The 57,671-nt window shown below is 34.4% G+C and carries 47 protein-coding genes and 2 tRNA genes (1 of these 49 running past the window's edge); 30 read left to right on the forward strand and 19 right to left on the reverse strand.

Going from position 1 to position 57,671, the window contains the following annotated elements; genetic code table 11:
* The first annotated feature begins 378 nt into the window (after positions 1-378).
* Entirely contained in the window at positions 379-612 is a 234-nt protein-coding gene (locus SOM12_RS22900; protein ID WP_320495645.1) for a hypothetical protein, read from the forward strand.
* Positions 613-674: 62 nt separating this feature from the next.
* Here the strand turns inward: SOM12_RS22900 and SOM12_RS22905 are convergent, their stop codons facing one another.
* From SOM12_RS22905 to SOM12_RS22915, 3 genes are read right to left on the reverse strand one after another with little or no spacing between them, the layout of a single operon-like run.
* The gene (locus SOM12_RS22905) at positions 675-1,868 is read right to left on the reverse strand and encodes a WG repeat-containing protein (RefSeq protein ID WP_320495646.1); all 1,194 of its coding nucleotides are present in this window, start codon (positions 1,866-1,868) and stop codon (positions 675-677) included.
* Positions 1,869-1,914: 46 nt separating this feature from the next.
* On the reverse strand, positions 1,915-2,871 hold the full coding sequence (locus tag SOM12_RS22910) for a DUF3137 domain-containing protein (RefSeq protein ID WP_320495647.1): 957 nt from the start codon (positions 2,869-2,871) through the stop codon (positions 1,915-1,917).
* On the reverse strand, positions 2,871-3,428 hold the full coding sequence (locus SOM12_RS22915; RefSeq protein WP_095931747.1) for a LemA family protein: 558 nt from the start codon (positions 3,426-3,428) through the stop codon (positions 2,871-2,873). The genes SOM12_RS22910 and SOM12_RS22915 overlap by 1 nt, the downstream gene beginning before the upstream one ends.
* A gap of 208 nt (positions 3,429-3,636) precedes the next feature.
* Here SOM12_RS22915 and SOM12_RS22920 point away from each other — a divergent pair, with 208 nt between their 5' ends.
* The 18 genes from SOM12_RS22920 to SOM12_RS23005 all read left to right on the forward strand — a co-directional run bounded on the left by SOM12_RS22920 (position 3,637) and on the right by SOM12_RS23005 (position 21,302).
* Positions 3,637-4,845, forward strand: coding sequence for an anhydro-N-acetylmuramic acid kinase (locus SOM12_RS22920; RefSeq protein ID WP_320495648.1), 1,209 nt, complete (start codon positions 3,637-3,639; stop codon positions 4,843-4,845).
* Between the two features lie 137 nt (positions 4,846-4,982).
* The gene (locus SOM12_RS22925) at positions 4,983-6,554 is read left to right on the forward strand and encodes a glycoside hydrolase family 10 protein (protein ID WP_320495649.1); all 1,572 of its coding nucleotides are present in this window, start codon (positions 4,983-4,985) and stop codon (positions 6,552-6,554) included.
* Positions 6,541-7,812 carry an MFS transporter gene (locus tag SOM12_RS22930; RefSeq protein WP_320495650.1) on the forward strand — a complete coding sequence of 424 codons (1,272 nt, stop codon included), beginning with the start codon at positions 6,541-6,543 and terminating at the stop codon, positions 7,810-7,812. Before SOM12_RS22925 ends, SOM12_RS22930 begins: the two co-directional genes overlap by 14 nt.
* A gap of 21 nt (positions 7,813-7,833) precedes the next feature.
* Positions 7,834-8,175, forward strand: a complete 342-nt coding sequence (locus SOM12_RS22935; protein ID WP_095931751.1) for a hypothetical protein — start codon at positions 7,834-7,836, stop codon at positions 8,173-8,175.
* Between the two features lie 25 nt (positions 8,176-8,200).
* The gene (locus SOM12_RS22940) at positions 8,201-8,647 is read left to right on the forward strand and encodes a GNAT family N-acetyltransferase (RefSeq protein ID WP_320495651.1); all 447 of its coding nucleotides are present in this window, start codon (positions 8,201-8,203) and stop codon (positions 8,645-8,647) included.
* A gap of 2 nt (positions 8,648-8,649) precedes the next feature.
* On the forward strand, positions 8,650-10,263 hold the full coding sequence (locus SOM12_RS22945; protein WP_320495652.1) for a glycoside hydrolase family 3 protein: 1,614 nt from the start codon (positions 8,650-8,652) through the stop codon (positions 10,261-10,263).
* A gap of 123 nt (positions 10,264-10,386) precedes the next feature.
* On the forward strand, positions 10,387-11,025 hold the full coding sequence (locus tag SOM12_RS22950) for a peroxiredoxin (RefSeq protein WP_012024184.1): 639 nt from the start codon (positions 10,387-10,389) through the stop codon (positions 11,023-11,025).
* 186 nt (positions 11,026-11,211) lie between these two features.
* The gene (locus tag SOM12_RS22955; protein ID WP_007805605.1) at positions 11,212-11,520 is read left to right on the forward strand and encodes a thioredoxin family protein; all 309 of its coding nucleotides are present in this window, start codon (positions 11,212-11,214) and stop codon (positions 11,518-11,520) included.
* Between the two features lie 110 nt (positions 11,521-11,630).
* Positions 11,631-11,888, forward strand: a complete 258-nt coding sequence (locus SOM12_RS22960; RefSeq protein ID WP_008462029.1) for a DUF6952 family protein — start codon at positions 11,631-11,633, stop codon at positions 11,886-11,888.
* An 825-nt stretch (positions 11,889-12,713) separates the two neighbouring features.
* Complete coding sequence (tpx, locus tag SOM12_RS22965; protein WP_095931755.1) at positions 12,714-13,211, forward strand: thiol peroxidase; 498 nt, start codon at positions 12,714-12,716, stop codon at positions 13,209-13,211.
* 13 nt (positions 13,212-13,224) lie between these two features.
* Positions 13,225-13,599 carry a diacylglycerol kinase family protein gene (locus tag SOM12_RS22970; protein WP_095931756.1) on the forward strand — a complete coding sequence of 125 codons (375 nt, stop codon included), beginning with the start codon at positions 13,225-13,227 and terminating at the stop codon, positions 13,597-13,599.
* 18 nt (positions 13,600-13,617) lie between these two features.
* Complete coding sequence (locus SOM12_RS22975; protein ID WP_095931757.1) at positions 13,618-16,071, forward strand: DNA translocase FtsK; 2,454 nt, start codon at positions 13,618-13,620, stop codon at positions 16,069-16,071.
* A 7-nt stretch (positions 16,072-16,078) separates the two neighbouring features.
* Positions 16,079-16,771 carry a LolA family protein gene (locus SOM12_RS22980; protein ID WP_095931772.1) on the forward strand — a complete coding sequence of 231 codons (693 nt, stop codon included), beginning with the start codon at positions 16,079-16,081 and terminating at the stop codon, positions 16,769-16,771.
* An 8-nt stretch (positions 16,772-16,779) separates the two neighbouring features.
* A complete protein-coding gene (locus tag SOM12_RS22985; RefSeq protein WP_250835139.1) occupies positions 16,780-18,234 on the forward strand; it encodes an LptF/LptG family permease in 1,455 nt (484 codons plus the stop codon).
* A 2-nt stretch (positions 18,235-18,236) separates the two neighbouring features.
* Positions 18,237-19,370 carry a 3,4-dihydroxy-2-butanone-4-phosphate synthase gene (gene ribB, locus SOM12_RS22990; RefSeq protein ID WP_172426962.1) on the forward strand — a complete coding sequence of 378 codons (1,134 nt, stop codon included), beginning with the start codon at positions 18,237-18,239 and terminating at the stop codon, positions 19,368-19,370.
* Position 19,371: 1 nt separating this feature from the next.
* Complete coding sequence (locus SOM12_RS22995) at positions 19,372-19,770, forward strand: acyl-CoA thioesterase (RefSeq protein ID WP_320495669.1); 399 nt, start codon at positions 19,372-19,374, stop codon at positions 19,768-19,770.
* 152 nt (positions 19,771-19,922) lie between these two features.
* Positions 19,923-20,007 (forward strand) — tRNA-Ser (locus SOM12_RS23000).
* A 206-nt stretch (positions 20,008-20,213) separates the two neighbouring features.
* On the forward strand, positions 20,214-21,302 hold the full coding sequence (locus SOM12_RS23005; RefSeq protein ID WP_320495670.1) for a DUF4291 family protein: 1,089 nt from the start codon (positions 20,214-20,216) through the stop codon (positions 21,300-21,302).
* Positions 21,303-21,331: 29 nt separating this feature from the next.
* Here the strand turns inward: SOM12_RS23005 and SOM12_RS23010 are convergent, their stop codons facing one another.
* Positions 21,332-21,532, reverse strand: a complete 201-nt coding sequence (locus tag SOM12_RS23010) for a YqaE/Pmp3 family membrane protein (protein WP_320495671.1) — start codon at positions 21,530-21,532, stop codon at positions 21,332-21,334.
* A 282-nt stretch (positions 21,533-21,814) separates the two neighbouring features.
* Here SOM12_RS23010 and SOM12_RS23015 point away from each other — a divergent pair.
* A tRNA-Ser gene (locus SOM12_RS23015) sits at positions 21,815-21,902 on the forward strand.
* A 185-nt stretch (positions 21,903-22,087) separates the two neighbouring features.
* On the opposite strand, the gene SOM12_RS23020 is transcribed toward SOM12_RS23015, so the two are convergent.
* The 9 genes from SOM12_RS23020 to SOM12_RS23060 form a co-directional block, all read right to left on the reverse strand.
* Positions 22,088-22,987, reverse strand: coding sequence for an ROK family protein (locus SOM12_RS23020; RefSeq protein WP_320495673.1), 900 nt, complete (start codon positions 22,985-22,987; stop codon positions 22,088-22,090).
* 22 nt (positions 22,988-23,009) lie between these two features.
* Positions 23,010-24,473 (reverse strand): glycoside hydrolase family 125 protein, encoded by a 1,464-nt coding sequence (locus SOM12_RS23025; protein ID WP_095931251.1) that lies wholly within the window; start codon positions 24,471-24,473, stop codon positions 23,010-23,012.
* A gap of 6 nt (positions 24,474-24,479) precedes the next feature.
* The gene (locus SOM12_RS23030; RefSeq protein ID WP_095931252.1) at positions 24,480-26,759 is read right to left on the reverse strand and encodes a GH92 family glycosyl hydrolase; all 2,280 of its coding nucleotides are present in this window, start codon (positions 26,757-26,759) and stop codon (positions 24,480-24,482) included.
* A gap of 93 nt (positions 26,760-26,852) precedes the next feature.
* The gene (locus tag SOM12_RS23035; protein ID WP_320495675.1) at positions 26,853-29,114 is read right to left on the reverse strand and encodes a GH92 family glycosyl hydrolase; all 2,262 of its coding nucleotides are present in this window, start codon (positions 29,112-29,114) and stop codon (positions 26,853-26,855) included.
* Between the two features lie 124 nt (positions 29,115-29,238).
* Positions 29,239-31,227 carry a beta-mannosidase gene (locus tag SOM12_RS23040; RefSeq protein ID WP_320495676.1) on the reverse strand — a complete coding sequence of 663 codons (1,989 nt, stop codon included), beginning with the start codon at positions 31,225-31,227 and terminating at the stop codon, positions 29,239-29,241.
* A gap of 436 nt (positions 31,228-31,663) precedes the next feature.
* Positions 31,664-33,178, reverse strand: coding sequence for a SusD/RagB family nutrient-binding outer membrane lipoprotein (locus SOM12_RS23045; RefSeq protein WP_320495677.1), 1,515 nt, complete (start codon positions 33,176-33,178; stop codon positions 31,664-31,666).
* A gap of 11 nt (positions 33,179-33,189) precedes the next feature.
* Positions 33,190-36,282 (reverse strand): SusC/RagA family TonB-linked outer membrane protein, encoded by a 3,093-nt coding sequence (locus SOM12_RS23050; protein WP_320495679.1) that lies wholly within the window; start codon positions 36,280-36,282, stop codon positions 33,190-33,192.
* 177 nt (positions 36,283-36,459) lie between these two features.
* Positions 36,460-37,470 (reverse strand): LacI family DNA-binding transcriptional regulator, encoded by a 1,011-nt coding sequence (locus SOM12_RS23055; RefSeq protein ID WP_320495681.1) that lies wholly within the window; start codon positions 37,468-37,470, stop codon positions 36,460-36,462.
* Positions 37,471-37,885: 415 nt separating this feature from the next.
* Complete coding sequence (locus tag SOM12_RS23060) at positions 37,886-39,571, reverse strand: phospholipase D-like domain-containing protein (protein WP_320495683.1); 1,686 nt, start codon at positions 39,569-39,571, stop codon at positions 37,886-37,888.
* 339 nt (positions 39,572-39,910) lie between these two features.
* On the opposite strand from SOM12_RS23060, the gene SOM12_RS23065 reads away from it, so the two are divergent.
* On the forward strand, positions 39,911-41,515 hold the full coding sequence (locus SOM12_RS23065; RefSeq protein ID WP_320495685.1) for a class I SAM-dependent methyltransferase: 1,605 nt from the start codon (positions 39,911-39,913) through the stop codon (positions 41,513-41,515).
* A gap of 179 nt (positions 41,516-41,694) precedes the next feature.
* Here SOM12_RS23065 and SOM12_RS23070 read toward each other — a convergent pair whose 3' ends face one another.
* From SOM12_RS23070 to SOM12_RS23095, 6 genes are all read right to left on the reverse strand, one after another.
* Complete coding sequence (locus tag SOM12_RS23070; RefSeq protein WP_320495687.1) at positions 41,695-43,512, reverse strand: alkaline phosphatase; 1,818 nt, start codon at positions 43,510-43,512, stop codon at positions 41,695-41,697.
* Positions 43,513-43,917: 405 nt separating this feature from the next.
* The gene (locus SOM12_RS23075) at positions 43,918-45,453 is read right to left on the reverse strand and encodes a RagB/SusD family nutrient uptake outer membrane protein (protein ID WP_095931261.1); all 1,536 of its coding nucleotides are present in this window, start codon (positions 45,451-45,453) and stop codon (positions 43,918-43,920) included.
* A 19-nt stretch (positions 45,454-45,472) separates the two neighbouring features.
* Positions 45,473-48,853 carry a TonB-dependent receptor gene (locus tag SOM12_RS23080; RefSeq protein ID WP_320495688.1) on the reverse strand — a complete coding sequence of 1,127 codons (3,381 nt, stop codon included), beginning with the start codon at positions 48,851-48,853 and terminating at the stop codon, positions 45,473-45,475.
* A 71-nt stretch (positions 48,854-48,924) separates the two neighbouring features.
* A complete protein-coding gene (locus SOM12_RS23085) occupies positions 48,925-49,845 on the reverse strand; it encodes a FecR family protein (protein ID WP_320495690.1) in 921 nt (306 codons plus the stop codon).
* A gap of 113 nt (positions 49,846-49,958) precedes the next feature.
* Positions 49,959-50,516: an RNA polymerase sigma-70 factor gene (locus tag SOM12_RS23090; RefSeq protein WP_320495692.1), complete on the reverse strand. Its 558-nt coding sequence runs from the start codon at positions 50,514-50,516 to the stop codon at positions 49,959-49,961.
* A gap of 641 nt (positions 50,517-51,157) precedes the next feature.
* A complete protein-coding gene (locus tag SOM12_RS23095) occupies positions 51,158-51,841 on the reverse strand; it encodes a S24 family peptidase (protein ID WP_250835122.1) in 684 nt (227 codons plus the stop codon).
* A 308-nt stretch (positions 51,842-52,149) separates the two neighbouring features.
* Here SOM12_RS23095 and SOM12_RS23100 point away from each other — a divergent pair, with 308 nt between their 5' ends.
* The 9 genes from SOM12_RS23100 to SOM12_RS23140 all read left to right on the forward strand — a co-directional run.
* Positions 52,150-52,284 (forward strand): hypothetical protein, encoded by a 135-nt coding sequence (locus tag SOM12_RS23100; RefSeq protein WP_320495694.1) that lies wholly within the window; start codon positions 52,150-52,152, stop codon positions 52,282-52,284.
* On the forward strand, positions 52,281-52,556 hold the full coding sequence (locus tag SOM12_RS23105) for a hypothetical protein (RefSeq protein ID WP_095931265.1): 276 nt from the start codon (positions 52,281-52,283) through the stop codon (positions 52,554-52,556). The genes SOM12_RS23100 and SOM12_RS23105 overlap by 4 nt, the downstream gene beginning before the upstream one ends.
* Before the next feature lie 12 nt (positions 52,557-52,568).
* Complete coding sequence (locus SOM12_RS23110) at positions 52,569-53,285, forward strand: DUF3164 family protein (RefSeq protein ID WP_320495696.1); 717 nt, start codon at positions 52,569-52,571, stop codon at positions 53,283-53,285.
* Between the two features lie 122 nt (positions 53,286-53,407).
* Entirely contained in the window at positions 53,408-53,608 is a 201-nt protein-coding gene (locus tag SOM12_RS23115) for a hypothetical protein (protein ID WP_141248166.1), read from the forward strand.
* Positions 53,609-54,014: 406 nt separating this feature from the next.
* Positions 54,015-54,260 carry a hypothetical protein gene (locus SOM12_RS23120; RefSeq protein WP_057119678.1) on the forward strand — a complete coding sequence of 82 codons (246 nt, stop codon included), beginning with the start codon at positions 54,015-54,017 and terminating at the stop codon, positions 54,258-54,260.
* Between the two features lie 321 nt (positions 54,261-54,581).
* Positions 54,582-54,869, forward strand: a complete 288-nt coding sequence (locus SOM12_RS23125) for a methyl-accepting chemotaxis protein (protein ID WP_095931269.1) — start codon at positions 54,582-54,584, stop codon at positions 54,867-54,869.
* The gene (locus tag SOM12_RS23130) at positions 54,866-55,318 is read left to right on the forward strand and encodes a CHAP domain-containing protein (RefSeq protein WP_095931270.1); all 453 of its coding nucleotides are present in this window, start codon (positions 54,866-54,868) and stop codon (positions 55,316-55,318) included. Before SOM12_RS23125 ends, SOM12_RS23130 begins: the two co-directional genes overlap by 4 nt.
* Before the next feature lie 27 nt (positions 55,319-55,345).
* A complete protein-coding gene (locus SOM12_RS23135) occupies positions 55,346-55,846 on the forward strand; it encodes a hypothetical protein (RefSeq protein ID WP_320495697.1) in 501 nt (166 codons plus the stop codon).
* A 25-nt stretch (positions 55,847-55,871) separates the two neighbouring features.
* On the forward strand, positions 55,872-57,671 hold the 5' portion of the coding sequence (locus SOM12_RS23140; RefSeq protein ID WP_320495699.1) for a hypothetical protein. 378 nt of this gene lie beyond the right edge of the window; the window shows 1,800 of its 2,178 coding nt (coding positions 1-1,800); it begins with the start codon at positions 55,872-55,874; the stop codon falls past the right edge of the window.

The following is a 57,671-nucleotide window of genomic DNA, read 5'->3' on the forward strand; positions in this document are numbered from 1 at the left end:
AAACAAAATAATCCATAGAGTTTTTGCAGTAATAAAAAACCAAACCTTTTATGAAAAAGATTTGGTTTTATCATAGAAATCGAAATGACAAACTGCGTGGAAATCTTACTGAGTTTACCTTTTCTCAAAATATCGTTTTATATTTACCATGCGGAGACAATTTCCTGCAACAAACAATATATTGTTTCATATAAAAAATAGTCTTTTTCTTACTTTAAAATATTTTTTTGATATCTTTACAATCCTAAACACAAAGAAATATGATATCAAAAAAACTTTTGCCCGTGTGGTATGGTGGCGGTATTGGAAACAACTGCAACGCACTTTGTGGCGTAGGACACCTTAGCTGCGCGGGTTCTTTTCCTAAACACAAAGATTATGAGTACCCACACAATTTCAAAACAAACCGAAATCAAGCTTTTGAATTTCTTCAACGACAGAATCGATCCTGATGAAATGGCTAAAACTTTAAGACAAGTAAATTTTACACTCGCTTTATGTATTTTGAGCGAACATGAAACATTTCAAAGCGAAATCATCAAATTAAGAGACAGCTTTTACTGGCTCAATGAATTGGCTGAGACTTTAAATCCTTATTTGGAGGTGGAGTAAAGTTTAAAATGAAAAAACCTCGATTTTTTAAGTCGAGGTTTCTATTTCGTTGTAATTGTTTTTTATTTTTTAATCATATAATTATCCAATCCTAACTTGCTTAATTTTCTACAATTTTTTACACACTCTAGCTTTTCATTAAAATAAATGCTCTGTTCATCTTTTGTGAATCTGTATTGCAGCGAAGGATAGCTGGCAATAAAATTATCTGATATAATTGCTTCATCAAAAATAAAGGGTAGTATTATTTTTCCATCTTTATCAATAGCTCCATATTTATCTTTCTGTTTTACAACAAAAAAATCAGCCGTGTTCATGAGAGCATCATCATATTTAAAATCAATTACTACATTGTTAGATTTATTAATATATCCCCATTTATCTTTCTTCTTGGCTGGTATATACTCCTTTAAACCTAGCTGAATTAAATCATACTTAAAAGGAATAATTACTTTACCAACGCTATCTAAAAGCCCTACTTTGCCTTCTTTTTTTGCAACAATCTGATTAAAATCTAAGTTCGAAAGCATTTCATAATTATTTGGAATTACTGCTTTACCGCTTCTGTCAATCATTCCTATTTTCTTATTTAGCTTATATTGCGCTCGATTGTTATAGAATGAAGAGACAGCATCATAGACAAAAGGCGCAATTATTTTTCCTTTATTATCAATTAATCCCCATTTTCCATTTTTTGAAGCTACGGCCGATCCTGTCTCATCAAAGGCATACAAGTCACTAAGTTCAACAGGATAAATGATTTTGAGTTGCTCGTTAATAAGTCCAATTTTTTCATTTAGACGAATTCTCGATATTCCATCATAAAACCAGAGATCCTGGTCATATTGTATTGGAAGCAAAATCTGATTTGTTTTGTCAATCAAACCATATTTATTATTTTTTTTTACCGAGGCATAATTTTTATCCTGAAACCTAAAAAGTCCTTCATATTGTGCCGGAACTACCATTTTACCATCAGAATCTATCGCACCCCAGAAATCATTTTTTTTAACAGCTATTGGAAATTGCGTTTCAAAAACATCAACGTCCTCATATTCTACTGGTATAACTATATTGCCTTTTTTATCCTTTAAACCAACTTTGCCATTTATTACTACTTTTTCAAATGAAAGTGCAGAATAATCTACCGATACAGTAGGACCTAGTTCTGGAACATTTTCTTGGGCATAAACAGCATTATTAAAAAGGACATTTATAAAAACTCCCAATAACATTGTAAATATTGTATTCTTCATAGATTAGTTTAAATAATCAAATAGTAATTGTAATTTATAGAACTTTTTACTCCTTCCCCCAAATCCTAGTATTCAAATCCAATTCATGAACAATATCCTGCATAAACTGAACAATCGAAAGATCATCAGTAAGTAAATCAGACGCTAAAAGTGAAGAATGAATTGGTGCTTCAAAGTAATTGTGAGATAGCGGAAAAGCGATATACATTTTAGAATGTATAAACGAGATCGAAATCGTTTCATCACACTTGTTATTTAAATCCAAAATTCTTTCCATCATGGCAGGCGTCAAAATGTATCGCGCTTCGATTTGATTTTTAGAATAGGTAACAAATATTTCGTCAAAGACTGTATTTTCTAATTGTACTAACTCGGAGTTACCGAAACTGAAAACGTTTTTCGAAAACCATGAACCAATGGAATCTGCTATACCTTTTGGACGTACAACAGTCGAAACATTAAAATTTTTATTAAAATCAGCTACAAAAACAATTCCTTTAAAAATCGTATGCCAAGTTGTTTTTGTTCCGTTTTTAGTTCGAGTTTCCGTTTTATACTCGGCGTGGACTTCGGCAAACCAAAAAGAGGTTTTATCAACTATTCCGCTTATTAAATCCTGTGTTTTATAGCGATCTGGTCTTGTTGTAAAAAGTTCCGAACTTATAAACTCAAATTCTGGAAGTCCACTTTGTGGCGTAATAGTCAGCGTGTCGTTAATGTCTTTTAATGCCGCTCCAACAACGTTCATTTTATAAGCCAACTTGTATTTTATAGCATCGTCTTCTATTCTGAAATACATTACAATGGCAATAATTATAGGAACTAAACAGCCAATAATCCCCAAAGGAACAAATCGAATGATTAATCCAATAGCCAAAATCAACACTGCAAGTCCAATTAAAATGTAACAGGTTTGATAGGTTTCGGCTATTTTTTTTCGATCACCTTCTAAGCTATTCAGAATGTCCTGCAAGTTTGCTTTCGAATTTATTTCTGAATCCATTAGTTATTAAATAGTTCTTTTGCACTAATATTTTTACGTTCTTCTTCTGGTGTTTCTAAAACATCAATTTTAGTATAACCCAACATTCCTGCAAACATATTACCTGGAAACATCATAATAGCATTATTATAATCGGTCACTGCTGCATTGTAAGTTCTTCTCGCAGCTGCAATTTGCTCTTCACTTTCTGTCCAAGTTGTTTGAAGATTTAAGAAATTGGTATTAGCTTTTAAATCAGGATAATTTTCTACCGTTACCATTAAACCTTTTACAGCCGAACTTAATTCAGTATCCAAACTTGCTTTTTCTTCATCAGTTAAAGTTCCTGACGTTGCTTTAGCACGAAGCTCAACAATTTTAGTTAAAGTGCTTTGTTCGTAATTTGTGTATTGCTTTACGACTTCAACAAGATTCGGAATCAAATCGAAACGTTTTTTCAGCATTACATCAATCGCCGAAAACGCATTGGTAACTTGATTTCTTTTTCCGATAAGTGAATTGTAGATTACTATTCCGATAATAAAAAGGAAAACAAAAAGTCCTATAATAACTAACATGATTTTATTTTTTTTGAATTGGTTACGAGCAAATATATAGAAAAGACGGTAAGTTTGAATTTTATTTTTTAGGATTTTTATCACAAATCCATATTCCATAATAATGACATTCAAAAAATAAAAATTGTCTAAAATCTATAGTTTTATATCCGAAATAATCCCATTTTAGCGTTATCAATAAACTGACTACTATAAACCCTCATTTTAAATGAATAAAAATATAACCGCACTCTATACTATAGCTCAAAAAGAAACCCGAAAAATATTGGGATTAATGTCTGGAACTTCTCTCGACGGACTTGATATTGCTTTGTGCGCTGTTTCTGGTTCTGGCGAAAATACGAATGTGAAAATCCTAGAATTTGAAACCATATCTTATTCCGAAGACATTAAAAACGAGATTAGAAAAGTATTTGCAAAAAAAACAATCGATTTTCAGCATTTGGCTTTATTAAACGAATGGATCGGAATATTGCACAGCGGCATGATTAACGATTGTCTTTCTAAATGGAATATTTCGTCAAGCGAAGTAGATTTAATTGCTTCTCACGGGCAAACCGTTTTACACGCTCCGAAGTTTTTGCATCAGCAGGAAAAATTTCCAAACGCAACTTTGCAAATTGGAGACGGAGATCATATTGCGGTAAAAACGGGAATTATCACACTTTCAGATTTCAGACAAAAACACGTTGCAGCGGGTGGCGAAGGCGCTCCTTTGGCGGTTTACGGCGATTATTTATTATTTGGCAAAAAAGGCGAGAACCGAATCATGCTCAACATGGGCGGCATCGGGAATTATACTTATCTCCCAGCCTCTCTAAATGCCGAGGAAGTTTTTGTAACTGATACTGGAACTGCAAATACGTTAATCGATATTTTTACTAAACATTATTTCCCTGAAAAAAGCTACGATAAAGATGCCGAAATCGCGCAACAAGGAACTGTAAATCAAGAACTTTTAAACGAACTTAAAAAAGATAATTTCTTCCAAAAAAGCTTTCCAAAATCAATTGGTCAAGAGCTGTTTAATTTCGATTTTGTGCAGTCGGCTTTGGCAAAATGTGGTTTAGAAACCATTTCGGCATCAGATTTGCTAGCGACTTTAACGCGTTTAAGTGCTGAAACTATTGCAGAAGCGATTTTTTTCACCATAAAAAACACTCCTATTCCAGCAGAAGATTTTCATATTTATATGTCTGGAGGCGGAACGAATAATCCGTTATTGGTAAAATGGCTAAAGGAATTATTGCCTTGCCAGTTTCACACCAGCGACGATTTGGGCATTTTAAGCGATGCCAAAGAAGCGGTTTTATTTGCGCTTTTGGCCAACGAAACCGTTTCTGGAGGAGATTACAATTTTGGAAACAGCAAAGGAATTCCATCGGTAACAATGGGGAAAATTTCGTTTCCGGATTAAGAAAAAGTTACCACTAATTACACAAATTTTCACGAATTCTTTTTTAAAAGAATAATTAAGTACAAAAATTAATGCAATTAGTGTAATTCATGATAAAAACAAACTATTTTTGGTTCTTGTTAAAATAAACATTTGAAATGCATAAAAATCAGCACTTAATATTCTTTCTTTTAATTTCATTTTTCATTACTTCGATTTCTAATGCACAGGAAAAAAACATGCATCCTAAAAACGAATTCAGAGGTGTCTGGATTGCAACGGTTGTAAACATTGACTGGCCGAAAACAAGTACAGATAATGTGGAAAAAGAAAAAGCTGATTACCTTGAAATTCTAGAAGCCTATAAAAAACTGAATTACAATGCTGTAATTGTTCAAATTAGAAGCGTTGGAGATGCTATTTATCCATCAGAATTTGCGCCTTGGTCTCGATTTTTGACAGGGAAAGAAGGTTTGGCTCCAAATCCCTATTACGATACATTGGCGTGGATGATTGAACAGGCTCATAATAGAGGTTTTGAATTTCATGCTTGGCTGAATCCGTATCGTGCGACTTTCGATTTGAATAAAAATCTTTTAAGCCCAAATCATGATCTTTTTAAACATCCAGAATGGATGATTGAATACGGCGGAAAATACTATTACGATCCTGCATTGCCAGAAGTACAGGCGCATTTAACCAAAGTCGTAAAAGAAGTCGTTGATAACTATGATATTGATGCAGTTCATTTTGATGATTATTTCTATCCTTATGCTGTTCCAGGAAAAGTGTTTAACGACAATGCTTCTTACCAAAAATATGGTTCAGGTTTAAGCCGTGCCGACTGGCGCCGCGCAAATGTGAGCAACTTTGTACATTCTATTTCAAATACAATTAAAGAAAGTAAACCTTGGGTTCAATTCGGAATTAGTCCGTTTGGGGTTTGGAGAAATAAATCTCAAGATCCAAAAGGTTCTGAAACACAATCTACATCTAACTACGACGATTTGTATGCAGATCCGATGTTATGGATGGATCAAAAATGGATCGATTATATTTTACCTCAATTGTATTGGAGTATGAATAATCCAAGAGCTTCTTATTCTAAATTGGTAAAATGGTGGTCTGAAAACTCCAATAATACCGCTATTTATATCGGTCACGCGACATACAAAATTAGAGCTGACGGAGATAAAAACTGGAATTATATGACCGAAATTCCAACTCAAATTGATTTCTTAAGAACTTTCAAAAATGTATCAGGTAGTGCTTATTTCAGCTCAAAATGGTTCATGGGGAAAAACTTCGATGTGGTTCGCCATTTAGAAGAAAATCAATATAAATATCCTGCACTTCCAGCTGCAGTTCCGAATTTAAGACACGTCATTATCGATACGCCAAAAGTATTAGAATACAGTAAAGACAGCATTAAATATAATTTCACTTTCCAAAGTCCGCTGAATACGAAAGTTCGTTACATGGTGGTTTATGGAGGCGAGCATGTTTCAAAAATTGACATAAACGATGCCACAAAAATCATCGAAAAAGTAACGGTTAAAGAAGTTGACGGAAAAATTACTTTCGCAATAGCGGCCGGAAAACTGAATCTTTACAAAGCTTGCGCTGTAACTTTTATCGATTATTATGCCAACGAAAGTTCTCCAACTGCAATAGATTTAAAAAAGCCTTTAAAAAACTATATACCCGCTCAGCCAAATGAAAACAGATAATAAACCGTGGTTTTGGATTCCGCTTCTTAACTTCGCTTCTGGATTACCGTATGCTATAATTATCTCTGTTTCGGTAATTATGTATAAAAATCTAGGAATTTCTAATGAAGATATTGGTGTTTACACCAGTTTGCTTTATCTGCCTTGGGTTATTAAACCGCTTTGGAGTCCGCTTATCGAATTAATCGGAACCAAAAGAAAATGGTTTCTGCTGATGCAATTAATAATTTCGATTGCCTTTCTGCTGGTTGGTTTTACCATTCCGCTCAACGGATTTTTTATCATGACACTTTCCATATTCTGGGTTGCCGCTTTTGCATCGGCTTCTAATGATATTGCCAGCGATGGTTTTTATTTATTGGTTTTACCAGAAGACAAGCAATCTTTCTTTATTGGTATTAGAAGTACTTTTTACAGACTTTCAATGCTGGCAGGAAACGGATTAGTAGTGCTTTTTGCAGGTTATTTAGAACATAAATTTGGAGACAATACAAAGGCATGGTCTTATACCATGATTTGTGTTGGTTTATTAATGGCTTTCATTACCGTTTATAATTTCATTTTCACACCAAAAAATGAAGTTAATGCAGTAAAAAACCACAAAGAAATACCAAATCAAAGTTTCGGAACCATATTTGTCAGTTTCTTCAAGAAAAAACAAATAGGGTTAATTCTAACTTTTATCTTGGTTTTCAGATTAGGAGAATCTCAATTGCTTAAAATGCTAAGTCCGTTTTTACTGGATCCAAAAGAATTAGGCGGAATGGGATTAGACACCGAAGCGGTTGGAATTATTTACGGAACTTGCGGAGTTGCAGCCTTAACTATCGGAGGTATTTTAGGCGGAATTGCAATCTCAAAACAAGGATTGACCAAATGGATGTTTCCTATGTTTTTGGCCATGCACCTTCCAATTTTAGGATTTATATTATTGGCTTTCTTTCATCCTACATCAATTTATTACATTTATGCCGTTGTAATTGTAGAGCAATTCGGTTACGGTTTTGGCTTTACCGCCTTCATGATGTATTTAATTCATGTTGCCGAAGGAGAATCAAAAACAGCACATTATGCACTGGCAACTGGTTTTATGGCATTAGGAATGATGCTTCCAGGAATGTTAAGCGGTTTTATACAAAAATATTTAGGCTATCAAAACTTCTTTGTTTGGGTTTTCTTAGCTACCATTCCAGGTCTTATTTTATCACGTTTTTTAACTTTCCCAAAAGATTTTGGGAAGAAATCAGAAGAAGTTTAACCCCCAAATCAAACTTTACCTATGGAAATCAATGAGAATTTGCAGAACGAACGCAATCTGAAAGGAACTGAGTTCGAGAAAAATGGAAATCTAGAAAAAGCGATTGAGTTGTATGAAGAAAATGTTGCAGAAGGCTTTAAAGGAAATCACCCTTATGATCGATTGGCAACGATCTACAAAAACGAAAACGATCTGGACAATGAAATCCGCGTTTTAGAAAAAGCAATTGTGGTTTACGAAATAATCACCATTGAAGACCGATTAGAAGGATTGCCAAAGCTTTTCCGTTTTAAAAACAGATTGGAAAAAGCTCTTGAAACCAAAAAACAATTGGCTAAACAAAAGAAGGCAAAGTTGAAATAAAAATACTTTTTAACCTTTTAAAATCATGAGCATAAAACGAACCAATTCAGACGATATCGATTTTATAAATTTGGTTGCTTTACTAGATCAAGATTTAGCGATTAGAGATGGTGAAGATCATGCATTTTACAATCAGTTTAACAAAACCGATAAGATAAAACATGTGCTCGTGTATTATGAAAACAGAATTCCTGTTGGCTGTGGCGCTTTTCGCGAAAAGGAACCAGGAACAACAGAAATCAAACGAATGTATGTTCATCCTGATTATAGAAAAAAAGGTATTGCATCGGCAGTTTTAGCAGCATTAGAAATCTGGGCAAAAGAAGTCGGTTATACTTATACCATTCTCGAAACTGGAAAAAATCAGCCCGAAGCAATCAACTTATATCAAAAATTAAATTACACCATAATTCCCAATTATCCACCTTACGAGAAAATGGATAATAGTGTTTGCATGAAAAAGACTTTATAATAATGAAAATTACAGCAGAAGCATTACGACAAAAAATAGGACAATTTTTCTTTCCAGCAGTATTCATCAACGATACAGAAGAAAATATTCAGGAAACGGAACGTTTAATTGCAACACATAATATAGGAGGATTGACCTTTTTTCATAGTCGTGCGAGTGCTGCAACGAATTACGAAAGCAAGAAAAAAGTTGTTTTCAACGATGACAGTTACGAAAAAATCAAAGTACTTATTGCTCGTTATCAAAAAGCAGCTTCTACTCCACTTTTAATCAGTATTGATGCAGAATGGGGATTGGCAATGCGTATAGAAAAAACACCTCAATATCCGTACGCCATTACGCTTGGCGCATTACCAGAAAACAAATCAAGTTTAATTTATGAAGTTGGAAAACAAATTGGTTTAGATTTAAAAGCAGCTGGAATTCAGTATAATTTATCGCCTTTGGCAGACATCAACAATAACCCGAACAATCCTGTAATTGGTTATCGTTCTTTTGGTGAAAACAAAGAAAAAGTAGCCGATTTTTCGATTGAATATTTAAAAGGAATGTCGGAAGTTGGCGTTTTAGGCTGTCTGAAACACTTTCCCGGACATGGGAACACCAATGTCGACTCGCATTTAGGTTTGCCGGTTTTAAAGGAAACGCTGGAAGAATTAATGGAAAACGAATTATATCCGTTCATTAAAGGAATTGAGAACAATGTCGACTCTATTATGATTGGACATTTGGCCGTTCCTAGTTTAAATGACGGAAAAGATACTTCCGCAACTTTATCAAAAGCCGTTATTCAAGATCTTTTGCGTGATCAATTAGGTTACGATGGCTTGGTAATTTCTGATGCTTTAAATATGCACAGCGTTTCTAAATTGTACGAAACAAAAGGCCAATTAGAATGGGAAGCTTTCAATGCTGGAAATGATGTTTTATGTTTCGCAGAAAATGTCCCCGAAGGAATTGAAGCGATTTATAAAAATGCTTCTCCAGACCGTATTTTCGAAAGTTATAATAGAATCATGAAAGCAAAAGAAAAAGCAGGAATCCTTTCTGGAAACAATGCCATTTCGGGCGAATTAAACTTCGAAAAAACATCTCAATTAAATCTTGAAATCGCTCAAAATGCAATTACAAAAATCATTGATAATGGCATTTCAGATTTAGCATTTGAAGCGCAGAAAAACAACAAATTAGCCAAACTGAGCTTATATAAAAATACCGATAATACATTCTTTAAAACTTTAAACGCAAAATTACCTTCGCCAGAATTTGCTTTTGAAAGCTTAGAAACTTCAGATATCAATTCTATGAAAACTGAGTTAGACAAATTCGAAACGATCATTATTTCCTTATTTGTTCCAAAAGCAAAACCATTAAATAATTTCGAAGTAAACGATGAAGTTTTAGAACTACTTTCTGATTTACTTCAAACCAAAAAATGCATTGTTTTCGTTTTTGGAAACCCGTACGTTTTACCACTTATTCCGAATCTAAAAAAGGCTTCGGGATTAATTCAGGCGTATCAGGATTTTGAAGAATTTCAAAAAACAGCAGGAATTCAATTTTTAGAAAAAAATAGTTGGAATGGCATTTTACCAGTAAATATTGATATTCAATAACTTAAAATAATGAATAGTCAAAATTTATCAACTTATAAATTTTTATAATCACATCTTATTGTAAGAACCTGTACTTATGCCCTACTTTTGCACCAAATAAATTTTTAACGTAAAACGAATATTATGTCTTTAGTAGGAAAAAAATTCCCAAGTATTGCAGTAGATGCTATCTCAGAAATGGGTGACAATTTAAAAATCAACATTTTTGAAGAAGCAGTAAACAACAATAAAAAAGTACTTTTATTTTGGTACCCAAAAGATTTTACTTTTGTATGTCCAACTGAATTACACGCCTTTCAAGCTGCATTACCAGAATTCGAAAAAAGAAATACTATCGTAATTGGTGCTTCTTGCGACACAAACGAAGTTCACTTTGCTTGGTTAAATACTCCAAAAAACAATGGTGGAATCGAAGGTGTTACTTACCCAATCTTAGCTGATACAAACCGTAATTTAGCTAACATTTTAGGTATTCTTGATATCGAATCTACAAGCTATAGCGAAGATACAGATTCAGTTATCATCGAAGGTTCAAACGTAACTTACAGAGCTACTTACCTTATTGACGAAACTGGAAAAATCTTCCACGAAAGCGTAAACGATATGCCATTAGGACGTAACGTAAACGAATACTTAAGAATGGTTGACGCTTACACTCACATCCAAACTAAAGGTGAAGTTTGTCCTGCAAACTGGGAAGCTGGTAAAGAAGCAATGTCTGCAGACAGAATCAGTACTGCTGAATACTTAAGCGCAAACTAATTTTTAATTAGTTTCTAAGATACTAAGATGCTAAGGTTCTAAGATTTTCTCTTAGACCTTAGTAACTTAGAAATCAAATCCTCTCTCAAAAAATCTCAAAAAAATTATAGTTGCTAAAATCCACAAAGGTTCAAAAAATCAGAACCTTAGAATCTTAGCACCTTAGAATCTCAAAAAATAAAACTTATGTTAATCGACTTAAACGAAGATACGTTAGCAGATTTAGTTGCTAAAAACGAAAAAGTAGTAGTACAATATTCAGCTTCATGGTGTGGAAATTGCCGTATTATGAAACCAAAATTCAAAAAACTAGCAACAGAAAATGAAGCTATTACTTTTGTTTTGGTTGATGCAGAAAATTCTCCTGAATCAAGAAAATTAGCTAATGTGAGCAACTTGCCAACATTTGCAACTTTCGTAAACGGACAATTAGTTGGCGAAACGCAAACCAACAAACAAGAAGTTTTAATTGACTTGGTAAACGCAATTGCTTAATTTTAGATCGTTAGACTTACTTAGATTTTAAGACAACTTAGATGTTGTAAAAAAAATTATAGAAAGTCTAAGAAATCTAAGCAAGTCTAAAAATCTAAGAAATCTACACTATGAAATTACCAGTAATTAAACATTTAACGCAATTCATCGAAGAAAACGATCAAGATTATATCATTGAAACGATCGAAGTTCTAGAAGCAATGACTGAAATTCCTTCTCTTAAAGACGAAGAATTAGACGTAATTGGCGAATTGATTTCGAATATGTACGGCGCACTTGAAGTGCAAAAATTGGTTGCTCAAGGAACAGATAAAAAAGAAGCTTTAAATACGTTCATGAAACGTGTTTTAGGTTCAATCGATAAGTAAATCGTCTTCCTCCCAAAGGATAAATAAAAAAACAAAGCTGAGAAAGCGTTTCTATCTGGAGACGCTTTTTTTAGTTTACAGTGTTCAGGTTTTTTGTATTCAGTTTTTTGTATTCAGTTTTTTGTATTCAGTTTTTTGTATTCAGTTTTTTGTATTCAGTCGCAGTATTCAGTCGCAGTATTCAGTCGCAGTATTCAGTCGCAGTCTCTCGAAATCTTTGTCAGGCTGAGCGAAGTCGAAGCCCACGTAAACCAAATCGACAAAGATTATCAATTTAAATTGAAGAGTTACTTGTGTGGGCTTCGACTCCGCTCAGCCTGACAAGCCTAAGCTAAATCTAAAATCTACATTCTAAAATCTAAAATCTAAAATCTAAAATCTAAAATAATCAGGGCGAGACAGTATTTTAAAAAACGGGCAAACATAATTTATCTTAATTCTCCCGCTTTCCCAAATGCTGTCGGGATATCCGCGCTACTTCGGTAGCCAGCTCCTATCCCTCTCGCTGCTAAACGGTTTCAATAGACGCCATATAATTATTGACCAAAATTGTCAGGCTGAGGCAAGTCGAAGCCCGCGCAAAGTATTTCCATAAAGACCAATGACTAAGTTTGCGGAGCCGCTTGCGTCGGCTTCGACTTGCCTCAGCCTGACAGACGTAACAAAACTAAAATCTACCCTCTAAAATCTAAAATATCTAAAAAAATTAGTGAATTTGTAGCCACCCAAAAACCTATCTTAATCTCTCCTTAAACCCATAACAAATACTTTTAGATTCAAATATTAATCCTTACTTTTGAGCCTCATTAATTTTAAACAAAAATCATGGCATCTATCACATTAGGAGGAAATCCAGTTCATACATCAGGCGAATTGCCAGCAGTTGGATCGCAATTAGCTGACTTCAAATTAGTTCAAAACGATTTATCAGTTGCTACATTAAGCACTTTTGCTGGTAAAAAGTTAGTTTTAAATATCTTTCCAAGTGTAGATACAGGAACTTGTGCTGCATCTGTTAGAAAATTCAACCAAAGCGCAAGCGGATTAGAAAACACAACTGTTTTATGTATTTCTAGAGATTTACCTTTTGCTCAAAAACGTTTTTGTGGTGCTGAAGGTTTAGAAAATGTAGTAAACTTATCAGATTTTCAAACTGGTGCTTTTGGAAAAGCAAACGGATTAGAAATCGTTGATGGTCCTTTGGCAGGTTTACACTCAAGAGCAATCATTGTTGTTGATGCTGATGGAAAAATCGTTCACACAGAACAAGTTGCAGAAATTGCAAACGAACCAAATTACGAAGCAGCTTTAGCAGCACTATAATATTTTCCCTTAAATGGAGTTTCAAAAAGATAATACATTTGTTACAGGTAGGTTAAAAAGCATGACTTATGCTTTTAACGGAGCTGTAAAATTGATTAAGACAGAACACAGCATCATGGTACAATTCTCTCTGGGAATTATCATGACGATTGCTGGATTCTATTTTCATATTTCTCAAACCGAATGGCTGTGTCAGACACTGGCCATTGGTTTGGTTTTAAGCATTGAAGGATTAAATACGGCAGTTGAAAAAATTGCCGATTTTATCCATCCTGATTACAGCAAACGAATCGGTTTTATTAAAGATATTGCTGCTGGAGCGGTATTTTTTGCCGCAATGACTGCAATTGCAATAGGCTTGATTATTTATATCCCAAAATTTATTTAGGCAAAGGAAAACGCAAGAATGGCAAAAAATAAAAAAGAAACTGTAGATAAAAAAAACGAAAAACAGGAAGGAGTTAAAAGATCATTTAAGATGTCTAAACAGCAAAGATTTGTTTTAGGATGTCTGTTGGTACTTTTTTCTATTGCACTATTGGTCGCATTTATTTCTTTTTATGTAAACGGACAATGGCAAAATGACCAAAGTGTCGTAAATCAGCTCGGTGATCGTGCCGAAGTTGCTGAGAATTGGCTCGGAAAATTCGGAGCTTATCTTGCCGATTTAATTATCTATAGAGGTTTTGGACTAGCCTCTTTCATTTTTGTACGTTTGTTTTTCCTTACCGGAATGTTTTTAGCACTGGAGCTTTCGACCCAAAAACTAAAAAACACTTGGTTCTGGGACATTTTTGCTATTATTGTTGTTTCTGTACTATTTGGTTTCTTCGCTACTTCTGCACCAGAACTAGGAGGAACAATTGGTTACGAATTAAATTTATTCCTTCAAGATTATATTGGAAAAACAGGTACACTTCTTACACTGCTTTTTGGTTTAATTATCTATTTGATTTTCAAAATCAAATTATCGCCAGAAAAAATCCAATCGTATTTTGATTCTACTAAAAAAGAATTCAAATCAGAATTAGACAAGTTAAAACCAGCTGCAAATCAGCCTGAAAGCGCTTATAATCTAGAAGAATTTGCTATTAAAGAAGAAGTTGAAAGTGACCCTGAAATAGATGATATTCATATCAAAACAGTTGACACGCAGTTTGAACTTAACAAAGAAGCTTTAAAGCCAACTATTTCTCATTCGTCTGAAATTGAATTAAATCCAGTTTTAAAGCCAATTACTCCAAAACAAGAGCTTCCATTAGTTTCTCCTGATGAAGCATTTGTAATTGAAAAAGCAGAGGAAGAAGATATTATCGAAGAAAACTTGGCTTCTCGCCTAGTTGCCGATTTCGGACTATTTGATCCAACTTTGGATTTATCCAATTACAAATTCCCAACCATCGATTTATTAAAAGAATATTCGACTGGAGGAATTACAATCAATCAGGAAGAATTAGAAGAAAATAAAAATAGGATTGTAGATACACTTCGTAACTACAAAATTGAAATTGCACAAATCAAAGCAACCGTTGGACCATCGGTTACTTTATATGAAATTGTGCCGGAGGCAGGAATCAGAATTTCTAAAATTAAGAGTTTAGAAGATGATATTGCTTTATCATTATCAGCATTAGGAATTCGTATTATTGCGCCAATTCCAGGAAAAGGTACCATCGGTATTGAGGTTCCGAACAAAAACCCTACTATGGTTTCTATGAAAAGCGTTATTGGAGCTGCAAAATTCCAAGAAGCCGAAATGGAACTGCCAATTGCTTTAGGAAAAACCATCTCAAACGAAACTTTTGTTGTCGATCTTGCTAAAATGCCTCACTTATTGATGGCTGGAGCAACGGGACAAGGAAAATCGGTTGGATTAAATGCGGTTTTAACTTCGCTATTATACAAAAAACATCCAGCCGAAGTAAAATTTGTTTTGGTCGATCCGAAAAAAGTAGAGCTTACGCTTTTTAACAAAATCGAAAGGCATTATTTAGCTAAACTTCCTGACACTGAAGATGCTATTATTACTGACAATGCAAAAGTTGTCAATACTTTAAACTCACTTTGTACCGAAATGGACAATCGTTATTCTTTATTAAAAGATGCGATGGTTCGTAATATTAAAGAATACAACGATAAATTCAAGTCTAGAAAATTAAATCCAGAAGCTGGTCACCGATTCTTACCTTACATCGTTTTGGTTGTCGATGAGTTCGCCGATTTGATTATGACTGCAGGAAAAGAAGTTGAAGTTCCGATTGCTCGTTTGGCTCAATTAGCCCGTGCCATTGGTATTCACTTGATTATTGCAACACAAAGACCATCGGTAAACGTTATTACCGGTTTAATTAAAGCCAATTTCCCTGCCAGAATCGCATTTAGAGTAACTTCTAAAATTGACTCTAGAACGATTTTAGACACACAAGGAGCCGACCAGTTAATTGGACGAGGAGATTTATTATACACAAACGGAAACGACGTAATTCGTGTGCAATGTGCTTTCATTGACACACCAGAAGTTGAAAAAATCACCGATTTTATTGGCGGACAAAAAGCATATGCCACAGCTTATTTGCTTCCAGAGTTCGTTGGTGAAGAAAGTGGCATTAATCTTGATATAGATATTTCTGAAAGAGATACTTTATTTAGAGAAGCGGCAGAGATTATTGTCAATGCTCAGCAAGGTTCTGCTTCTTTATTGCAACGAAAATTAAAATTAGGATACAACAGAGCTGGTCGTTTGATCGATCAACTTGAGGCAGCAGGAATTGTTGGTCCGTTCGAAGGCAGTAAAGCGCGCAGTGTAAACATCTTAGATTTAAATGCTCTTGATCAATTTTTTAATAATGAACAAAATTAATCCAATCATGAAAGCAAAAATTCAAGAAATCAACAACAATTCTATCACAAACATGACTAAAAAGTGTTTTCAAATGGCAGTTATTTTGCTTTTGAGCTTCACTTCTATTCAGGCTCAAGATAAAAAAGCGAAAGATTTATTGAACGAAGTAACTTCTAAAATAAAGAGCTACGACAATATTGTTATCGATTTTAAATATTCTTTGAATAATGCCAAAGAAAATATCAATCAAGACAGTAAAGGAAACGTAACGATGAAAGGAAATCAATATGTTTTGAATTTTATGGGCGTTACCAAAATTTTTGACGGTCAGAAAACCTATACTATTGTTCCTGAAGACGAAGAAGTTACTATTTCTAAAGTAAACGAGAAAGATGATAATGCTATCACTCCTTCAAAAATGCTTACTTTCTTCAATTCTGGCTACAAATACAACATGGACATTGTTCAGAATGTAAAAGGAAGAAAAATTCAATACATCAAATTAGTTCCTACAAGCGGAAAAGACCAAAGAAAAGAAATTTTGTTAGGTATTGACGTTCAGACAAAACACATCTACAATTTGATTGAAACTGGAAAAAACGGCACAAAAACAACTTTAACCGTTAATTCTTTTAAAACCAATCAGCCATTATCAAAAAATCAATTTACCTTTGTAGCGAGTAAATACCCGAAATACTACATCAATAAATTAGATTAATCAGAAGGTTGAAAATACTAGACAAATACTTATTAAAAACATTCTTATTTACATTTACTACGGTATTTGTAATCTTATTTTTCATATTCATACTTCAAACAGTATGGCTATTTATTTCAGAACTAGCAGGTAAAGATCTCGACTTAACATTGGTCGTGAAATTCCTGCTTTTTTCTATGCCAAGAATTATACCGCTGGTTTTACCCTTATCGGTTTTATTAGCCTCTATTATGACTTTCGGAAATCTTGCCGAAAATTATGAGTTCGCAGCCATGAAATCTTCAGGAATCTCACTGCAAAGAGCAATGAGAGTACTAATTATTTTTATTTTCGTTTTAAGTATTGTGGCATTTTGGTTTGCAAACAACGTCATTCCGTATGCCGAATATAAATTTGTCAACTTTAGAAAAAACATCGCACAAGCCAAACCTGCGATGGCTATTGCCGAAGGTCAATTTAATGATGTCGGCACTTACAACATTAAAGTAAACAAAAAATCTGGTGAAAACGGTAATCATCTAACTGGTGTAACTATTCACGAGAAAGCGAATAATATGGGTGAAAACAAAACCGTAATTAAAGCTAAAACTGGTGAATTAGTCAGTAACGAAAAATCTAGTATTTTAAAGCTAGTTTTAAATGATGGCTACTACTACCAAGACGTTACTCCAAAAAAATATGAAGATCGTGCAAAAATGCCTTTTATAAAAGGTAAGTTTAAAACACAGATCATCAACATCGATTTATCTGAACTTAATAAAGTTGATGACAGCAAAGAAAGCATTGCAGGGACAAATGCAATGTTGAATGTTAACGAATTGCGCTATACTCTAGACTCCTTGAGTAAAAATTTAGATAACGAAATTGTTTCTTTTTCTGAAAACATTAATCAACGAGTTGGCTTTAAAAAGTTTTTTACAGATTCGCAAAAAAACATCAAGAAGAAACCACTTCCAAATGATCTTTTATCTATTTATTCAAACAAAGAAAAAGTAGATGTTTTAAAAATGGCCGGAAGCAATGTTACGAGTAGCATCTATTCAATCGAGACTACTCAACGAGATTTAAAAGACAAACAAAGAGAAATCAACAAGCATTTGACCGCTTTGTACGAGAAATTTGTAATTGCCTTTGCTTGTTTCTTAATGTTCTTTATTGGAGCTCCACTTGGTGCTATTATTAGAAAAGGAGGATTGGGACTTCCTATTGTATTTGCAGTTTTAATCTTTATTACTTTCCATTTTATTAATACTTTCGGAAAAAGAGTATCTCAAGAAGGCGGTATGACTCCATTTTTAGGATCATGGATGTCCTCTTTTATTTTGTCGCCTCTTGCCATATTATTAACCTATCGTGCAACAAACGATAACGGGTTAATTAATTTTGATGCGATTACAACTCCTATTTCACAACTATTTCAGAAAATCTCTGAGCGGTTTTCACCTGCTCAAAAGCAAAAATAATTATGTCAACAACAAAAATACAACTGAATACCATTGAAGAAGCTATAGAAGATATTCGTCAAGGTAAAGTAATCATTGTAGTCGATGATGAGGATCGAGAAAATGAAGGTGATTTTTTGGCTGCTGCCGAAAAAGTGACTCCAGAAATGATCAACTTTATGGCTACTCACGGACGTGGATTGATCTGTACACCACTAACAGAAAGCCGATGCAAGGAGTTGGATCTTCGTGCAATGGTTACCAACAATACAGATCACATGGAAACTGCTTTTACGGTTTCTGTTGATTTAAAAGGTCAAGGAGTTACAACTGGAATTTCTGCAGCAGATAGATCAAAAACAGTTCAATCTTTAGTTGATCCAAATACAAAACCACATGATTTAGCTCGTCCTGGTCATATTTTTCCTTTAATCGCTAAACAAGGCGGTGTATTAAGAAGAACTGGACATACTGAAGCAGCAATTGATTTTGCACGTTTGGCAGGATTTAAACCTGCTGGTGTAATCTGCGAAATTTTGAACGAAGACGGAACAATGTCTCGTTTGCCAGAATTGATTAAAGTGGCAAAAAAATTCGATTTAAAATTAGTTTCTATCGAAGATTTAGTCGCCTATAGAATGCAGCACGATAGTTTGATTGTTAAAAAAGAAGATTTCGATATCGAAACTCGTTTTGGAACTTTCCGTTTAAGAGCTTACGAACAAACTACCAACAAACAAATTCATATTGCTTTAACTAAAGGAACTTGGAATCTTGGCGAACCTATTTTGACCAGAATTCACTCTTCTCAGGTAAACAACGATTTATTGGGCACATTGACTAATAATGCAGAACAGCAATTAGACGATATGTTTAAAGTGATTAATGAAAACGGAAAAGGTGCCGTTATCTTTATCAATCAAGATATGACTGCTGTAAACCTTTTGAACAGAATTTCTGAGCTTAAAACATTACAATCTAACGGAACTTTAAAAGCTCCAAAAGTGATTATTGACAGCAAAGATTACGGAATCGGAGCTCAAATTCTTCATGATATAGATATTTCTAAAATAAGATTGGTTTCGAATACAGAACAAACAAAACGAGTGGGTATGATTGGATACGGACTTGAAATTACAGAATACGTTAATTATTAATATGGGAACAATAGAAGAAAGAATTCAAAAATCGGAAACTCGTATTTTTAAAGCCGTTTTCCCTAGTACAACGAATCATTATGATACTTTATTTGGAGGAACTGCTCTTCATTTAATGGATGAAGTTGCTTTTATCTGCGCGACTCGATTCAGTCGTAAAAAAGTAGTTACGATTTCTACAGGACAAATTGATTTTAAAAAAGCAATTCCTGCAGGTACTTTAATCGAATTAGTAGCAAAAGTAGATAGCGTTGGAAGAACTAGCTGTAAAATTCACGTTGATATTTTCATGGAACAAATGTATTCTGAACTTCGCGAAACGGTAGTTTCAGGAACTTTTTCGTTTGTTGCTGTTGACGAGCACAAAAAACCAACGCCAATTTTAGACGATTTAGATTAATTTTTCAAAAAAACATCACTTTCGGAAATACTGATAATTAGACACTTGAAAAATATCTTAAAAAACTTCAAAAAAAAGTCCGGAAAAAGTTTTTATAACCGAAAAACCGTCTTATATTTGCACCCGCAATCAGGCAATGATTGCGACATACTGGAGAAATGGCAGAGCGGTCGAATGCGGCAGTCTTGAAAACTGTTGACTGTAACAGGTCCGGGGGTTCGAATCCCTCTTTCTCCGCAGAACTTTGAAACCCTTAACTTTGTTAAGGGTTTTCTTTTTTACTACAACACCCTCCGACTTTAAATTTCAGTTATATATTCAAGACCTATTCTAAGCGGAACTTCCACCGTAAATAAAGTTGTTCAAAAACCAAACTACTTAGCCAACGCAAATTGTTTATATTAGCTCAAGAAATAAACGAATACCAATCACCGGTTCCCAAAATGCAAATCTTAAATAAACGAATGCCCCAAAGAGAAATTGATTTACTTGAAATAAAAAGGCTTTTAACAGAGAAAGACAGTGACGGAGTATCTGAAGATGCTCTTTCTTTTATTTACACTTATGAAAAAGATGAAGAAATTCTTTTACTTCTTTGTCAACTGTTCGAATCGGAATGGCATGAAGCTCACGAAGATATGGCTAGTGCTTTTCAATATATTTCAAACCCTATTACGGCAGAAACTTTATTTAAAGTAGCATTCTCAGATTATGAATATATTAGTTGGAATGAGTATTTTCCTTTGCAGAGAAAATGTACTTGGGCGCTCGCAGATATTGGCACCAAAGAAGCTAAAAAGTATTTAGAACAAATAGAACAGCAAGCCAATGAAGTAATAGCTGCATACGCAACCAAAAGACTGATGCAATGGGATTTTGAATTCAGAAGAAAAGTTCCTGTGTTGGGCGAATCAAGCTATAAGGGTTTTGCTATAGCTCTTGAAAATTATTCGGATAGATTAAAAGAGTTACCTAAAAACGGGCAAAACATAATAGGCTATGTAATGAAAAACCTTGACATTCTTGACAATCCTCCATATGATGGCATAGTAAAAGAATTTGTCGTATTGTATCTACTTAACACGAAAACTATAGCTACCTCTATTATAGAAAACCAAGATCTTGGGAAACCTGATTACAGCGGTTTGAAAGCAAATTCAATACAACTAAGTTTCCTATCCATAATGCACCATTACCAATCGAGAGAAAAAGAAAATCAAGAAAGTGTATTAGCTGTTTGGATAAAAAAAGAGGCTTTTGAAGAGATTTTAGAAAAAGCAAAACCGAAATGGAATTCTGATTACGATTATTTTGGAAAAGAAATCGAAAGACAAACCATACAGCTGGATTTGACAGAAGAAGATTTTGAAAAATTGGTGAAAGATAAAATTGAATTTGCATTAGACGCTTCTGATTTTATCAAAGAGCAAAAACAATACCTAGATCAAAATCAAATTGAAAAACTGATGATTCCTAAAGAGCGAATAATTGATTTTGAGAAACCTGGAATTATTGATGAGAAATGGGCATAAATTTCCAGATGTTTTGAAAATGAAAAAAATCATCTTTTTCGCATGGCTCTTATTAGTTTTTCATTACGTCTGTCGGCTCTTGAATTCTGAAGTGATATGACAGCCCATATGGCAGCAGGCAACCAGCCGATTAAAGTAAGCTGTAAAATTAAACAAAGTAAAGACGTTAAAATTTTACCTCTTAAAAGAAAGGAGATACATGGAAAAAATATTGCTATAAGTGTCATCATTTTTATCTGGTTTAAGTTATATGTCGCAAATCTTCTGATTTGTTACTTAAAACCTCATCACAGATTAAAAATTATCTTAAATTGAAATATTTCACAAAGCAAACTAAGACGTCTTAATTTCATTCTTTCTGTTTCTGCCTCACTCTTAAATCTTTAGCTTTCTCAGGGATTTTCTTTTTTATGCGTCGATCATTTTCTTTGTAAATAGTTTCAAAAAAATTTTCACAATTCAAAAAACACCTTATCTTTGCACTCGCAATCAGAAAATGAGAGCAACATACTGGAGAAATGGCAGAGCGGTCGAATGCGGCAGTCTTGAAAACTGTTGACTGTAACAGGTCCGGGGGTTCGAATCCCTCTTTCTCCGCCAGATAAAGTTTCATAAAGAAACTAAAAGTAAAAGCCTTTAAATACTAATTTAAAGGCTTTTTTATTGTTTTTAATTTAAAAAAATATTTATCAGACATAACTTGTTTTAAAACTTCCGCAAGAGAAGTTTTAAAACAATAGTAAAACAAAAAACGGATGAGTCCAATACTCATCCGTTTTTTGTTTTTAATCACAAAGGAAACTGACGGCTCCTAATAATGCTGCCACTTCGTTGTCATTTGAAATGGAAACTTGAATTTCAGAACCAGATTCCTGAATTGTTTTGTTAAATGAAGACAAAAACAAATCGCTTGCATTGGCAATTTTTCCGCCAATAATAATATGATCTGCTGTAAAGTTGGTAATCCACGGAATTGCAACTGTTGCTAAATCCTCTCCCATTCTTTCAAAAACCTGAATAGCCTTCTGATCTCCATTTTTCGCTAAATTATAAAGTTCTAAACCATTATTAAGATCGCTACCGCTTAAAGATTTGTAATGTGATAAAAGACCTCTAACTGAAACATAATCTTCTGCAATTCCATCTTTATAAGACAGATTGTATATTTCGCCATCAGCGGGAACAGAACTTCCTGAACTGATTGATGTTCCTTTATCAATGAAACAAGCTCCCAATCCTGTTCCTAATGTTACGGCCATTACTTTTTTAGAAAGATTTTCCTGCTGTTTAAAAACTTCTCCTTTTCCAAAACAAACAGCGTCATTTTCAAAAAGAACTGGAAAATCTGCAGGAAAATCTAGAGTTTCCAAAAGCAATTCTCGAATGTTTAATCCGTAAAAATGTTCGTATTTCGACTGATCTTTAATCCAGCAAATTCCGTTTTTATAATCAAAAGGTCCAGGCATGCAAATTGCAATTCCTGTAATATCGTTTACTTTAGAATTTTCAATTGACGTGCTGATTACTTTTTTCCAGATATTCATAACCTGATCTGCTGGCATATTTGAATCGAAAGATTCTTTACAAAGTGAAAAGTCAAGCACTTTCATTTCTGTTTTGTTGATTACCGCAGCTGTAATATGCGTTCCTCCTATATCTAGCCCAATGGCATGTGATGTATTCATTTTTAATTATTTAGCTTTAGTACTAGATATTTTTGTCTTTTAAAATTTGAGGATAATGAATACTGGTATGTACAATCATTTCGCCAAATAATGTATTCGCCCAAGCAAACCATTTACGGGTAAATTTGGTTACATCGTCTTTATGAAATGATTCGTGCATAAATCCTGTATCAGCGTTTGTTTTAATCAAATTACTTATACAGGCTTTTATTTCTTTTTCGTCTACACTTGTAATGGCTCTCAAAACAATACTCATAGGCCAGATCGTATCAACTCCCGTGTGCGGACCGCCAATACCTTCGCCCGCTTTTCCTTTATAGAAAAACGGATTATTCTCAGACAGCACCACTTTTCGTGTATTTAGATATAAAGGATCATTTGGAGCGATAGCGCCTAAATACGGCAATGATAATAAAGACGGCACATTAGCATCATCCATCATGTGGAAACTGCCGTATCCGTTTACTTCAAAAGCTATAATTTTTCCGAATTTCGGGTGATTGATAATTCCGTGTTCATTAAGTCCTTTTTGAACCTCATCTCTCAGTTTTGTGGCTTTCGCAACCAAATCATTGTCTTTTAAAGCTGGAAGAGAGAAAATTTCAATCAGATAGCCCAATATTTCAATAGCAAACATATTACTCGGAATCAGATAACCGAATAAAGTAGAATCGTCGCTTGGTCTGAAAGTCGAAACAATCAATCCGCAAGGTTTTACAGGATAGCCATAACCGCCTAACGGAACTCCATCTGTAGCCCAAGCCGTCTGACGCTGAAAACTATACGGTCCGCCTTTGCCATCCATTCGCTGCTGTTCTTTAAAAGTCTGAAGAATTAAAAGCATGGCTTCTTTCCATTTGGCATCAAATAAACTGATGTCTCCTGTTTCCTTCCAATATCCGTGTGCTAATCGAACCGGATAACACAAACTGTCAATTTCCCATTTTCTTTCGTGAATTCCGGGCTGCATTTTAGTAAGGTCATTTTTCCATTCGCTTTCCTTCGTAAAATCTTTATAAAAAGCATTCGCATACGGATCCAGCAGAATACATTTCGCTTGACGATTAATTACACCTTTTACCAGTTCTGCTAGTTTCGGATCTTCTTTTACAAACGGAATATAAGGCCAAATCTGCGCCGTACTGTCTCTAAGCCACATGGCATCAATATCTCCTGTAATTACATACGTATCTGGTTTGCCGTCAATAATTTCAAAATCGACTGTAGTATCTAATGTGTTAGGGAAACAGTTTTCGAATATCCATGCCAATTCAGGATTGCCGATTTGTTTTTTAATACGTACGATAGCGGCTTCAATTGCTTTACTCGTAAATTTTCTTTCCGCAACAGGAGGTCTTTTAGAAACAAAATCTTTTAGCGGAAAGGGAAAAGTATCTGAATTAAATCCGAAAGCTTCTGTTTGAAGTGCCAGTAATCCTGCTGAAAAAATGCCTGCATTTCTTATAAATTTTCTACGTGACTGCATATATTTTTATTTTGAAGTTGAATAAGAATATGGGAATGATTCCTTTGTTGTGCCTCTTTTAAAATTAGGAGAACTTGTCATATCAAAATTTAATTCGCCTCCTTTCAATACATCAAAATGATTGATGTAATTTTTAGTATGAAGAGCATTATTCCATTTTAATTCGTTTACATATTTGTTGGTTTCTGAATTATTAGGCGCATTGATAATAAGCTGTTTTCCGTTTTCTAACTGCAAAGTGGCTTTCTTAAACAGAGGCGCTCCCAAAACATATTCTTCTGTTCCTGGGCAAACCGGATAGAATCCCATGGCTGAGAAAATATACCAAGCAGAAGTTTGTCCGTTGTCTTCATCTCCACAATAACCGTCTGGAGTTGGTTTGTACAAACGATCCATGATTTCTCTTGACCAATATTGTGTTTTCCAAGGTTCACCGGCATAATTGTACAGATAAATCATGTGCTGAATTGGCTGGTTTCCGTGCGCGTATTGCCCCATATTCATAATCTGCATTTCGCGGATTTCATGAATAACAGCACCATAATAACTGTCATCAAAAATTGGAGGTGTGGTAAATACAGCGTCTAATTTTGCTGTGAAATTTTTCTCTCCGCCCATCAAATCAATCAAACCCTGAATGTCGTGAAAAACACTCCAGCTATAATGCCAGCTGTTTCCTTCGGTAAAAGCATCTCCCCATTTAAACGGATTAAAATTGGCTGGAAAACTGCCGTCTTTATTTCGTCCGCTCATTAATCCTATTTCTGGATTGTAGAGTTTTTTGTAATTCAGCATTCGTTTTTCATACAGACTGATTTCTTTTTTCGGGCGATTTAATGCTTTTGCCAGTTTCCAGATTGTAAAATCATCGTAAGCATATTCAAGCGTTCTGGCTGCATTTTCATTGATTTTCACATCATACGGAACATATCCTAAAGTATTGTAGTACTGAACTCCTTTTCTACCAACAGCTTCCAGAGGCCCTTCATTATTGGCTCCATGCAATAAAGCTTCGTACAAAGTATTGATGTCATAACCGCGTAATCCTTTCATATAAGCATCAGAAACTACAGAAGCAGAATTATTTCCGACCATTACGTTTCTAAATCCTGGGCTTGACCATTCTGGCAGAAATCCGCCTTCTTTATAATCATTGATCAATCCTTCCTGCATTTCTTTATTTATAGAAGGATAAACCAGATTTAACAAAGGGTATAAAGCACGGAAAGTATCCCAAAATCCAGTTCCTGCGTACATGTAACCTGAAAGGACTTTTCCGTTGTACGGACTATAGTGCACAATTTTTCCGTCTTTATCAATTTCATATTGTTTTTGAGGAAAACAGACTGTACGGTACAAACAAGAATAAAAAGTCCTTAACTGATCTATATTGTTGTCTTCCACAGCAATTTTTCCTAGAACTTTATTCCATTCTGCTTTAGATTGCGTAACTGTTTCTTCAAAAGTTGCTGTGCCTAATTCGTTTTTCAGATTCAGCTCTGCTTGTTCTGGACTTATAAAAGAGGATGCCACTCTAACATTTACTTTTTCTCCTTTTTTGGTTTGAAACCCGATAACTGCGCCTACATGATTTCCTTCTGCTTCTAATTTATCAGCAGTCAAAACTTTATCAATCCAAGTTGAATTGGTTAAGAACTTTTTATCAAATACGAGAACAAAATAGTTCTTGAAATTTTGAGGCACTCCCCCGCTGTTTCGCGTTGTATAGCCGATTATTTTATTTTCTAAAGGGATTATTTTGATATAAGAACCTTTATCAAAAGCATCGATTACAATAGAAGATTTTTCGTTTTCTGGAAATGTAATCTGAAAATGCGCAGCTCTTTCTGTTGTCGTAATTTCGGTTGTCACATCATGATCAGCCAAATAAACACTGTAATAATATGGTTTTGAAACCTCCGCTTTATGGCTGAACCAGCTCGCGCGCTCGTCTTCGGCGAAAGCCAATTTACCAGTAACTGGCATAATCGAAAACTGACCGTAATCGTTCATCCAAGGTGACGGCTGATGCGTCTGCTTAAACCCTCTGATTTTTTCTGCAGTATAAGTGTATGCCCATCCGTCGCCCATTTTTCCGGTTTGTGGCGTCCAGAAATTCATTCCCCATGGTCTGCAGATTGCGGGATACGTATTCCCGTTAGAAAGATTATGCAAAGACTGCGTTCCCATTAACGGATTTACATATTCTACTGGCTCTTTAACTTGCGCATTTATAGAAATGCAGCAGTGTATTAATCCAAAAAAAATTAAACTTTTTATTTTCATATTCTTGTGATTTGTCAAATGTGAAGTGTGAAATGTGAAATGTGATATGTCCAATTACTTTTTGCATTTTACATCTCACATTTTACCTTTTAACTACAACGGTCTATCTTCTTTCTTAACTCCAAATGTCATTGACGGTTTGCTTCCCATATATAATTTCAGCTCTCCTCCTTTTACAATCATTTCTTGCGTGATATATGATTTTGTATAAGGTTTTCCATTATATTCTGCTTTTTGAATATAGATATTTGAAGCGCTGTTATTAACCGCATTTATCGTAAATGAAATGTCTTTTTTATGATGAATAACAGCTGTATTCACCAACGGACTTCCCAGAACATAAATTCCATTTGCAGGATTTACTGAATAGAATCCCATAGAAGACAAAATGTACCAAGCCGACATTTGCCCTAAATCTTCATTACCGCATAACCCGTCTGGTTTTGTTGAGTAGAATTTATCATCGATTTCTCGAATTAATTTTGCTGTTTTCCAAGGTTGCCCTACATAAGCATACAAATACGGAATATGATGATTTGGCTCATTTCCATGAGCGTACTGTCCTATTAAACCGCTAATATCTGGTGAAACATCCTCACCTTCTACTTTATCAGTTAGCAGGAAAAGTGAATCTAATTTTGTAATAAATTTATCTTCGCTTCCAAATAAATCAATTAAACCGTACGGATCTTGAGGAACTAGCCAAGTATATTGCCACGCATTTCCCTCAACATAATCGTCTTTACGATGTGCTGACGAAAGCGGATTAAATGGTGTTCTCCAATTTCCATTTGTTAGTTTACCACGCATAAAAGTGGTTTCTTTATCAAAATACAATTTGTATAAATTGGCTCTTTTAGTGAAATAATTATAATCGTTTGTTTTGTTTAACGATTTCGCCATCAAAGCAATACAGTAATCATCAATTGCATATTCTAAAGCATTTCCAACAGATTCTAATAATTTATCAGCAGGAATATATTCTAGTTTCTGAACATAATCCATTCCGTCTCGCGTTTGCATGGCCGTTTTTTTAATGGCTTCGTATGCTAAATTGACATCATAATCACGATATCCTTTTAAATAAGCATCAACGATAACGGCTATAGAATGATTTCCATTCATGGTATTGGTTTCGTTACCCATTAAATGCCAAACCGGTAATCTGCCCTGCTGCTGATAAATCGCTAAAAACGATTTTACAATATCATTGATTTTTTCTGGCTGCGTAATAGTGTATAATGGATGCAGTCCGCGGTAAGTATCCCAAAGTGAAAAAGTAGTGTAATTGGTAAAATTGGCTTTTTCGTAAACTTTTTTGTCTGTTCCCAGATAATCTCCGTTAACATCATTAAAAATAGAAGGCGCAAACATGGTGTGATACAATGAAGTATAGAAAACTTTCATTGTTTTTTCGTCTGCTTTTATCTGAACTTTATTTAGTGATGCGTTCCATTTTGAATCTGCTAATTTTACAATCGCTTCAAAATCCCAATTCGGAATTTCTGCTTTTATATTGGTAGATGCATTTTCTGTACTAACTGGAGAAATCCCAACTTTTACCAGAATTTGTTTGTTTTTTAAAGTTTTAAAATCTAAAACCGCTTTTATTTTTAAGCCTTCGCCTTCTGTTCCTTTAACCGCAGCCGTACTGTCATAAACCATCATATTTGTGATTGGCTCAGAGAATTCCATTGCAAAATAAATGCGCTGATCTGCCGCCCATCCTGCAGAATAACGGTAACCTTCTATTTTGGTTTCGCTTACTTTTTTAATGAACGTTTTTATCGGTCTGTCCCAGCCGATTCCGTCAGCAAGATCAATTAAAATGTGTGAGTCGTCTGTGTTCTCAAAAGTATATTTATGAAAACCAACTCTTTCGCTGGCTGTTAATTCGGCTTTGATTTTGTATTTGTCTAATAAAACGCTGTAATATCCTGGTTTTACCACTTCGTTTTTATGAGAGAAATACGAGCCATAAACGTTCACCATATCTTCTTTTGTTCCTTTGCTCAAACCGACTTTTCCACTGACTGGAAGTACAAGAATATCATTTAAATCTCCAATTCCCGTTCCACTTAAGTGCGTGTGCGTGAAACCTAAAATGGTATTGCTGGCATAATTGTAACCGCTGCACCAATCCCAACCTTCAAAAATATTTACAGGTCCTAATTGCACCGCTCCAAAAGGAACATTTGCCCCCACAAATACGTGACCATGCCCTGCCGAACCAATAAGCGGATCTACATATTGCGTATAATTAACATCTGTTTGTTTTGCCTTTTTTTGCTGTGAAATTGTTGGATTGGCAAAAAGCAAGCCTAAAGCCAAGAAACCGCTAAATAGTATTCTCATATATTTTTATTTTTGATTGCGCATTGTTTAAAATGATTGACGCAAATATTTTTTAATTTCTGTGTGTTAGACGCACTGCGGTGCGTCTCTACGAAAAACCTCAGCACCTTAGAACCTTAGCATCTTAGTACCTTTTAAGAACCTCATACAAAGAATAAATCTTAATCTCTGGCTTCGCTATTTTCCCTTCAAACGAAATTGCTTTTTCTTCTCCTGCCTTTAGATCAAAATAATTATCGCTCCATTTTCCATTATACCCTTTCATCGAGATGCAAACATATTTTGCCATTTTCTGAGCTTTTATCGTTACGTTATTTCCTTTTATTTCCCAGCTTATTTTTGGGTCTTCTAATGCCAGATCTTTTGGATGCATAAAATCGGTTTCTGGTTTTATGTCATCTCTATAGGCTTCTTTTATAGCATACCAAGCCGCTTTTGGCTGTCGGTTATTATAATCAGTAATACTCCAGCTTGCCACAGGCCAACAATCGTTCAATTGCCAGACTAGAGTTCCCATATTGTAAGGCGCTTTCGAACGATGAATACCAACAATATTTTTGATTGAATAATAATGCATACACTGACTCAAATAGGCATAATCTTCCAAATTCATCTTTTTTATTTTAGATGCATCAATGAAATATTTACCGAGATAGGAGTCTAATTTTTCAAAACCTTTGCCTGCCTTTAAATGTACTTTTAATATATCTGAATATAAGTGTCGGTCTTCTGGAGAAGTAAAACTTTCAATTGAATTATAATTTGGCAAAGACAGCATTCCGTATTCGCTCACAAATCTTCCTGTCTTGCTTTTAATGGCTTCAATATCTTCCAATCCCCACCAAATTCCCCAATAATGGCTGTCTCCTTCTGTTACGCTTTTAGCTTTTGACCAATGATATAATGGCGAAGAGCTTAAATACGGACGTTTACCATCAACTTCTTTTACCCATTTTGGAATACTGTCATGAAATAAACGTGTATAATCTTTCCACAAACGGATTGAATCTTGTTTTGAAATTTTAAAACTTTTCATCCAACCCCAATTTTTAAAGGCTTCGTCAGATTCATTATTGCCACACCATAAAACAATGCTTGGATGATGGCGCAGTCTCTTTACCTGATACTGAACTTCTTTTTTTACATTATCAAAAAAAGCGTCATCTCCAGGAACCATTGTGCCTGCAAACATAAAATCCTGCCAGACATTTATTCCGTATTTATCGCATAAATCATAGAAATAATCATCTTCGTAAATCCCACCACCCCAAACGCGAAGCATATTCATATTGGCTTCTTTGGCAGATAGAATTATTTTTTCGTATCCTTTTTTGGTTACCCTTGAGAGAAAAGCATCTGATGGAATGTAATTGGCTCCTTTCATGTAAACTGGTTTTCCGTCAATTTTAAAATAGAAAGAGCGTCCGAGACTGTCTTTGTCTTGTATCAACTCAATTTTTCGATTTAAAACATACGGTTTCTCAGATTCATTTTCGTCGTAAGCTTCAAATCTTGGCGTTTTCCATATTCCGCAGGTTGTGAATTTTGGCCCCCAATCCCAGCCAAAATGGTATTGTGCTTTGCGTACATAAGCACGTGGATTGTCTGGAATTACAAATGGATAATCTTTTTTAGCCAAGGAATCAACGACATTTTGTGCCGATTGAAATACGATTCTCAAATCGTTATTTCCTGATTTCAAGACTTTTTTAACGTCAACTCTCCATTGACGAAACATATTATCGGCTTTTAAAACCAGATGATTATTTACATAAACAGATGCGTAAGTATCTAATCCGTCAAAAACTAATTCTGTGTTTTTCTTTTTCAGCATATTGGCTGTAACCTGAAAAGCCGTTTTATATTCCCAGTTTTTGCGTTCAATCCATTGCAGTTTTTTTTCGTTATCTCTATAAAATGGATCTGGTATTAATTTGCTGTTTAGCAAATCGGTATGAATTTCTCCAGGAACAGTCGCTGGGTACCATTTTTGCGTTTTCTCTTCACGGTAGGTCCAATTGTTTTTTAAATCAATCTGCTGTGCAAAGGCAATTGATGTAAAACCTACCCAAAATAGGCAAACGAAACAGTGAAGTTTTTTTTGATAATTCATTTTATGGAATACTATATTAATACCTTCTAAAATTAGTAAAAAGGTAACTAATTTGGCAGTTTAGAGAAGGAAAGAAATGACCAAGTTTATTCCTTCTCTTTAGAATCTATTCTTTGTTAGTAACTCTAAAATACAACTAGAAATATCTTCTTTACCACTGCCTTATGCTTTATTTTGATTTTGATAGGAATCGTTTTAAATTCAAATAATGAAACAAATTCTTAAATATCGCTTTTTGAAATCTTTAAAATACAGAAAGTAAATCCATCTTTTTCAGCAGAATCTCTCTTAGTTTGCTGCGAAAAAAAAGGTATTTGAATCTGTAAAGCAACTTCTCAAATTGCTTGATTTTTAGATCAATTTATTATATGATTTTAAAAATAAGCCGGGTATGCTCATTACCCGACTTATCTTAACTAACCAACCACTTTAAAAATTATTTATCCCACCAGATTCTTGTGGTCATTAAATCTAAACCTTGACGTTGAATTGCTTCTTTATAATTAGCCTCGTTTGTAATAAGTTCGGACTGATCATAAATTAATCTTCTCGGGATTGTTCCTTTTGTGTCTCCCGTTGGATCATTCACAGGAACTAAAACTGGATAACCTGTTCTTCTGTATTCTGAGAATGCTTCAAAACCGTTGAATAATAAAACAATCCATTTTTGAGTAATAATCTGCTCGATTTTTTCTGCTTCTGTTCCTCCAGCTTTAAATGGATATGTAGTAATATAAGTGTTGTATTCTGCTGGTGAAACCAGAGGCACTTTATCTCCAAAAATTGCTAAAATATTCATAGCACCTCTTACTCCATTTTCATAATACGTTTGAGCAGATCCGCCAACGTTCCATCCTTTTACTGCCGCTTCTGCCAATAAAAACTGAACCTCAGCATAAGACATAATTAATGTTGGAGCATCTAAACGCAATACTGTTGAAGTATTTGGATCTGAGAAAAGCTTTTTATCTCCTCCTGGAAATTCTTTTGCATCATTTGCCAAACCTTGCTGACTTGCTGGGCTATTATCTCCTGTAGCTTCTAGTTTTGCATAAATTCTTAAACGAGGATCGTTTGTGTTTTTCAATAAATCGATGAAAGTTTTACTGAATTTGATGTTAGATTCTCCTCCATTTAAATCATTTCTAACCCAAGAAGAGGTAATTGGATTCGTCTTAACCCCTGCAGGACCGGCATCATGCTTTAAAACCAAACTATCATCATTTGAAGTAAATACACCTTTAGCATACGCTTTTTCTACAAATTCTTTTGCTTTCGCAGGATTTACTTTAGACAAACGCATTGCTACTCTTAACATTAAAGAATTTGCCAATTTCTTCCATCTTGCAACATCACTTTGATAATACAAATCGGCATTTCCAACAAAAGGTTTTCCAGCATCTAGCGCCGTTCCAGCCTCGTCTAATTCTTTTAAAAGATCGTTGTAAATAGCTTCTTGCGTATCATATTTAGGAGAAAAAACGTTTCCGTTATATCCTTTTCCTGCTTCAAAATAAGGAACTTCACCGTAAGTGTCTGTTAGTTTTTGAAACAAGAAAACTTTCATGATTCTACAAGCCTGAATCATATTTGTATTCTCTGGCGCATCCTCGACTACAGATAATAATTGGAAAATCTGATTTAAACCTTTTCCGTAAGTTTCACCAAAAAGGGCAGCCGAATACTCCGAAGAGTAGGTGTATTTGGAACCTGGTCCTCCAAGTGAAGAAAATTGCTGTACAATTTGTGCTGCGTACAAGTTATTTCCTCTTGTATTAGAAAAATCCTGTCCGTCTACATAAATCTCTGCAAGTGTAAACATTGATTTTACAGCTGGATCTGTTAAGGCGTTCGGATTCTTATTCATTTCTTCGAATCCTTTATCGCATGAAGCCAATGTCAAAGCACCAACAATTGCGACACAAAATATTTTGATATATCTATTTTTCATCTTTTTTAGAATTAGAATTTGACATTAAGTGCAAAACCATAGTTTCTTGTCAAAGGCATAGAAGCTCTTTCCATACCTTGCGCATTACTGTTTGAGTAATTTGACTCCGGATCGATGTTTGGAACTTTGTCATAAATAGTCCATAAATTATGAGCAGAAAATGCTAAACTAACAGACTGAAATGGTGTTCTTTTTAAATATTCTTTTGGGAAATTATAAGCAAATGAAATTGCTCTAAGCTTAACAAAATCAGCATCATAAACAAAGTTTGATGTCACATCACTGTAGCTTCTCCAGTAATCGTATGCCGAAACTGTCGTGTTTACAGGATTTCCGTTAACATCTGCTCCGCTTACTGCTACACCACCTTCACGACCAGGAAGCGTAATTTCAGATAATCCATAACGTGTTCCTAACTGATTTGTAGCCGAATAGATTTCTCCTCCAAATTTAGCATCAACAAAAACAGAAAGAGTGAAATTTTTATAAGAGAAATCATTTGAAAGTCCCATAGATGTTGGCGCAACACCTTGTCCTGCAATGATTAAATTTCCTCTTAAGAATTTTCCGTTTGTATCTAATACAATGTTGCCATTTGCATCTCTTAAATAATCGTATGCTTTAATAACTCCAAAAGGCTGTCCTTTTTCTAAAACTACATTAGCTCTTCCGTCTCTGTTTCCTTCTAATGTTTTTGTTGTGATTTTATCTGAAAGATTTAAAACTTCACTATCATTGTAAGCAAAATTATAACCTACGTTCCAAGAGAAATTTTCTGTCTTAACTGCTTTTACATTAATAGCAAACTCCACCCCTTTGTTTAGGATTTCTCCAACATTGATTTTTGTTGTTCTATATCCTGAAGCTTGAGAAACATCGGCATCGGTAATATCATTTGTTGTTTTCTTGCTGTAGAAAGTCAAATCTGTACTTACCCTGTTGTTGAAAAATGTGTTCTCAAAACCAAACTCAATTGTACTTACATTGTATGGTTTTAAAGTTCTGTTAGGAATTGTTTCTCCATTTACCCCCAAAATTGGCTGTCCTAAAGAATCTGTCTGTCCGTCTGGTGCTGTATAAGTCAATGCTAAAGCGTAAGCTTCTGGCAATGCACCTCCAACGTTACCCCAACCTGCTCTAATTTTACCATAAGAAATCCATTCAGGAAGACCGATAACTTCTGAGTAAATAAAACTTGAACTTACAGAAGGGTAAAAAGTACTGTTATTTGACGGATCTAAAGTAGAGAACCAATCTTCACGACCTGTTAAACTAAGAAACAAGTAGTCTTTGTATCCAAGATCTGCTGAATAGAAAAGAGAGTTTACTTCACTTTCAGAGAATAATTTTTCAGTTTTATCTGGTTGCGTATTTGCATAGAAATATTTGAACGGAACAATAAAGTTATTTCCTTTCATTTTAATACCGCTATATCTGTTATGCTGACGGTTTGCCCCAATAAAAGCATCCAAAGAAAGGTCTTTAGCAATATCTCCTTTGTAGCCTAAAAAACCAGAAGCATTTACTTCAGAACGGGTTTCAATTCTGTTTTCGATAGATCCACCTGGGCTATAATTTATTCCAGTAGGCTCAACTTCAGTATATTCATAATTAATATCATCAATACCAATAACAGCTTTAGCATAAATTTTATCTGTAATGTTATAATTTACTTTTGCAGACCCAATAAAACGCTTTCTAAGATCGTCATTTAAAGGAGATTTGGTAGCAAAATAAGGATTTGTATGGTATACGTTTGCTCCTAAAAAATCTTCTTCTCCGCCATTCGCATCATAAGGATTGCTTAACCATCTAATATCTGTTCCCGGAGTCATAAAAGTCGTTGGGAAAGATGGATTTCTCGGCGAATCATTTAAATAAGGACGGTTATGGCTTTTCTCAGAAATATACTGAGCGTTACTTTCTATACTGATTCTTTTATTTGGAGCCGAATTTAAACTCAAAGCTACGTTGTTTCTACCAAAAGTAGTTTCTGGCAAAATAGATTCGTCTTTAGTATTTCCAAAAGATAATCTAAAGTTTGTTGATTCATTTCCGCCAGAGATCGCTAAAGTATTACTGAAAGAATATCCAGTTCTGTAGAAATTCTCCACATTATCTTTTCCATAAGCTTGATAAGGTCTTGTTTTACCATCAAGTGATAATGAAGGTGTTCCGTCATATTTATCTCCCCATGCAAAATAGTACGAATCTCTAAGTTCTTGTAAATTGTTAAATCTAGTGGGTACACCACTCGCATTTGGAGCACCAGCACCATATTGATCTTGCCATTTTAAAAGACTTGCAGGTGTATTAAAAGAAGAATTGGTACTAAAATCTACTCCTATTCCTGTTCCGTTTTTACCTTTTTTAGTTGTAATTAAGATAACACCATTTGATCCTCTATACCCGTAAAGAGCAGAAGCGGCACTACCTTTAAGCACAGAAAGCGAAGCAATATCATCTGGATTGAAAGAAGACATACCATCTCCTTTATCAGCTCCACCCCACATTCCTGCATTTCCTTGCTGCGTATTGTCAATCGGGATTCCGTCTACGACATACAACGGCTGGTTCAATCCTGATGCAGAAGTTGCACCACGAATAACCACTCGGCTTGAACCTGATGGCCCTGTAACTGGAGCAGAAACGTTTACACCGGCAATTTTACCTTGCAAAGCATTTCCTAAATTGATTTCTTTATTTTTTGTCAGATCATCGCCTTTTAGTTCTCCTACAGCGTAACCTAAACTTTTCTTCTGTTTTTTAACTCCAAATGAAGTTACAACAACATCCTTTAATTCCTGAGTATTTTCGGCAAGTGTAACAGCAACTCTCGTTTCTTTTTCTTGTAATACAACTTGTTTTGACTGAAACCCTATAGAAGAAATATTAAGGGTAATTTTACCTTCTGGAACATTCATTTTAAATCGTCCTTCAGCATCTGTAACAGCGCTAAATGGTTTTCCTTGAACTTCGATTGATGCAGCAACAACTCCCTTGTTTTCTGCATCTGTAACTATGCCGGTTATTAATCGATTTTGCGCGACAGCACTTAAACTGCTAAGCAATATCACTCCTAACACTGCTAATATTCGTCTCATAAGCTTTTTTGTTTGGTTATTGGTTTTGATTTCGTTTGTGTTTTGTTGTTACGTGTTTGTTTTAAATAATTAATAAAAATTGGTACTCTACTTTCAATTATAGCAACAAGAAGCCTTTGCAAGTCTTGCTGTTTTTGGTTTTTACTAAATCGTTTTAGTGAAATGGTCAAAAAAATTTTAAACTGATTCTCTTATTATTAAAGAGCCTTTTTTGAGAATTTTTTCAATTTTATAGTCTTCAAAGTTGGTCATCTGACTCATTAGCAATTGTATGGACTTGACCGCTATATCTTCTATGGGCTGAGCAATTACAGATATGGTGGGCGTATGCAGTTTGAAACTGTAGTGATCATCAAAACTGATCACCGAAATATCTTCTGGAATTTTATATTTTAAATATCTAAAAGCTTGTAATCCTGCAAGTCCGAGGTAATTTGCTAAAAAAAGAACGGCATCTATATCCTTATTTTTTTCAAAGAAATTTATAATGGCTTCTACTCTGCTTTGTTCACTTGCATGATAATCTAAATGAAGCGTATAATTTTCGTTATAAATTCCTTCTTCTTTTAACGCTTCTACATATCCTTTTTCTCGCAATTTCATCTGAATCATTCCAGACTCGTTGTTTACAACAGCAATATTTTTTCTTCCTTTATCAATCAAAAATTTAGTAGCCGAGTAAGCTCCCTCATGATTGTCCATTACCACATGACTTACTTTTTGATTGGCAAAATATCTGTCGATTAGCACCACCGGCTTTTGCAATTTTAAAAGTTGGCTGATTGTTTTTTCCAGATTTCGAGTCGGTGTAATAATAAAACCTTCAACATTTGCCTGTAAAAGACTCTGCACCAATTCTTCCGAACGATTGTTATCGTCTCCTGTGCTGCAATAAAAAACCCTATAATTAATATTTTTTGCTTCGTCTTCGATCACTCTTGCCAAATCAGCAAAAAACTGATTGGATATATCTTCTACAATGAGTCCGATTGATCTTGTTTTTCCTGTTCGCAGACTGCTAGCAATCATACTTGGTTTATACTGCAGTTTTTGTGCTACATCCTGAACTTTTTTAATCACCGACGGACTAATAGCCATTTTTTCGCCTTTTCCATTGATAACAAAAGACACAGTAGAAATAGAAACTTCTGCCTGTTTAGCAATATCTCTAATTGTAATCTTTTTCATCTAGTAAAAAATTTATTGTTGAATATTTTAGTACATCACAAATATATGTAAGCAAAACTTACAAAAACGTTTTAGTAAAATTTTTTTTCAATAAATCTCTTTTTTATCAACAAAATAAAACGAAATATTCAGCAAATAAAGGATTTTGATCAGTTATTGTCATTTTGACTTTTAATGTAGATTTTGTAATTTTTATAAAGATTTTATTCAGTTTTGAGGTATTTATTAATCATTTTTCATTGCCGTTCTTCAAAAAAAAAGTTCAAAAACAATAAAATTTGGTCCATTTTTTTCAGAATAAAAAAATTATTGTGAGAGAAAAAGTAGCAGCCTAAATTCAAAATTTCATATAAAATAAAAGCCTTTAAATACAAATATTTAAAGGCTTTATCTTTTTTTAAACAAAACAATTCTCTCAAACTTTCATATCGATAAACATTTTTTTTCTTTTATATTTAAGTCCATTAGGATTATAAAAAGATGGCACCCATTTGGCCGACTCTGTTTTTAAATGAATTGGATTTTCAGCACTAGGGTTTTCCGACATTTTAACAGCGGTGTATCTAGCATAATAATGATTAAATATTCTATAAAATTCTGTAAAATATAAATCAGCAACATCCTTATTTCCTCTTATAATCAGTGTATTTTCATCATTGTTAGCAATAGAATTGTCACTAAAATTGGCAGATCCCGTTACTACAATAGGATCCTCACTCAACGGATCGATTAAAAGTACTTTATTGTGGATAAAGTTAGTTCCGATATTTGTAGGTTTCGAATTTAAAAGAAAACCTGCATGGGTTTCCTCTAACCAATCATAAAGTCCATCTTTAAGATATGTTCCGTATACAATTACATTATCATAGTCCGTTGTTACTAGACTGGTATTTTTATCTTTTTTATCTATAATAATGTATTTCAAATTATCTGTTTTTTCAACAATCACTCCTTTCATTTTCAAGCTAAAAGAAAAAGGAAACATGCCACAAACCAACTGCTTGGATCCTGCCATATAATCAGCATAGGTTTGTAGGATTGTTTTCTTTTCTCGTGGGCTGAAGAAGACTTTTGTTGACTTTTTAGGAATTTGATCATATGCTAGATCTGGCTGAATAGTGATTGTTTTTTTATCAAGCACATCGTTCAATGGATCCTGTGCAAGCTCTGTCCAATATTTAAAATATTGTTTGGCTATGTCTTCGTTACGTATTACATGCCCTACATTGCATTGTCCAAAAATTCCCTTAGGAGTTATATTTGTAGAGCCAGTCCAAACTTCTACTGGCTGTTCATCTTTGAGCAAGATTATAAATTTATTATGTGCAATAAAACGTTTTGAAGCTTCTGCACTACGCGCAATCACAACATTACGAGGTAAACCAGCTTCATTTATGGCTTTATTGTTTGCTTCTTCTTCGCCTCTAGAATCATAAATTATCTTTACATCGACCCCCTTTTCTTCGCATGCTATTTTAAATTTTTCAAGCACTGGAAGGTACTCAAATTCATAAAAGGCAGCACGAAGCTGATAAGAACTATCTTGCGCTTTATCAATAAATTTTAATAAAGCTTCTTCCAGCCCTCTCGACAGCCACTTTAACGCTTCAGCAGTTTCTTCTTCAGTCATGTCTTCAGATCCAGGTCTTTTATTCTTGAACTTTCTAGCATAAGCCAGACTACCTGCCACACCTCTATTAAAATAAACTGAATGTTCTCCTGCATCTTCTGTAGGTGTCTTAAACCTTATAGTGCAAGTATTCCCATATTTCAAATATTTTGGCTTGCCATATACAGGGCTTACATTATAGGAATAATCATGGTCACATTTAACGCTGAAATCTTCCCATAAAAATGACTGCACCGGATGCTCAAAAGTACTGTGCAGTTGCCCTTCAAATGTGTTTCCAGCGGTTTCTTCAAAATACTTAAAACCCTTAAGATAATACTTTTCATTTTCGGTATGATCTTCTCTTTCAATTGCAAATCCGAGAAGTCCATCGGTAAGGCTTTTTTCCATTTCAAAAGAAAGAAGAACTGCCGAAGTTCCTATCACCGCCGTTATTTCCAGCCCATTTTTTTGTTTTACTCTTTTACGCATTTTTTTATTTTTTATTGGTTATCATTAATTTTAAAAATCAATCCTTTAACATAAAATAAATAGATCCACAAATGAGGCATGTAGAATAAAGAAAGATGTAAAAACAGCTTTTTTTAGGCGTGAAGTAAAAATATACTGTAACAAAACAGCATAACGAAATTACAAAACATTAATTCCTTGATAATAAGTAGTTTTACGCATTTTATTTTGGTAACATAAATTTAATATATGGTATGTTATTCTTTTCAAAAAACAAAAAACAAACCTGAAATTCAATAAAAACAAGATATCCTACGTAAGAAAAAAATCACTATTTTTAACTAACTTCATTTTTGCATTATGACCGATAAATCACAACTCTTAAGTTCCATCTTCAGGCATCTTGACGGCTTGGTTACTGCTCCTGTAGCGGTCGCACTTAAAAATAAGTCTGTATTAGAATTTATATTAGATAAAAAACAGACCTCGATAGCTGAACTTACTACTACCTTTAATGCCAACGAAGGATATCTGAATGTTGCTTTGAGAGTTTTGGCTTCTCAAGGATTTGTAGAATATGAAATTGATAATAAAACGCAGGTAATCACAATTGCTGTAAATGAGAAAACTGAAACTGCTTTTTCGCTGTTTCATCTCTACGAAGATGTTGTCGAGTTACTTCAGTTATCTATACATTTTCATCCCCGTTTGTTTGAAGATACACCGTTTGAAAAGCTCAATACTATTTTTGAAAAATATAAAAAAAGATACGGAATTGAGTCTTCCAGCGACCCTATAACTAAGAGTATTCAAGAACAGATTTTAAAACATATTGAAGGTTACCTCATCGGGCCAACTATTGTTCGATTGGCGATGAACGGAATGTTTCACAAGTATTTTATGGAAACTTCTTTTAGCCCCGAAGAGTTTCATAAATCACCCGAAAATTTTAAAAAGATATTAGACTTTTTTGTGCATTTGGGCTGGTTTCTGGAGAAAAAAGGAAATTATCAATTTACCGAAGCCGGTTTATTTTTTGCTAAAAGAGCCAGCGCTTATGGTGTTACGGTTTCTTATCTTCCAACATTTGCCAAAATTGAAGAATTAATTTTTGGCAATCCAGATGCTTTAAGAACTGCAGAAGGCAAAAACGAAATTCATGTTGATCGCGAAATGAATGTTTGGGGAAGCGGAGGCGCGCACGATACTTATTTTAAAGTGGTTGATGAAATTCTTATTAAACTTTTTAATCTTCCGATCGAAGAACAGCCTAAAGGAATTCTAGATATGGGATGCGGAAATGGCGCTTTTCTACAGCATATTTTTGAAGTAATCGACAGGCAAACTTTACGTGGAAAAATGCTCGATGAATATCCGTTATTTTTAGTCGGTGCCGATTACAATCAGACGGCGCTGAAAGTCACCAGAGCCAATCTTATCAATGCAGACATTTGGGCCAAAGTAATTTGGGGCGATATCGGACGTCCTGATTTACTGGCAGATGATCTGAAAGAAAACTATAATATTGATTTGAAAGATCTTTTAAATGTGAGGACTTTTCTCGATCATAATAGAATTTGGCAAGATCCGAAGCATAGTAACAAAAATAGAGTCAGTACCTCAACAGGCGCATTTGCTTACAGAGGAAAAAGAATTAGCAATAATCTGGTTGAAGATAATCTCTTGGAACATTTACAAAAATGGTCTCCTTATGTACGTAAATTTGGTCTGCTGCTAATTGAACTTCATACTATAAACCCGAAACTTACCGCCAGTAATTTAGGTCGAACTCCAGCAACAGCTTATGATGCAACTCATGGTTTTTCGGATCAATATATTGTTGAAATTGATGTTTTTAATGCCATTGCCGCAGAAGCCGGATTGTTTCCAGATCAATCTATTTTTAAGAGATTTCCTGATGCCGATACGGCAACGGTTAGCATTAATTTGTTGAAAGGAAAATAAATAAAATGTGAAATGCAGAATGTGAAATGTGAAAAGTAGGTAAACGATATTTTTTACCCCGCTGGGATTTTTACAGAAACATTTTCAAGCTCTGGAAGAGCGAAATATTTATAGTTTTAGATAAAACCAAAAAGGAGCTCCCTTTTAGAAGCTCCTTTAATTTGAATTTATTTAAAAAATTATTTCTTTCCAATCAATTCCATAATCTTGTCGTAAATTGCTGTATTCTGATAAACTCCCATGAATTTTTCAGAACCTGGACCGTAAGCAAAAACAGGAACTGGAATTGCAGTATGATCGTTCGTGCTGAAACTTCCGTGAACGTAACCTTTTTCAATGCTTCCATCAATTAATGATAATCCTCCAGTTTCGTGATCTGCGGTTACGATTAAAAGTGTTTCTGGATTTTTATCTACAAATTCCATTGCTTGACCAACCAATTTGTCAAAATCAAGCATTTCTCTCACAACATATTCCACATTATTCTGGTGTCCGCCATAATCAATTTGAGCGCCTTCGGCCATAATAAAAAACGGATTCTTTGTTTTTGAAAAAGTGTTGGTCGCTTTCGCTAAAGATTTCGTTAGAAAATCTCCTCTCCCATTTTTAATAGAAACCACCGCTGCGTCTTCTAAAACAACAAATTTGCTGTTTTTAATCGTATCTAAACTCGAGAATTTATCTGAGAAAGTGTATCCTTTTTCGATTAAAGTTTTAGACAAATCTTTGCCATCTTTTCTAGAAATAAATTCTTTCTGTCCTCCTCCAATTAAAATATCTGACGGATTCGAAAGAAAATCGTTTGCAATTGGCTCGCTTAAACTTCTTTCTGGCTGATGCGCATAAAACGCAGCCGGAGTTGCATCTGTAATATTTCCAGCAGAAATAATTCCTATTTTATAGTTTTTCTTTGCCAACTGTTCTGCAATGGTCTGAAGCGGTTTCGCCTGTTCATCTACACTTATAAAACGGTTATTGGTTTTATGTCCCGTTGCCATTGCCGTTGCTCCTGCCGCAGAATCTGTGATATAACTATCTGAAGCTTTTGTGATCGAAAATCCTTGAGTTGGAATATTAAACAAACTCAATTGCCCTTTGTTTGCTGTATAACCAGAATAGATTTGCGCTAATCCCATTCCGTCTCCAATTAAAAGAATAACATTTTTTGGACGTTTATTCTTGAAAACATTTTTAGGAGCATAAGCTTGATGAAATTCTGTATTCTGATAAAATGTCGTTTTGATACTATTAATAAATTGAGTCAGTTCGGCTACTTTATCCGTTCCGATGAAATCCACTTTTAAATTCATCAAAGTCATGTACGTGTTCACGTTATCTTGTGTAGCCCAGAATCTTACTTTTTTCTTTTGATCGTGGACTTTTTTAATAATTGCCTGAATTTTTTCTGCATCTGGCTGCGTCAAAACACCTTTTCCGTTCCAAACTGTGATTTCATGCAAATCTTCGCTAATCATTTCAACTCTCGCCAATTGATCTGGAGTATAATTTTCATTCAATCTTCCATCAAAATAAATAAAATCTGGATACGTTGCCCAAAGCGATGGCAAAGGTCTGTTTCCAGAAATAACCACTTTTATATTTTTATTTGAAATGATATCTGGAAAAGTCTTTAGCTGCTGTGTAATTGCTTTTAGAGTCGAATCGGCATCTGACTTAATATCAATCATTAAAATCAATGGCTTATTGCTCGGATACGCTTTTCCTTCCAACGTTTTTAATTTGTTAGAAAGCGGTTCCAAATACATGCTTTTAAGTGTATTGTGAGAAGCGATTTCTTTAGAAGTATGCGCCACAAATAATTCGTTATTCACTAAAAAAACATCGGCTTCTATAACTCCCGTTTCGTTAGAATAAGCTCCATAAAATGGTAACTTACTTTCGTAATCGTTATGCGAATGAATGTTGGAAGAACTGTATTCTTGCGCTTGCGCGAATAAGCAAAATTGAAGGCAAAAAAGGGTGATTATTTTTTTCATCGAAAATGATTTATATTCTTTTAAAGCTGTAGGTAACTTTATTAGAAATGGGTTTATGCTGTTTATTTTTTAACACATAGAAACATAGCTTTTCTTTATGTGTAAAGGCGTTTCACTTGTTTAAATGCACATAGTAAAAAGTAATCTTGTCATTTCGACGAAGGAGACTCGAGCGATAGCGAACAGGCGAAGCAAATCTTTGTAAGTAACTCGGCAAAGATTGGGGTTTTAGATTGCGGAGCTTCTTGTGAGGATTTCTCCTTCGTCGAAATGACAAGATTGTGTGAATGCGTACGACTTGTCATTCCTCGGAATGACAGACTTTACTCTGTATTTTTTTACAACTGCAGTCTCCTGACTAAGACTGCAGTATAAAAAACTAAAAAACACAATGAAATTAACTTATTACCAGCCTTGGTTTTGAGTCAAAGCTCCTTTACTTACCGCGATTTCATCTGGCGGAATTGGCCAAACGTGATGAATCGCTGGGTTAAAATTACGAGCAGGATAAATTACGCTTCCATCATAATGGTGCAATGGTTTTGCGTATGTTTCTTTTGCATCTCCCCAACGCACTAAATCGAAATGGCGATCTGTCCATTCTCCTGCCAACTCGCATCTTCTTTCTCTTTTTAAATCTACCATTGTTGCACCAGCAATATCTGTAAGACCTGCACGGTGGCGAATCATATTGATTTCTGTGTCTGCATTTTGTCCTTTCATTAGTTTCGCTTCCGCTAACATCAAAATCACATCAGCATAACGTAAAAGAGGCACATTTAAAGCAGTTGAAGGCTTGTCCCCGTTTGCATTGACATAACGAATATCTACTCCGCCCGATGATGTTTTTGGATAACTGAACGGCTCCATATATTTTTTAAACTGATAACCCGTTCTGTTACTTGAACTTACTACGTGATTTCCTTCGTTAAAAGTTACTGTTTCTCCGAAATAAACAAATTTGTCTCCTTTTTGTAAAATCGTAGCGCTTCGTCTTTTATCATTAGCTACGTAAGTATCGAATAATTCTTTTGTTGGATAAAAATTTCCCCATCCATTGTAAACTCCCCAACCTTTATCTTCTAAACAAACTCCAGGAAAAATAGAACCCAAAGAAGTATTTTCTGCACTTGAAGTTACCGACCAAATATATTCTGAAGACCAGTTGTTACTGATTTTAAATACATCTTCAAAATTGTCTAATAATTTGTGCTTTCCGCTAGCCACGATCATATTTGCATATTTGATGGCGTTGTCCCAATCTTTTGCATACAAATACGTACGAACCAAATAAGCCCAAGCTGCAGTTTTGTGCGCGCGTCCGTAATTGTCTGGTGTAAGCTGATCAAAATAAGGCAACAAATCTGCCGCTTTGATTAAATCTGCTTCAATATAAGCGTAATTTTCGGCTACATTTTTAGCACGAGGCACAAAAACATTTGTTGGATCTTCTCTATCTTGAATCGGAATTCCAGCACGATCGTCTCCATAGTGGTACGCTAATTCTAAATGCATTACTGCATGGTTAAAATAAGCTTCTCCCAACATTCCGTTTTTTGTACTTTCATCCAATGCAATCTTTGGAATATTGCGAATCACATCGTTGCAACGTTTCATAATTTCGTAGTGAATTCTCCAAATATCCTTAGTATCCGATTCTGATCCGTCTACAATAAAATTTTTGATTCTTTCTGCATTCTGTCTTGGTTTTGTTCCAATATCATCGCTGGCATTATTTAACCAAAAGAAACCACGACCATACATATTATCATCAGAATATAAAGCATAAATTGCATTTACTCCCGCTTTTGCATCTGCTGGCGTTTTCCAGAAATTTCCGCTTGACGGAGCTCCTTGTGGCACAACATCAAGTTCGCTTTCGCAAGCCGAAGTGCTTACCAAAAGCACGAAACTCAATAATAAAAGACTTATTTTTTTCATTTTAATTGTTTTTTATTTTTTAAAAAGTTGCGTTAACACCTGTCATGTAAATACGAGAAAGCGGATAACGTCCTAAATCCATTCCGAAGTTTTTAAGACCAACTTCAGGATCCATTCCAGAATATTTCGTGATTGTAAATAAGTTTTGTCCAGAAATAAAGAATCTCAATTTTGCTTTTCCGTTCAACCAGCTTTCTTTAATCGTATACCCAATCGAAACGTTTTTCAGTCTTAAGAAAGAAGCGTCTTCAATGTATAAATCAGAAATACGTCCAAAGTTGTTATTGTTATCTGTTGAGGAAAGAACCGGAACATTGGTATTGGTGTTTGTTGGAGACCAAGCCTCTTTAGATTCAGACAATAAATTGTAACCTGGGAAAGAAGCATTTAAACCGGTATGTTTTACCGCATTGAAAACACTATTTCCTGCAGCTCCGCTGAAAAAGACATTCATATCGAATCCTTTGTATCTGAAATTGGCATTCAAACTATACGTTGTTTTTGGGAAAGGGCTTCCTAAAACTACTCTATCACTATTGTTGATTACACCATCTCCATTTTCATCTTTAAATTTAATATCTCCAGCAACGGCATTTGGCTGATACATTACGCCATCTTTATTTACAAAAGCTTTGACCTCATCATTGCTTTGGAATAATCCATCGGTAGCATATCCGTAGAAGGCTCCAACTGGGCTTCCAACTTGGTAAATATTGGCTAACGGCAAACTACGAACTCTGCTTAAACCAAGTGGTTCTAATGAATTTAAATCGTCTTTAATAGAAACAATTCTATTGCTTAAGAATCCAGCGTTTGCCGTAACATCAAATTTAAATTCTCCGCGAGTTTTTTGGTAGGTTAAACTCACCTCGATTCCTTTGTTTTCAACATCTCCCGAGTTAACGATTCTTCCTTGTGGCGTTCCCGAAACTCCTGGCAATTGGTCACGAACCAACATGTCTTTGTTTTTCTTTACATAAGCATCAACAGATCCTACTAAACTGTTATTTAGCATGGTAAAATCTAAACCAATATTAGTCTGCTCAGAGCTTTCCCATTTTAAATTCGGATTTGATAATTCGCTTTCAGCATAACCATAATTAATTGATGGTACAGCTCCAATTAAAGCCTGAGTTTGTACCAATGGCACGCTAAATTGGTATGGTCCAAGGTTTCCTAAGTTTCCAATTTGTCCCCAACTTGCACGAAGTTTTAAATTACTGATGATTGGCTCGATACCTTTCATGAAATTTTCTTCAGAAATTAACCAACCTGCAGAAACAGAAGGATATACTTTCCAACGGTTATTTTCTAATAATTTTGAAGTTCCGTCACGACGAACAATTCCAGAGATTAAATATTTCTGATTGAAATCGTAATTGATTCTTCCCACATAAGAAGAAATAATTTCATCTGATCTTCCTGCTGCCGTCTGCTGAATCAATTTTGCATTCAATAAATAACGCTGCGATGGATCTTCGTTATCAAAACCAGTTCCTTCAACAGTATAAAAATCTCTTTTCGTTTCTTGATACGTATATCCAGCCAAAGCTTTCAAATTGTGTTTTCCAAATGATTTCTCATAAGAAATAGTCTGCTCGCTCAATAAATCTGTAGTTGTTATATTTTTCAACGTCAATCTGTTGAAATCGAAGATTTTTCCAGGCTCCGTAACTTTTACTGTAAAGTCTGATGCATTATCTTGAATTCTAGTATAACCCCAGTTCGATTTTACTTTTAACCCTGGAACAATTTCCCATTCTGCATACGGATTGATCAAAATGGTAGAAATTGGATTTTTATTGTCTAATCTTTTCAAATACGCCACCGGATTGATAACATCTCCGTAAGAACCAATATATTTTTCTGGAACACCACCAAATTGCCCTGAACCATCTTCTCTGTAAATCGTTGCGTTTGGCGGATACAAAATCGCTGCTTGAATTGCTCCTGTATACGAACTTGACGTATTAGCAGTCTGACCATCAGTTAAGGAGTACGAAATATTTTCTCCAATTGTGAAATTATCAGCCAATTTAAAAGAAGAATTTGCTCTTACTGTATAACGTTCTCCATATGTATTCAACAAAATACCTTCGTTTTTTCTATAACTTCCAGAAAGAAAGAAATTAGATTTTTCTGTTTTTCCGTTTACCGAAAGAGATAGATCTTGAATTTCTCCCGTACGGAAAATTTCATCCATCCAGTTTGTTTTTGTTGTTCTTGCAGTTGGTTCAAATGCAGGATCGAAAGCAGGAATTCTAGGCAAACCTGCGTTATCTCTTGCAAGATTCATAGCATCAGCATATTCTGCAGCGTTTAAAACCTCTAGTTTTTTGGCTACATTCTGAAAACCTCCTTGGTAGTTTACATTTACATTAATTTTATCCGAAATTCCTTTTTTAGAAGTAATTAAAATTACCCCACCAGAAGCTCTCGCACCGTAAATTGCTGCAGAAGCCGCATCTTTTAAAACGTTTATCGATGCAATATCATTTGGATTTATGGTATTTAAAGAACCACTATAAATAATTCCGTCCAAAACAATTAAAGGCGTTTCAGCATTCAAAGATCCGATACCACGAATGTTAATTGTTGGCGACGCAGTAGGATCTCCACCATCATTGATTACGGTAACTCCGGCAACTGTTCCTTGCAATAATTCGGCAGCATTGTTGTACGTTCTGCTTGAAGTTTCCTTCATAGAAACACTACCAACAGCTCCTAAAACTTCATTTTTTTTCACGCTTCCATACCCCATTACCACAACTTCCTGAAGCTGTTTTACATCGGCAGCCAATTTTACATTAATGGTTTGCGTACCCGTAACTTTTACTTCTTGCGTTACATACCCAACGTAAGAAAAAATAAGCGTTGCTTCAGAAGCGTTTACTTCCAATTTAAAAGTTCCGTCAAAATCTGTTGCTGTTGCGGCATCCGAACCTTTGTCTTTAATCCCGACACCTGGCAAAGGCATATTATCGTCTCCTGCTATAACAGTTCCTGAAACAATAATTTTATTTTGGTCTGCAGAAGCAACTTTCTGATTTTTCTTAATCACGACATTGTTACTAACGATCTCATATCTAAGTACATTACCGCAGATTTTATCTAATGCTTGCTCTAGCGTTACATTATTCAGTTTTAAACTTAATTTCTGATTGGCATTTACTTGGCTGCTTTCGTACATAAAATGCACATCAACCTGATTTTCAATTTTTTGAAATATATTTTTTATACTTTCATTGTCAACTTTTAAAGTCACTCTTTTGTTAATGTCAACATTCCCGGCTTTTACTGTTAGTGCAGCAAAAAACAAAGTCATAAATAGGAATAATTTTGTTCCTATTGTCCTTATGCTCTGCCATTTTGCGGCATACCGCATTTGTTTTTCATTCATAGTTTTTAGATTTAGTGTAATTGTTTTGTTTATTAGTTTGCTACGTAGTTTTATTTTTATTGTTTAAAGAATTACTCGATTTTGTAAACCCCTGAGTCCATTTTGTATTGGGCATTGATGATATTGCACACCAACCCAATTACCTGATCGGCAGGCAGTTCTTTAAAATAGGCGCTAATCTTTAAATCGTTTAAATTCTTGTTTTTGACTTCAATTGAAACATTGTAATTGCGATTAATTGTGGCCACAACTTCTGGCAAAGGCGTTTCTTCAAAAACCATAATATTTTTTCGCCATAACGAAATGGCATTTACCGGAATATCTTTAAAAGCCTGAAGCTTATTGTTTTGAGATTTAAAAACCACTTTCTGTCCTGGAGTTACATACACATTTTCTTCTGTCACAGTCGATTTCACATTTACTCTTCCTGTAGCAACCGAAACTTCTTGTGTGGTCTGATCTGGATACGCTTGAACATTAAAACTGGTTCCGATAACTTTGGTATCCATTTTATTGGTATGAATGATAAACGGATGTTTTTTGTCTTTGGCTACATCAAAAAAAGCTTCGCCACTTAAATACACTTCTCTGGTATCTCCTTTAAATTCTTTTGGATATTTAAGTACACTTCCTGCATTTAACCAGATTTGTGTTCCGTCACTTAATTCTATTTTAGCATGCTCTCCTAGTTTTACGGCAAATTGTTTGCTTTCGACTGCATTTGATGTTTGATAAAAAAACACCGATAATCCGATTAAGAAAACCAAAGAAGCCGCAATAGCCCAGTTTTTGTATGAAAGAGAAATAACTTTATTAGTGTTCTTTATTTGTCTTAATTCTTTTTTAAGTTTAGAACGGTCTGATTGAACCATTTCCATATTATCAAAAAAATCATCTGTACGATCGTACCATTTATTCCACATTTCTTGTCCTTTCGGAGAATACTTTCCTTCTAAAAAATTTTTGATTTCGTTATTTGAATTTTCAGGCATTATAATTTCTTTATGTCTTTAATAGTATGTCTTGGGAATTGTAATTTTAGGTAGGCGCAAAAGGTTACGCTTCTGTTAAGAAAAAAGCTGAGTTCTTAATCTGAAGTTTACTTTTAATTGAATTCGCCCAAATAAGTGCGCATAAATTTCAGCGCATACGTAATATGGTATTTTACGGTTTCGATTGAAACATTCAATTCTTCGGCAATTTCTTTATTGGTGTAATGTTTTACACGGCTAAGAATAAAAACCTCTTTTGATTTTTTAGGAAGTAACGATGCCGCTTCATCAACCGCTTTTTTCAACTCGTCATAATAAATAGAATCCTCGATCGCATTATAACTGGTTTGCGAAACGGTATTTTTATCTAAAACTTCCTGAATGTATTGATCGGTAACCTCATGCGATTTGATGTAATCTAAAGTCATGTAGCGAACCGAAGTGTAGATGTAGGCCGCAAAACTTTTCTGGATCACAATTGTTTTGCGTCTTTCCCAAATAGTGGTAAAAACTTCCTGCACAATTTCTTCTGAAATGGCAATCGATTTCATTCGGAGATATACGAATCGAACTAACAGATCTCGATATCTAAAATAAAGTTCATCAAAAGCTTTATCCTTGCCCGATTTTAATAATTCGACAAGTTCTTCGTCTGTAAACTTCTTATACATGATTCATTATTTTATGATTAATCAAATGAAAAGCGTGAGCCAAAACACTTTTTCTGATTTTGTTTTGATAATGATCCTGCTGTTTAAAAATTGGCATATACAAAGTATTGGGTTCTTCTTATATGTCTCCAAAATTAAACCTAGGGGTAGGTTGATTAGGTTACGTTTACATTAATAAAACCCCTCTGAAACGAAACATATTATTAACATTTGAAGTCGAAAATTAGCCACGAAATAAAGCTTTACAGCATTTGGAGCAAAAACTCAGAAACTTTATCCGAGATAACAGTCTTTCTCTTATAAAAAGCAGAATTGGAGCGAAAAAGTGCTTAACAAATAATTAATAGGGATGCTATAAAAGCATATTTCAAACTCTAAAAAAATTTCATTTTGAAGCAATAAAAAGAAAAAATAAAGAATTCCAGAAATGAGAAAAAACACTTTTATAAGAAATATTATAATTTAAACCTTTCCATATAAAACTGAATTCTGCAAAAAAAAAGAACTATTTCCGATTTCAGCTTAAAATAGATTTGTTTGCAAAAAACGCGAAAAGGCTTTAGCCAAACTTTTAAGTTTTAGCTAAAGCCTTTTCGCGTTTTTTCTCTCCCGTTTAAATGAAAGAGAATTTCTCAAAAAATTTACATCATCGTATTAATACGTATACTTGCTTTTATTAATGCCAAAGCAGAAATTTTTGAAATATGAATGTCTTTTGGCTGATGATGCGAATTCTGACTTACCAATTTTACATACTCCTGTCCTTGTTCAGACTTTTGAACATATTTTACGGTAATGTATTCTTCCCAATCATTTAGTTTTACACTTAAAAGATACATTTCGCCAAAAAAGATATTTTCAAATTCTGTTTCCTTATACAATATAATATCTCCCGATTTCAATAAAGGATACATACTATCTCCTGTTACAGAAATTGCTCCATCACATTTTGGAAGATTCGGAATTTTTATTGTATCCAGAATTCTTTGCGGCTCTCCGCTGCTAAAAAGTTCTCTTAAACCTGCAACGGCCTCTAAATCATACAACGGTATCTCTTGATTTGCATGAAGCGTATCAACTGTTTTTCTATCACTATTCATAACTACAACGCTAGTATTTTCTTCTTTAATCATAGGCCCGTTTCCTGTCAAAAGCCACTCTGAATTGAGGTCTGGATAATAGTGTAATATTTTACACGCCTTATCTGTTCCCATATTACTACTATTATCTAAAAACTTATTAGAAAATCCTAAATCATTACAAAACTTATACTTAGTAATCCCTTTATAATCAAGATATTCCCGCACTCTTTCCGTTGACCCCATAAAAAGATGTATTATTTTACGTTAAAAATTTGCTTTAATGTATTATTTTACATTATATTTGCAAAGTAAAGAAAAATAAAATTGAAAAACAATAGGTTAAGCCATAAAATATTGAGCAACTAAAAAACAAAACAATTTTAAATTACACACAAACAACTGATTTACAAAGAACAAACAATAAAAATTTGCAAAAAAGAAAAATACTACCCTAAAATACAAAAAGAATGGAAAATACTACGAATCTTAAATAGCTCTTCATAAAGAATCTGAAAACAAGAAAATATCATTAAATCTTAATCCAAATTGAAATGGGAACAATTCAAATCAAAGAAAAAATTCGGGAACTGGAAAATTGGCTGATTGAAAATCCAAATAGTCCTGAAAGAAGTTTAATCGAATCTGACATTAAAAAATTAAAAAATCAATTAGAAGAAAAATTATGAATAAAATACAAATCGAAGAACGTATCGCATTATTGTATCTGGCACTTCAATATTGCACAGAAAGAAGCAAAACTTTTACAGCTGGAGAAAGAATCTGCATTAATCAGGAACGTTTTCAATGGATGCATATTCTGGATGATGAAACTGCCTCTCCTCGTCCTGTTACGCCAAATATTGAAAGTAAAATAAAAGAGGTTTCAAAACTTGCTTTGCACCATAATTTCAAACCTTATTATGCAGATCCATTTAAAGAAGAAATACTAATTTACTAAAAGCCCATTATTATGAACACTACAATTGCAAACAATTTTAAACCTGTTATGGACTTAACTCAATTTTCTGCCCAACAATTAAAAGAAGCACTTCAACGAGTTGAAAACAAAAAAAATGAAGAAAGAGATGCTTATAAAAAACTAGTAGCAGAAACGATTCCAAAAGCACTTTCTAGATTACAGCAAACTTCTGAAATGATGCAGAATGCCAAAACTGAAACTTTCAGGCTGTTTGAAACTATTCTGGATTTAAAAAATCAGGTTTATGGATTTAAAGAAAAGCAGATGTCGCACACTTTTTCTAATGACAAAGAAGAAATTACGATTGGATACCGCATTAATGAAGGTTGGGATGATACGGTAACTATTGGAATCGAGAAAGTCCAGAATTATATTTCTTCTCTTTCTACCAGTAAAGAAACAGCTTCTTTAGTCAAAATTGTTTTCAATCTCCTTAAAAAAGATGCTAAAGGAAATCTGAAAGGTTCCAGAGTTTTGGAACTTCAAAAACTGACAAAAGACTTTAACAATGAAGAATTTACAGATGGTGTAGAAATTATCGCATCTGCTTTTAAACCTGTACGTTCAAGCTGGTTTATTGAAGCTTGCCGAATTGACGAAAATGGTGTAAGAGCCAATATTCCGCTATCGATGTCTTCTGTAGATTTTTTACAAGGCTATGCTTTTGATTTCTTTAACCAACAAAACGAACAAAACCATGCAGCTTAATCATGACATTTATTTATCACTGTTATTAACGATCCTGTTAATTCTAACCAATTTAAAGCCGATCCTTTTATTTAGAGAATGGTTTTATTTCAAATTAAAAACAACTTTTAAACAATACCTGAATGAGCGTAAAAATAAAGCCAATTACAGATCACGAAAGCTACAAAGTAAATGAACATACGATCTTTAAAGACGGACTCGGAAACTGGAATTGCAGTAATGACTTATCCAAAAAAGAACGTCTGGCTTTTAATCAGTACGAAAGTATTGTGATCAAAAATCCAAGATTCAAAAAACACACAACAGCCACTTATAAAGGCTAAAACGACCTCTAAACCTGCAGGCAAAAAAAGCAGGCAAATAAAAATGGTTCCTGTTTCTTCTTCTTTCTGAAGAGAATCAGGAACCGATAAACGGGCGATTTCTGCCCTTATAATAAACAGCCAAAACTCATTCTTTCTATTGGAATCCAAACCTAAAAAGGTTTTGGAAACAGGATTGTCATGCGGGGTTTGCTGACCTAAATTGTTAAATAAATCTTTAACAAATACAACCTCAGAACGAGGTTCAATATAAAATGGCATCGGAAAGTAAAAACCATTTATTGAATATGATAAAATGGTTTGGCTGTCTTAAATATGATGTCTTTATAATTCAAACTATCAACTCTTTTTCAAACTTCGTTCTTCTTAAAATTTTCTTTTTCTATCATTCAAAATATTATTTCTCATGCCTATATCCTCAAACAGAAGTCTCGGAATTCAAAAAAATAAATTAATGCGTTACAAACTCATTAAAGAACTGTATCAAAAGCACAAAACGGAAGATATTCCAACTACTGTCGTGTGGCGTAAATACGTATACCCTGTTTATCCGATTTCTAGAACTACTTTGTATGAAATTCTCTGTACACCTATCACTTCTGAACTAAAAAAAATTGAAGAACTTATGAGCAATCAGGAAAGGTCTTCTTAATTCATATTAAAGAAAAAAATCATTCTTTATTTATCTTCAAAAGCATCCTTATTGTGATGCAAAGATGAAGCATTTACTTCATCTAAAACGACTTCTGTTCGCTTTCCTTACAACTCTGTAAAGCCCTAGAATACAAATGTTCGCAGACCTTGCAATCATTTTTTTTAGGGCTTTTTTCACCCAATCTTTGCAATCTCAAAAGGAAACAACCGCGCTCAAAAACTAGAAAAATTTCCAGTTAAGCTTCCTCTCTAAACAACGCTAAAGTTGTTTTTTGAACAAATCATTTTTAAACCCAACATTCAACTTTAAACACATTCAATGGAGCAGTTTTTATACCCCACTCTAACCGCATTTTTTGCCGCTTTTATTACTTGGTTTTTCTCTATGCGAAAATCACTTGCAGAAGACCGCGCAGCCGAACTCGACAACGCTGTAAGCGCTGTAAAATATTACCGTGATCTTCTAGACGATATCACCGCTAGGCTTACCGCCGCTACAGAAACGATTAAAAAAATGGAAATACAGCACAAAGAACTCATGCTGATCAACCAGCAACTGGTTGACGAACTACAAAAATTTAAACAATTAAACGGAAAAAGCTCATGACACTAGCTCAAAAAACGATCGAAATCGCTACGGCACAAATTGGTGTCGAAGAAATGCCAAGAAACAGTAACGCAGGACCCGAAGTCGAAATTTATTTAAGAAGCGTCGGACTTGGTAAAGGATATGCTTGGTGCATGGCTTTTATCTATTGGTGCGCACAGAAAGCTTCTCTTCAGATGAATGCTAAAAATCCTTTAAAGAAAACAGGGGGTGTTTTAGACCAATACAATTCGAGACCACTTTTGGTAAAAAAGACACCTCAGCCTGGAGATGTTTTTATTATGGATTTTAATAACGGTACTGGGCATGCCGGATTTGTCGAGAAGATTGCCGGAAATACAATTTACACTATCGAAGGAAATACGAATGATTCTGGCGGACGCGAAGGCTATAAAGTAGCCAGAAGGAAACGCGATATCAAGAGCGTTAAAGGCTTTTTACGACTCTAAAAACAAAACTTACAAACCCAATTAATTATGACTAAAAAACTAAAATGTCTTGTTTTTTCTCTTTTCATTATCCTGATTATGATTTCCTGCCGAAGTCCGAAACCGGTGCAAAATGAAAACAAAACCCAGACCATTACCATTACCGAAACTTTACACGATACAGTTTTTAAAATTGCTAAAGACAGCAGTTCTTACAATGCATTATTAGAATGCCTTAACGGAAAAGTAGTTCTTAAAAATGTTATTCAGGCCGAACCAGGGCGTACATTAAAAAGCCCAAAGGTTCGTCTTGATAACAATAAACTCCAAGTCGACTGCAACCTTAAAGAACAGGAACTCTATGCACATTGGAAATCGAAACAAGTAAAAGATGTCCAAGAGAAGACGATCACCATTACCAAGTTTAGCAATCATCTCACTTTTTGGCAGAAAGCCCAGATTTGGCTAGGGAGATTACTGCTTCTTGTACTGCTTTTTTTGATTGGAAGATGCATCTCCAAAATCTATAAACCTGAATGGTTTAAATAAAAACTTTTAAAACTATACGCAAAATATGTCCGCACAATCTCATTTTTTTATAGAGTCAGGAGGTTTTCCGCAGCAACAGGAGGCTCAAGGCTTTGGGCCCAAGTCTGAAACTGTTTTCAACCTGACTTCTCGATTTACTTTAGACGCTCCCAAAAAAGCCTTTTCAATCTGCAAAGGAGTTGTTTTGGTACAGCCTCAAAGTGGCAATAATGAAAAAGTAAATCTTATTCTCCGCCCCTACAAACAACCATTTCCTGGATTAAACATTAAATACTTTGTTTATAGAGGTTTGAGAAAAAGTGATTTTTTCACTTCTGGTAATCAGCCATTAGTTATTAGTAATGATGGAGCAGTTTCAGATTTAATTGATAATATCAATATCAATTTTAAAGCATTCTATGATGGAAATGCTTCAATTGAAAAACCTTCTTTTAAAGCTGAGTTTATTGGTTATGAGGAACCTCCAACCGATCTCGATCAAAATGATCTTACTCTACTATTATCAACTCCATTATCTGATTTCTTTTTTAAAGAATCGAAATTTGAAACGAAAAATAATACTCAAGAAGAACAGCATCCATTCGAACTTCCACTAATTGATAGTGGTAAAACGTTAGGTAATTTTGCTGAAGGCGAATGCGGAATTGATGTCGTCTTAAATTATGGCGATTACAAACATGATTTCGACAATTCTGAGTTTGATTTCAATTTAGAATATGCCCGCAAACCTTTTGCAGAAATTGTCACAAACGGTTCTACCGATTTTGAGAAAAAACTTCAGCGCGAGCAAAGTACTCAATTTATTGATATTGCTGCTTTTTATGGTTTACTTACAGCCGATGGCACTGTAACAGTAAATACTTCTGGAACCAAAACAAAGAAAACAGGAAATGCCATTTACAGCGATGTCATTAACAAGTTTGCAACCAAAAACAATTGGTACATCTACATTCAAAGTGATCGCACGCGCAGTTATGATTTTTACGGAAACTATAAAATTGGCGAAGGTCTAGAAAACCTAAAAACAGGATTATTAGAAAATCCTGTAACAAAAGAAGTCCCTATGGCCGCCGTAACGTATGGCAAATTAGGCTGGCCAGTTTTGGTTAACACTCAAGAACAGGCAAATACAATTACCACAAATAATTTATATCTGCAATTTCCAACAGATAACAATAACAATGCAGCTTTTTATGGGCAAATTGCCAATGTAGCCAATGCTCAAAAAGACACTTTTATCAATGCTGACGGATTAAAATTACCTCCTGATGAAGAAGGCAATTACGCAGATTTTACCTCAACCATTCAAATGACAACTCCTGCTGTGGCAGGCAAAAATATTGCTTCGCTTAGCATTTTAATTTATCAAGGAAAAGTGAATTTGTATACTGATCCGCAAGTAGTACCAGATGAAGAAGGGGCTCCTATAATTACATATCGAAAGGCAAACTTTTTTGACAATGTTTTTAATTTAATAAAAGCTAGCCCTTTATTGAATTTAGGTAGCGATAAAAGCTATTCCAGAATGACTTCTGAAAAGCTCAATCTTATCAATGAGTTTTATGATAAAAAACAGCAGGGAATTTCGATTGTACAGACTCTTACTGTAAATGATGCCATTGAAACTGGAATTGAAGAAAATCCTACTGTTGATCGTGTTACTTACACAACAGAGGCAGTAGATGTTATGAACAATGCTGTTTCTGCAACCGGAAGCACAGCTTCAACAACTTATACATCTTCTTCAGCTGGTGGTGCTGTTGGCAAAAGCAAAACCTACCAACTACCCGATCCATACTATTACAATTTGAAAATGTTTACAGAT

Origin of the sequence: Flavobacterium sp. CFBP9031 (assembly GCF_034044945.1) — a bacterium.
Lineage (GTDB): Bacteria > Bacteroidota > Bacteroidia > Flavobacteriales > Flavobacteriaceae > Flavobacterium.

Excerpts from the sequence above, each read along its gene's own strand:
- SOM12_RS23080 (WP_320495688.1), bottom strand. The coding sequence starts at position 48,853 with ATGAATGAAAAACAAATGCGGTATGCCGCAAAATGGCAGAGCATAAGG.
- SOM12_RS23065 (WP_320495685.1), top strand. The coding sequence starts at position 39,911 with ATGACCGATAAATCACAACTCTTAAGTTCCATCTTCAGGCATCTTGAC.
- SOM12_RS23105 (WP_095931265.1), top strand. The coding sequence starts at position 52,281 with ATGAATAAAATACAAATCGAAGAACGTATCGCATTATTGTATCTGGCA.
- SOM12_RS23005 (WP_320495670.1), top strand. The coding sequence starts at position 20,214 with ATGCAAATCTTAAATAAACGAATGCCCCAAAGAGAAATTGATTTACTT.
- SOM12_RS23100 (WP_320495694.1), top strand. The coding sequence starts at position 52,150 with ATGGGAACAATTCAAATCAAAGAAAAAATTCGGGAACTGGAAAATTGG.
- SOM12_RS23130 (WP_095931270.1), top strand. The coding sequence starts at position 54,866 with ATGACACTAGCTCAAAAAACGATCGAAATCGCTACGGCACAAATTGGT.
- SOM12_RS23050 (WP_320495679.1), bottom strand. The coding sequence starts at position 36,282 with ATGAGACGAATATTAGCAGTGTTAGGAGTGATATTGCTTAGCAGTTTA.
- SOM12_RS22925 (WP_320495649.1), top strand. The coding sequence starts at position 4,983 with ATGCATAAAAATCAGCACTTAATATTCTTTCTTTTAATTTCATTTTTC.
- SOM12_RS23075 (WP_095931261.1), bottom strand. The coding sequence starts at position 45,453 with ATGAAAAAAATAAGTCTTTTATTATTGAGTTTCGTGCTTTTGGTAAGC.
- SOM12_RS23115 (WP_141248166.1), top strand. The coding sequence starts at position 53,408 with ATGAGCGTAAAAATAAAGCCAATTACAGATCACGAAAGCTACAAAGTA.
- SOM12_RS22975 (WP_095931757.1), top strand. The coding sequence starts at position 13,618 with ATGGCAAAAAATAAAAAAGAAACTGTAGATAAAAAAAACGAAAAACAG.
- SOM12_RS23020 (WP_320495673.1), bottom strand. The coding sequence starts at position 22,987 with ATGAATACATCACATGCCATTGGGCTAGATATAGGAGGAACGCATATT.
- tpx (WP_095931755.1), top strand. The coding sequence starts at position 12,714 with ATGGCATCTATCACATTAGGAGGAAATCCAGTTCATACATCAGGCGAA.
- SOM12_RS22960 (WP_008462029.1), top strand. The coding sequence starts at position 11,631 with ATGAAATTACCAGTAATTAAACATTTAACGCAATTCATCGAAGAAAAC.
- SOM12_RS23070 (WP_320495687.1), bottom strand. The coding sequence starts at position 43,512 with ATGAAAAAAATAATCACCCTTTTTTGCCTTCAATTTTGCTTATTCGCG.
- SOM12_RS22935 (WP_095931751.1), top strand. The coding sequence starts at position 7,834 with ATGGAAATCAATGAGAATTTGCAGAACGAACGCAATCTGAAAGGAACT.
- SOM12_RS23090 (WP_320495692.1), bottom strand. The coding sequence starts at position 50,516 with ATGTATAAGAAGTTTACAGACGAAGAACTTGTCGAATTATTAAAATCG.
- SOM12_RS23085 (WP_320495690.1), bottom strand. The coding sequence starts at position 49,845 with ATGCCTGAAAATTCAAATAACGAAATCAAAAATTTTTTAGAAGGAAAG.
- SOM12_RS22955 (WP_007805605.1), top strand. The coding sequence starts at position 11,212 with ATGTTAATCGACTTAAACGAAGATACGTTAGCAGATTTAGTTGCTAAA.
- SOM12_RS22900 (WP_320495645.1), top strand. The coding sequence starts at position 379 with ATGAGTACCCACACAATTTCAAAACAAACCGAAATCAAGCTTTTGAAT.
- SOM12_RS22920 (WP_320495648.1), top strand. The coding sequence starts at position 3,637 with ATGAATAAAAATATAACCGCACTCTATACTATAGCTCAAAAAGAAACC.
- SOM12_RS23010 (WP_320495671.1), bottom strand. The coding sequence starts at position 21,532 with ATGATGACACTTATAGCAATATTTTTTCCATGTATCTCCTTTCTTTTA.
- SOM12_RS22945 (WP_320495652.1), top strand. The coding sequence starts at position 8,650 with ATGAAAATTACAGCAGAAGCATTACGACAAAAAATAGGACAATTTTTC.
- SOM12_RS23060 (WP_320495683.1), bottom strand. The coding sequence starts at position 39,571 with ATGCGTAAAAGAGTAAAACAAAAAAATGGGCTGGAAATAACGGCGGTG.
- SOM12_RS22910 (WP_320495647.1), bottom strand. The coding sequence starts at position 2,871 with ATGGATTCAGAAATAAATTCGAAAGCAAACTTGCAGGACATTCTGAAT.
- SOM12_RS22915 (WP_095931747.1), bottom strand. The coding sequence starts at position 3,428 with ATGTTAGTTATTATAGGACTTTTTGTTTTCCTTTTTATTATCGGAATA.
- SOM12_RS22905 (WP_320495646.1), bottom strand. The coding sequence starts at position 1,868 with ATGAAGAATACAATATTTACAATGTTATTGGGAGTTTTTATAAATGTC.
- SOM12_RS23135 (WP_320495697.1), top strand. The coding sequence starts at position 55,346 with ATGACTAAAAAACTAAAATGTCTTGTTTTTTCTCTTTTCATTATCCTG.
- SOM12_RS23045 (WP_320495677.1), bottom strand. The coding sequence starts at position 33,178 with ATGAAAAATAGATATATCAAAATATTTTGTGTCGCAATTGTTGGTGCT.
- ribB (WP_172426962.1), top strand. The coding sequence starts at position 18,237 with ATGTCAACAACAAAAATACAACTGAATACCATTGAAGAAGCTATAGAA.
- SOM12_RS22970 (WP_095931756.1), top strand. The coding sequence starts at position 13,225 with ATGGAGTTTCAAAAAGATAATACATTTGTTACAGGTAGGTTAAAAAGC.
- SOM12_RS23025 (WP_095931251.1), bottom strand. The coding sequence starts at position 24,473 with ATGCAGTCACGTAGAAAATTTATAAGAAATGCAGGCATTTTTTCAGCA.
- SOM12_RS22980 (WP_095931772.1), top strand. The coding sequence starts at position 16,079 with ATGAAAGCAAAAATTCAAGAAATCAACAACAATTCTATCACAAACATG.
- SOM12_RS23095 (WP_250835122.1), bottom strand. The coding sequence starts at position 51,841 with ATGGGGTCAACGGAAAGAGTGCGGGAATATCTTGATTATAAAGGGATT.
- SOM12_RS23030 (WP_095931252.1), bottom strand. The coding sequence starts at position 26,759 with ATGAAAATAAAAAGTTTAATTTTTTTTGGATTAATACACTGCTGCATT.
- SOM12_RS23040 (WP_320495676.1), bottom strand. The coding sequence starts at position 31,227 with ATGAATTATCAAAAAAAACTTCACTGTTTCGTTTGCCTATTTTGGGTA.
- SOM12_RS22930 (WP_320495650.1), top strand. The coding sequence starts at position 6,541 with ATGAAAACAGATAATAAACCGTGGTTTTGGATTCCGCTTCTTAACTTC.
- SOM12_RS23055 (WP_320495681.1), bottom strand. The coding sequence starts at position 37,470 with ATGAAAAAGATTACAATTAGAGATATTGCTAAACAGGCAGAAGTTTCT.
- SOM12_RS23035 (WP_320495675.1), bottom strand. The coding sequence starts at position 29,114 with ATGAGAATACTATTTAGCGGTTTCTTGGCTTTAGGCTTGCTTTTTGCC.
- SOM12_RS23110 (WP_320495696.1), top strand. The coding sequence starts at position 52,569 with ATGAACACTACAATTGCAAACAATTTTAAACCTGTTATGGACTTAACT.
- SOM12_RS22940 (WP_320495651.1), top strand. The coding sequence starts at position 8,201 with ATGAGCATAAAACGAACCAATTCAGACGATATCGATTTTATAAATTTG.
- SOM12_RS23120 (WP_057119678.1), top strand. The coding sequence starts at position 54,015 with ATGCCTATATCCTCAAACAGAAGTCTCGGAATTCAAAAAAATAAATTA.
- SOM12_RS23125 (WP_095931269.1), top strand. The coding sequence starts at position 54,582 with ATGGAGCAGTTTTTATACCCCACTCTAACCGCATTTTTTGCCGCTTTT.
- SOM12_RS22995 (WP_320495669.1), top strand. The coding sequence starts at position 19,372 with ATGGGAACAATAGAAGAAAGAATTCAAAAATCGGAAACTCGTATTTTT.
- SOM12_RS22950 (WP_012024184.1), top strand. The coding sequence starts at position 10,387 with ATGTCTTTAGTAGGAAAAAAATTCCCAAGTATTGCAGTAGATGCTATC.